50 protein-coding genes, 1 tRNA gene and 1 pseudogene (1 of these 52 running past the window's edge) are annotated in these 57,671 nt (G+C 42.5%); 24 read left to right on the plus strand and 28 right to left on the minus strand.

The window, feature by feature from the left end:
- Window positions 1-57: 57 nt before the first annotated feature.
- Window positions 58-1,135, minus strand: a pseudogene (locus tag RM049_RS09910) (IS630 family transposase).
- Window positions 1,136-1,399: 264 nt separating this feature from the next.
- Between RM049_RS09910 and pheA the strand changes: the two are divergent.
- Window positions 1,400-2,275 carry a prephenate dehydratase gene (gene pheA / locus RM049_RS09915; protein ID WP_322704056.1) on the plus strand — a complete coding sequence of 292 codons (876 nt, stop codon included), beginning with the start codon at window positions 1,400-1,402 and terminating at the stop codon, window positions 2,273-2,275.
- 111 nt (window positions 2,276-2,386) lie between these two features.
- On the opposite strand, the gene RM049_RS09920 is transcribed toward pheA, so the two are convergent.
- The 9 genes from RM049_RS09920 to RM049_RS09960 all read right to left on the minus strand — a co-directional run bounded on the left by RM049_RS09920 (window position 2,387) and on the right by RM049_RS09960 (window position 12,093).
- Complete coding sequence (locus tag RM049_RS09920) at window positions 2,387-3,034, minus strand: LON peptidase substrate-binding domain-containing protein (protein ID WP_094349488.1); 648 nt, start codon at window positions 3,032-3,034, stop codon at window positions 2,387-2,389.
- Window positions 3,035-3,246: 212 nt separating this feature from the next.
- A complete protein-coding gene (gene rpsJ, locus RM049_RS09925) occupies window positions 3,247-3,564 on the minus strand; it encodes a 30S ribosomal protein S10 (protein WP_008232935.1) in 318 nt (105 codons plus the stop codon).
- 182 nt (window positions 3,565-3,746) lie between these two features.
- On the minus strand, window positions 3,747-4,976 hold the full coding sequence (gene tuf / locus RM049_RS09930; RefSeq protein WP_118168986.1) for an elongation factor Tu: 1,230 nt from the start codon (window positions 4,974-4,976) through the stop codon (window positions 3,747-3,749).
- A gap of 23 nt (window positions 4,977-4,999) precedes the next feature.
- Window positions 5,000-7,078 carry an elongation factor G gene (fusA, locus tag RM049_RS09935; protein ID WP_322671964.1) on the minus strand — a complete coding sequence of 693 codons (2,079 nt, stop codon included), beginning with the start codon at window positions 7,076-7,078 and terminating at the stop codon, window positions 5,000-5,002.
- A 137-nt stretch (window positions 7,079-7,215) separates the two neighbouring features.
- A complete protein-coding gene (rpsG, locus tag RM049_RS09940; RefSeq protein WP_069070112.1) occupies window positions 7,216-7,686 on the minus strand; it encodes a 30S ribosomal protein S7 in 471 nt (156 codons plus the stop codon).
- Between the two features lie 570 nt (window positions 7,687-8,256).
- Entirely contained in the window at window positions 8,257-8,640 is a 384-nt protein-coding gene (gene rpsL / locus RM049_RS09945; RefSeq protein WP_012410236.1) for a 30S ribosomal protein S12, read from the minus strand.
- A 130-nt stretch (window positions 8,641-8,770) separates the two neighbouring features.
- On the minus strand, window positions 8,771-9,094 hold the full coding sequence (locus tag RM049_RS09950; protein WP_099099761.1) for a HesB/IscA family protein: 324 nt from the start codon (window positions 9,092-9,094) through the stop codon (window positions 8,771-8,773).
- 254 nt (window positions 9,095-9,348) lie between these two features.
- Window positions 9,349-9,768: a cupin domain-containing protein gene (locus tag RM049_RS09955; protein WP_104907515.1), complete on the minus strand. Its 420-nt coding sequence runs from the start codon at window positions 9,766-9,768 to the stop codon at window positions 9,349-9,351.
- Window positions 9,769-10,047: 279 nt separating this feature from the next.
- Window positions 10,048-12,093 (minus strand): phosphodiester glycosidase family protein, encoded by a 2,046-nt coding sequence (locus tag RM049_RS09960; RefSeq protein ID WP_322704057.1) that lies wholly within the window; start codon window positions 12,091-12,093, stop codon window positions 10,048-10,050.
- 1,028 nt (window positions 12,094-13,121) lie between these two features.
- Here RM049_RS09960 and RM049_RS09965 point away from each other — a divergent pair.
- Together RM049_RS09965 and RM049_RS09970 are read left to right on the plus strand one after the other, a co-directional pair.
- Complete coding sequence (locus RM049_RS09965; RefSeq protein ID WP_322704058.1) at window positions 13,122-17,807, plus strand: glutamate synthase-related protein; 4,686 nt, start codon at window positions 13,122-13,124, stop codon at window positions 17,805-17,807.
- Window positions 17,808-18,172: 365 nt separating this feature from the next.
- Window positions 18,173-18,907 carry a class I SAM-dependent methyltransferase gene (locus RM049_RS09970; protein ID WP_322704059.1) on the plus strand — a complete coding sequence of 245 codons (735 nt, stop codon included), beginning with the start codon at window positions 18,173-18,175 and terminating at the stop codon, window positions 18,905-18,907.
- Window positions 18,908-19,082: 175 nt separating this feature from the next.
- On the opposite strand, the gene RM049_RS09975 is transcribed toward RM049_RS09970, so the two are convergent.
- On the minus strand, window positions 19,083-19,991 hold the full coding sequence (locus RM049_RS09975) for a polysaccharide deacetylase family protein (protein ID WP_322671968.1): 909 nt from the start codon (window positions 19,989-19,991) through the stop codon (window positions 19,083-19,085).
- A 1,627-nt stretch (window positions 19,992-21,618) separates the two neighbouring features.
- Here RM049_RS09975 and lepB point away from each other — a divergent pair.
- A complete protein-coding gene (gene lepB, locus RM049_RS09980) occupies window positions 21,619-22,191 on the plus strand; it encodes a signal peptidase I (RefSeq protein WP_322704060.1) in 573 nt (190 codons plus the stop codon).
- 79 nt (window positions 22,192-22,270) lie between these two features.
- On the opposite strand, the gene RM049_RS09985 is transcribed toward lepB, so the two are convergent.
- Both RM049_RS09985 and RM049_RS09990 read right to left on the minus strand, forming a co-directional pair.
- Window positions 22,271-22,804, minus strand: coding sequence for a helix-hairpin-helix domain-containing protein (locus RM049_RS09985; protein ID WP_194042369.1), 534 nt, complete (start codon window positions 22,802-22,804; stop codon window positions 22,271-22,273).
- A gap of 14 nt (window positions 22,805-22,818) precedes the next feature.
- A complete protein-coding gene (locus RM049_RS09990) occupies window positions 22,819-23,193 on the minus strand; it encodes an NINE protein (RefSeq protein WP_194042368.1) in 375 nt (124 codons plus the stop codon).
- Window positions 23,194-23,403: 210 nt separating this feature from the next.
- Here RM049_RS09990 and RM049_RS09995 point away from each other — a divergent pair, with 210 nt between their 5' ends.
- Complete coding sequence (locus RM049_RS09995) at window positions 23,404-24,336, plus strand: J domain-containing protein (protein ID WP_322704061.1); 933 nt, start codon at window positions 23,404-23,406, stop codon at window positions 24,334-24,336.
- 126 nt (window positions 24,337-24,462) lie between these two features.
- Window positions 24,463-24,786 (plus strand): DUF1825 family protein, encoded by a 324-nt coding sequence (locus RM049_RS10000; protein WP_094349476.1) that lies wholly within the window; start codon window positions 24,463-24,465, stop codon window positions 24,784-24,786.
- 68 nt (window positions 24,787-24,854) lie between these two features.
- Here RM049_RS10000 and RM049_RS10005 read toward each other — a convergent pair whose 3' ends face one another.
- A complete protein-coding gene (locus RM049_RS10005) occupies window positions 24,855-26,780 on the minus strand; it encodes a transglycosylase domain-containing protein (protein ID WP_322704062.1) in 1,926 nt (641 codons plus the stop codon).
- Window positions 26,781-26,953: 173 nt separating this feature from the next.
- On the opposite strand from RM049_RS10005, the gene tyrS reads away from it, so the two are divergent.
- The 5 genes from tyrS to gmk all read left to right on the plus strand — a co-directional run bounded on the left by tyrS (window position 26,954) and on the right by gmk (window position 31,234).
- A complete protein-coding gene (gene tyrS, locus RM049_RS10010) occupies window positions 26,954-28,144 on the plus strand; it encodes a tyrosine--tRNA ligase (RefSeq protein WP_322704063.1) in 1,191 nt (396 codons plus the stop codon).
- Between the two features lie 21 nt (window positions 28,145-28,165).
- Window positions 28,166-28,897 (plus strand): orotidine-5'-phosphate decarboxylase, encoded by a 732-nt coding sequence (gene pyrF, locus RM049_RS10015; protein ID WP_322704064.1) that lies wholly within the window; start codon window positions 28,166-28,168, stop codon window positions 28,895-28,897.
- Window positions 28,894-29,571: a hypothetical protein gene (locus tag RM049_RS10020; RefSeq protein ID WP_322704065.1), complete on the plus strand. Its 678-nt coding sequence runs from the start codon at window positions 28,894-28,896 to the stop codon at window positions 29,569-29,571. The genes pyrF and RM049_RS10020 overlap by 4 nt, the downstream gene beginning before the upstream one ends.
- A gap of 630 nt (window positions 29,572-30,201) precedes the next feature.
- A complete protein-coding gene (remA, locus tag RM049_RS10025) occupies window positions 30,202-30,468 on the plus strand; it encodes an extracellular matrix/biofilm regulator RemA (protein WP_073639751.1) in 267 nt (88 codons plus the stop codon).
- Between the two features lie 166 nt (window positions 30,469-30,634).
- Window positions 30,635-31,234: a guanylate kinase gene (gene gmk, locus RM049_RS10030; protein ID WP_322672059.1), complete on the plus strand. Its 600-nt coding sequence runs from the start codon at window positions 30,635-30,637 to the stop codon at window positions 31,232-31,234.
- Between the two features lie 188 nt (window positions 31,235-31,422).
- Here gmk and RM049_RS10035 read toward each other — a convergent pair whose 3' ends face one another.
- From RM049_RS10035 to RM049_RS10045, 3 genes are all read right to left on the minus strand, one after another.
- Entirely contained in the window at window positions 31,423-31,944 is a 522-nt protein-coding gene (locus RM049_RS10035; protein WP_322671975.1) for a photosystem I reaction center protein subunit XI, read from the minus strand.
- Between the two features lie 276 nt (window positions 31,945-32,220).
- Window positions 32,221-32,370: a photosystem I reaction center subunit IX gene (gene psaJ / locus RM049_RS10040; RefSeq protein WP_094349471.1), complete on the minus strand. Its 150-nt coding sequence runs from the start codon at window positions 32,368-32,370 to the stop codon at window positions 32,221-32,223.
- A 39-nt stretch (window positions 32,371-32,409) separates the two neighbouring features.
- Window positions 32,410-32,904, minus strand: coding sequence for a Photosystem I reaction center subunit III (locus RM049_RS10045; protein ID WP_322671976.1), 495 nt, complete (start codon window positions 32,902-32,904; stop codon window positions 32,410-32,412).
- Between the two features lie 301 nt (window positions 32,905-33,205).
- Between RM049_RS10045 and tsaD the strand changes: the two genes are divergently transcribed.
- Window positions 33,206-34,255 carry a tRNA (adenosine(37)-N6)-threonylcarbamoyltransferase complex transferase subunit TsaD gene (tsaD, locus tag RM049_RS10050; protein WP_322704066.1) on the plus strand — a complete coding sequence of 350 codons (1,050 nt, stop codon included), beginning with the start codon at window positions 33,206-33,208 and terminating at the stop codon, window positions 34,253-34,255.
- A 77-nt stretch (window positions 34,256-34,332) separates the two neighbouring features.
- Here the strand turns inward: tsaD and RM049_RS10055 are convergent, their stop codons facing one another.
- Window positions 34,333-35,250, minus strand: a complete 918-nt coding sequence (locus RM049_RS10055) for an alpha/beta hydrolase (RefSeq protein WP_322671978.1) — start codon at window positions 35,248-35,250, stop codon at window positions 34,333-34,335.
- A 114-nt stretch (window positions 35,251-35,364) separates the two neighbouring features.
- Window positions 35,365-36,084 carry a hypothetical protein gene (locus RM049_RS10060; protein ID WP_012410214.1) on the minus strand — a complete coding sequence of 240 codons (720 nt, stop codon included), beginning with the start codon at window positions 36,082-36,084 and terminating at the stop codon, window positions 35,365-35,367.
- A gap of 473 nt (window positions 36,085-36,557) precedes the next feature.
- Here RM049_RS10060 and RM049_RS10065 point away from each other — a divergent pair, with 473 nt between their 5' ends.
- The 6 genes from RM049_RS10065 (at window position 36,558) to RM049_RS10090 (ending at window position 41,679) form a co-directional block, all read left to right on the plus strand.
- Window positions 36,558-37,109, plus strand: a complete 552-nt coding sequence (locus tag RM049_RS10065; RefSeq protein WP_322671979.1) for a GNAT family N-acetyltransferase — start codon at window positions 36,558-36,560, stop codon at window positions 37,107-37,109.
- Between the two features lie 309 nt (window positions 37,110-37,418).
- Window positions 37,419-37,492: transfer RNA gene (locus RM049_RS10070), tRNA-Pro, on the plus strand.
- 725 nt (window positions 37,493-38,217) lie between these two features.
- A complete protein-coding gene (locus RM049_RS10075; RefSeq protein ID WP_322690074.1) occupies window positions 38,218-39,036 on the plus strand; it encodes a Tic22 family protein in 819 nt (272 codons plus the stop codon).
- A gap of 25 nt (window positions 39,037-39,061) precedes the next feature.
- Window positions 39,062-39,952, plus strand: coding sequence for a peptide chain release factor N(5)-glutamine methyltransferase (prmC, locus tag RM049_RS10080; RefSeq protein WP_322704067.1), 891 nt, complete (start codon window positions 39,062-39,064; stop codon window positions 39,950-39,952).
- Window positions 39,953-40,040: 88 nt separating this feature from the next.
- Complete coding sequence (locus RM049_RS10085; protein ID WP_322704139.1) at window positions 40,041-40,640, plus strand: L-threonylcarbamoyladenylate synthase; 600 nt, start codon at window positions 40,041-40,043, stop codon at window positions 40,638-40,640.
- Window positions 40,641-40,743: 103 nt separating this feature from the next.
- Window positions 40,744-41,679 (plus strand): HAMP domain-containing sensor histidine kinase, encoded by a 936-nt coding sequence (locus RM049_RS10090; protein ID WP_322704068.1) that lies wholly within the window; start codon window positions 40,744-40,746, stop codon window positions 41,677-41,679.
- 211 nt (window positions 41,680-41,890) lie between these two features.
- On the opposite strand, the gene RM049_RS10095 is transcribed toward RM049_RS10090, so the two are convergent.
- The 5 genes from RM049_RS10095 to RM049_RS10115 form a co-directional block, all read right to left on the minus strand.
- A complete protein-coding gene (locus tag RM049_RS10095) occupies window positions 41,891-42,358 on the minus strand; it encodes a GNAT family N-acetyltransferase (RefSeq protein ID WP_322690077.1) in 468 nt (155 codons plus the stop codon).
- A 361-nt stretch (window positions 42,359-42,719) separates the two neighbouring features.
- Window positions 42,720-43,133 carry a hypothetical protein gene (locus tag RM049_RS10100; protein WP_322671984.1) on the minus strand — a complete coding sequence of 138 codons (414 nt, stop codon included), beginning with the start codon at window positions 43,131-43,133 and terminating at the stop codon, window positions 42,720-42,722.
- A gap of 73 nt (window positions 43,134-43,206) precedes the next feature.
- Window positions 43,207-44,196 (minus strand): protein translocase subunit SecF, encoded by a 990-nt coding sequence (gene secF, locus RM049_RS10105; protein WP_322671985.1) that lies wholly within the window; start codon window positions 44,194-44,196, stop codon window positions 43,207-43,209.
- Window positions 44,193-45,605 carry a protein translocase subunit SecD gene (gene secD, locus RM049_RS10110; protein ID WP_322672061.1) on the minus strand — a complete coding sequence of 471 codons (1,413 nt, stop codon included), beginning with the start codon at window positions 45,603-45,605 and terminating at the stop codon, window positions 44,193-44,195. The genes secF and secD overlap by 4 nt, the downstream gene beginning before the upstream one ends.
- Before the next feature lie 175 nt (window positions 45,606-45,780).
- The gene (locus RM049_RS10115) at window positions 45,781-46,764 is read right to left on the minus strand and encodes an alpha-ketoacid dehydrogenase subunit beta (protein ID WP_292776035.1); all 984 of its coding nucleotides are present in this window, start codon (window positions 46,762-46,764) and stop codon (window positions 45,781-45,783) included.
- A gap of 555 nt (window positions 46,765-47,319) precedes the next feature.
- On the opposite strand from RM049_RS10115, the gene RM049_RS10120 reads away from it, so the two are divergent.
- The gene (locus tag RM049_RS10120; protein ID WP_322704140.1) at window positions 47,320-47,916 is read left to right on the plus strand and encodes a hypothetical protein; all 597 of its coding nucleotides are present in this window, start codon (window positions 47,320-47,322) and stop codon (window positions 47,914-47,916) included.
- Between the two features lie 51 nt (window positions 47,917-47,967).
- Here the strand turns inward: RM049_RS10120 and RM049_RS10125 are convergent, their stop codons facing one another.
- The 4 genes from RM049_RS10125 to RM049_RS10140 form a co-directional block, all read right to left on the minus strand.
- Window positions 47,968-48,384, minus strand: coding sequence for a type II toxin-antitoxin system VapC family toxin (locus tag RM049_RS10125; protein ID WP_322704069.1), 417 nt, complete (start codon window positions 48,382-48,384; stop codon window positions 47,968-47,970).
- Complete coding sequence (locus RM049_RS10130) at window positions 48,384-48,635, minus strand: hypothetical protein (RefSeq protein ID WP_322704070.1); 252 nt, start codon at window positions 48,633-48,635, stop codon at window positions 48,384-48,386. The genes RM049_RS10125 and RM049_RS10130 overlap by 1 nt, the downstream gene beginning before the upstream one ends.
- Window positions 48,636-49,013: 378 nt before the next feature.
- A complete protein-coding gene (gene hemB, locus RM049_RS10135) occupies window positions 49,014-49,994 on the minus strand; it encodes a porphobilinogen synthase (protein WP_322704071.1) in 981 nt (326 codons plus the stop codon).
- Window positions 49,995-50,370: 376 nt separating this feature from the next.
- Window positions 50,371-50,730 carry a DUF4870 domain-containing protein gene (locus tag RM049_RS10140; RefSeq protein WP_289795354.1) on the minus strand — a complete coding sequence of 120 codons (360 nt, stop codon included), beginning with the start codon at window positions 50,728-50,730 and terminating at the stop codon, window positions 50,371-50,373.
- A 124-nt stretch (window positions 50,731-50,854) separates the two neighbouring features.
- On the opposite strand from RM049_RS10140, the gene RM049_RS10145 reads away from it, so the two are divergent.
- The 5 genes from RM049_RS10145 to RM049_RS10165 all read left to right on the plus strand — a co-directional run.
- Window positions 50,855-52,483: a peptide chain release factor 3 gene (locus tag RM049_RS10145; RefSeq protein ID WP_322704072.1), complete on the plus strand. Its 1,629-nt coding sequence runs from the start codon at window positions 50,855-50,857 to the stop codon at window positions 52,481-52,483.
- A 275-nt stretch (window positions 52,484-52,758) separates the two neighbouring features.
- Window positions 52,759-55,032, plus strand: coding sequence for a M48 family metalloprotease (locus RM049_RS10150; protein WP_322704073.1), 2,274 nt, complete (start codon window positions 52,759-52,761; stop codon window positions 55,030-55,032).
- A gap of 660 nt (window positions 55,033-55,692) precedes the next feature.
- On the plus strand, window positions 55,693-56,199 hold the full coding sequence (locus RM049_RS10155; protein WP_322671990.1) for an RNA-binding protein: 507 nt from the start codon (window positions 55,693-55,695) through the stop codon (window positions 56,197-56,199).
- Window positions 56,200-56,656: 457 nt separating this feature from the next.
- On the plus strand, window positions 56,657-57,097 hold the full coding sequence (locus RM049_RS10160) for a SufE family protein (RefSeq protein WP_322671991.1): 441 nt from the start codon (window positions 56,657-56,659) through the stop codon (window positions 57,095-57,097).
- An 89-nt stretch (window positions 57,098-57,186) separates the two neighbouring features.
- Window positions 57,187-57,671: the 5' portion of an alpha/beta hydrolase gene (locus RM049_RS10165; RefSeq protein ID WP_322704074.1), read on the plus strand. 418 nt of this gene lie beyond the right edge of the window; the window shows 485 of its 903 coding nt (coding positions 1-485); the start codon lies at window positions 57,187-57,189; the stop codon falls past the right edge of the window.

Genomic DNA, 57,671 nt, shown 5'->3' on the forward strand with positions numbered 1-57,671 from the left:
AGAAGGAATAAAGCTGTACTGAGTTTTTTTCAAAAATCAAATATGAGTCCTATAGGACTAATATTTGATTTCTGAAAAAGCTCCGTACATTTGAAGAGTGGTAAAATCAAAGGTAGTGTGTTGGATAAACCACTCAAACATCCACTTCATACGAGAGAAGGAAGGAATCAAAGCACAGAAACGCCGCACCCATGTTTTAGCTTGTAACCAAATATCCTCAATTGGATTTTGTGATGGGCAATTAGGAGCAAAACGGACGCAGTGAATTTTCCATTGCTCTGGTGGCAAACCTTCATTTAACTCACCTAAAAAGCCTTGAACGACATGAGAACGATGGTAAGAAGCACCATCCCAAAAAAGAAGTAATCGTTGGTTTGGGGACTGGTCTAATAAATAGCGTAGATAATCAATAGTATTGTCAGAATTACCAGCATTGTAAGCTTTCAGAAGTAACTTGCCACTGAGATAGTCAACCGCCCCGTAGTATGTCTGTTTATCTCGTTCGTTAATAACTTCCACTGCAATTTCGCGATCAGTTTTTCCCCAAACGTATCCGGTTAAGTCTCCCCATAGAAGATGACACTCATCTATTAATAATACTCTTAGTTTTCCTGATTCTATTTCCTCTCTCTTACTTGCCAACAATGATTCAATCTGTTTTTTTTTGCTGCAACAACCTCAATGTCCGCCTTTGGATTCAAGGCAGTGGTTTTCTTCCAACTAATTCCTGCTGCGTCAAATAAATCATAATAGCTTCGTTTTGATTCGTAGATCACATCATATTCAAATGCTAATTTATACTCCAGTTCACCCAGTTCCCAAATATCCTTTGTTTGCAGCCAACTTAATACTTTATCTCGCTGTTCATCGCTCAGATAACTCTTTCTGCCTTGATGATTTAGGCGTAGTCCTGAAATTCCATATTCCTTGTAGGCAAGATCCAACTTGTTATCGAACCAAGTGAGACATCTAAAATTGTTTGAATTTCTTCATACTTGTAGCCTTGATAAACCAGTTTAACTGCCAAAGCCTTCCTCACCTCACGCGCATCTGGGCGATGATCTATAAATTCTTGTAGTTCTGCGTTAGCGAAGCTCACCGAAGGTATCGCGGATTGTATATGCTGGTTTATCATTGTTCGCTGTTAGACAGATATACACCTCCGTATTATCTCGTAGTCTTTTTCAGAAATCAAATATGATTCCTATATAGGAAATCTATCTGCTAGAAGACTGATTTCCATAACTTGTTTTCTTGGATACATATTTCCTTTTATCCCTTTAGTGCGTAAATTTTAGAGATAACAGTGTTTAGTAAGAGTAAATGTTGGATATATTTGCCAAACCAAAATATCATAATCTTTGTTTAGGCATTAAACTCGCGACTCAAGGCTAAAAGTATGACTTTATCGATCGCACATTTGGGGCCTCCCGGTACTTATGCAGAACAAGCAACTATTTTTTATGCCAACTGGTTGAGCAAAAGTAGGGCAATTGAAGCTAGATTATGCCCCTATCCCAGCATTTCCCAATCACTGCAAGCCGTTGCGAATGGTCAAGCGCAGTTGGCTGTTGTACCAGTGGAAAATTCTATTGAAGGAAGTGTTACTACAACACTGGATACACTTTGGCAATTGGACAGTTTGCGAATTCAGTTGGCTTTGGTATTACCCATTGCCCATATGTTAATTTCTTGTGCGTCTAATTTAGATAGTATTAAAACTGTTTACTCTCACCCACAAGCTTTGGCACAATGTCAGGGATGGTTAGAGCGGTTTCTGCCGACTATACAGATTATTCCTAGCAATTCTACAACCGAAGCACTACAGCGATTGGAGCAAGAGACAACAACAGCAGCGATCGCTTCTAGCAGAGCCGCTCAACTCTACAAATTGCCGATACTTGCCAGTAACATCAACGACTATCCAGAAAACTTTACTCGTTTTTGGGTAGTAAGTCAGGGTGAAGTGGACGCTGGATACCAGGCAACAAAAGCGCCTGCTAGTCACACATCGCTGGCTTTTAGTATGCCTGCCAACACACCTGGAGCATTAGTCAAACCTTTGCAAATATTTGCTCAACTAGGGATTAACCTCAGCCGGATTGAATCTCGTCCGACGAAGCGATCGCTAGGCGAATACTTGTTTTTCATGGATTTAGAAGCAGATGTCAAGGAAGCACAAATGCAATCTGCTTTAGCAGAATTAACTACCCACACAGAGATTTTAAAAATTCTTGGCGCTTACAATGTTTTACCGATCGCCGCCGTTACTTAAAAGGTTAGAAGTTATTTGTTAAGAGTTATCATTTATGATTTACCAGTTTTCAGCTAGAAAATATAAATTATAAGTTGTCGAGCTTTTATTTTTGTTTTTCTTCCTTACTCCTCACTTTTCACTAAATGTATCTTTGAGAACAGCGCGAGCTGCCAAGTGATTCCGAGTAGAAGTTAAAATTTCTGCTTCCCGCTCTAGACGGGTTACAGTATCTTGCATTTCTAACAATAATTGCTGCTCTGCGGCGACACCATAAAGATTACTGGCTACCCAATAAGATAACTCTGTTGGTAGATCGGGCAAATCTTCTGGCAATTCAATATTTTGTTCGGTTAATTTGGCTGACAGACGCACCACATCTCGCAGTAGTTGTTCTACTTCAGTTGATAAAGGTCGCAAATCTTTAGTCGGTGGTTGGTCTTCAATCCATTCAACTAAGCCAACGCGATATGGCTTTTCCCGAACATACTCTAAGACACGAAATCTTTGCTGCCCTAAAGTCATCATCTTGATCCGATCGTCTGGCAGCCGTTGGTGATGAATGATTTCAGCACAGCAACCAGTGTTTGCAATTGTACCTTTGACTGGATCGAACATCAAAACCCCGAACCTGCGATCGCTCTCCAAAATCGTATTCATCATGATTCGGTAGCGAAATTCAAATATGTGCAGGGGTAATGGCCTGGTAGGAAACAGAACTACTTCGGGTAACGGGAACAGAGGTAGTTCGCGAACTGCAATTTTAGAAGATGATGTCATTGTTACTTTGGTATAAACTTAATCTTTAAAATTTCTTTTTCTCTGCTTTTCCCGTACTTTATCTACATTCTATCATTTGTTTCCTAGCTAAATAAAAGCCCTGAGATATATTTCTTCAGGGCTGTGTAAATATTCATACTAATGTAATTTGTCTTTTGTCCTTTGTCCTTTGTCATTAGCAAAGGACAAATGACCAATGACTAATGACTAAATTAAAGTTTGACTTCAATATCTACACCCGATGGTAGATCCAATTTCATCAGGGCATCAATAGTCTTAGAAGAGGGCTGGTAAATGTCAATAATCCGGCGATGAGTACGGGTTTCAAAGTGCTCCCGTGAATCTTTATCTACGTGGGGCGATCGCAGCACACAATAGATCCGGCGTTTTGTTGGTAAAGGAATTGGGCCTATAGCTGTAGCGTTGGTGCGGTTAGCTGTGTCTACAATCTTCTCGCAAGATGTATCTAATAAGCGCCTGTCAAAGGCTTGTAAGCGAATTCTAATCTTCTGCTGCTGTAGAGTTGCCATCTTTAATTTTCCAGGTTCTGCGTAATTAGGGGAGTATTTACAGGTTAAAGGTTACAGGGTAAAGGTTACAGAAAACTATTACCTGTCCCTGTAACCTATTGCCTTATTTATAGGGGGAAGAGAAAGGAGCAGAGAGGCAAAATACATACCATCTCTGCTCCTTTGTTATGAGCAAAAAGGTGCTACTTGATAATTTTGGAGACGACACCAGCACCGATGGTGCGACCACCTTCGCGGATAGCGAAGCGCATTCCTTGTTCAATCGCGATCGCGTTGATCAATTCTACTGTCATCTTGATGCGATCGCCTGGCATCACCATTTCTACTTCTTTGCCTTCATCGGAGGTGTAAGCTTTGATGGTGCCAGTTACATCAGTTGTCCGCACATAGAACTGGGGACGGTAACCAGCGAAAAATGGAGTCTTACGACCACCTTCTTTTTCTGTTAGGACATAAACCTCACCTTCAAATTCATTGTGAGGTTTAATCGAACCAGGTTTGGCGATAACCATACCCCGTTCAATATCAGCCTTCTGGATACCCCGGAGTAGTACGCCAGCGTTATCCCCAGCCATACCTTGGTCGAGACTCTTCTTGAACATCTCAATACCAGTTACGGTAGTGGCGCGAGTATCTCTGATACCCACTAGTTCAACGTTATCACCAACTTTGACTACACCGCGCTCAATCCGACCGGTGGCGACAGTACCACGACCTGTAATTGAGAAAACGTCTTCTACAGCCATCAGGAAGGGTTTATCAACATCCCGCTCAGGAGTGGGGATGTAAGAATCTACAGCATCCATCAATTCGTAGATTTTGTCTACCCAAGGATTTTCACCGCGTTTGGTCTTGGGATTCTTGGTCATTGCTTCTAGAGCTTGCAGACCAGAGCCTTTGATAATGGGGATATCATCGCCAGGGAAATCGTAGCTAGAAAGCAGTTCTCTAAGTTCTAGTTCTACTAGTTCCAAGAGTTCTGGGTCATCCATCAAATCTTCTTTGTTCAAGAAGACAACCAGACTGGGAACGCCTACCTGTTTTGCCAACAGGATGTGTTCGCGGGTTTGGGGCATAGGGCCATCGGTAGCAGCAACTACGAGGATACCTCCGTCCATTTGGGCAGCACCGGTGATCATGTTCTTCACATAGTCAGCGTGCCCTGGACAGTCTACGTGAGCATAGTGCCGACTTTCGGTTTCATACTCTACGTGAGCAGTATTGATGGTAATACCCCGTGCCTTTTCTTCTGGGGCATTATCAATTTGGTCGTAGCCCTTAGCTACAGCTTGACCAAGAGCTGCCAATGTCAGAGTGATGGCTGCTGTCAAGGTAGTTTTACCGTGGTCAACGTGGCCAACTGTACCGATATTAATGTGGGGTTTATTCCTTTCAAACTTTGCGCGTGCCATGAATGCTCATTTCCTTATTTTAACTAAGCGTTCCCTTTGCTTTTTGCAATGATAGTTTCAGCTACGCTGCGAGGCACCTCTTCGTAGTGGCTGAACTCCATCGTGAAGGTACCCCGACCTTGCGTTTTTGACCGAATATCAGTGGCGTAGCCAAACATGCTCGCCAATGGAACTTTGGATGTTACCTTAGCGAGTCCCTTTTCGGTGCTTTGGCTTTCAATCTGCCCTCGGCGGGTGTTAAGGTCGCCAATGACGTTCCCCATATAGTCTTCAGGAACTTCAACTTCAACTTTCATCATAGGTTCTAAGATGACAGGTGAAGCTTTCAGTACAGCCTCCTTCATCGCCATTGAGCCAGCGATTTTGAAAGCCATTTCTGAAGAGTCTACATCGTGGTATGACCCATCAATTAGCGTTGCTTTAACGTCAATCAATGGATATCCAGCTAGAACACCGGATTCACAGCTTTCTTTCATTCCTTGTTCTGCGGGGCCAACGTACTCTTTAGGTACTGTACCGCCAGCAATTTTGGAAACGAATTCAAAGCCAGTACCGGGTTCTCCAGGCTCCAAATTGATCACAACGTGACCGTATTGACCTTTACCACCACTTTGGCGGATGAATTTGCCCTCAACTTTGTTCACAGCTTTCCGAATTGTTTCTCGGTAAGCTACTTGTGGGGCACCTACATTCGCTTCCACCTTAAATTCTCGTAACATCCGGTCTACTAGAATTTCTAGGTGTAGCTCTCCCATTCCCGCGATCACGGTCTGGTTTGTTTCCGGATCGACGCGGACACGGAAGGTGGGGTCTTCTTCTGAGAGAGATTGCAGAGCCTTGGACAGTTTGTCCATGTCGTTCTTGGTTTTGGGTTCAACCGCCACCGAGATCACAGGCTCAGGAATGAATAGGGATTCCAGAATTACTGGCGATCCATCATCACAGAGTGTGTCACCTGTCAAGGTGTCTTTCAATCCCAGAGCTGCTCCTAAATCACCCGCTCGCAGTTCATCGACATCTTGCCGATCGTCTGCCTTCATTAGAACTAAGCGGGAAATCCGTTCTTTTTTATTCTTACTAGCGTTGAGAACGTAGCTGCCCTTTTTCAGGACACCAGAATAAACGCGAACAAATGTCAGGCGACCGTAAGGGTCAGCCATAATCTTGAATGCCAGAGCTGCTAAGGGTTCGTTGTCATCAGCCCGCCGCTCAACAGTATCGCCATTGGGCAGTAAGCCTTGAATCGGCGGTACTTCACTTGGCGCTGGCAGGTAATCTACAACGGCATCCAGCATCAACTGCACGCCTTTGTTTTTGAATGCTGAACCACAAAGTACTGGTACAATCGTTCCCGCAATTGTGCCTTTACGCAGGGCAGTCCGAATTTCCTGTTCTGTAAGTTCTTCGCCCTCGAAGTACTTAGTCATCAGAGCATCATCGGTTTCTGCTGCGGCTTCTATAAGCTTGGTGCGGAATTCTTCTACCTGCGCTTGCAATTCTTCCGGGATATCGGTTTCCTGGATATCAGTACCTTGGTCATTTGCGTAAATATACGCGCGTTGCCCTACTAGGTCAACAATACCTCGGAAGTCATTTTCACTACCAATTGGTAGTTGAATGGCGATCGCATTAGCCCGCAGGCGATCGCGGATTTGGTCGTGAACTTTATAAAAGTTCGCTCCGGTGCGATCCATCTTGTTGATAAAGGCTATCCGAGGAACTTTGTAGCGTTCTGCTTGACGCCACACTGTCTCAGACTGCGGTTGCACGCCGCCCACAGAACAAAATACTGCGATTACACCATCCAACACGCGCATGGAACGCTCAACTTCAATTGTGAAGTCTACGTGACCCGGAGTATCGATAATGTTTATTTGATGATCTTTCCAACTGGTACTGATGGCAGCGGCAGTAATGGTAATTCCCCGTTCCCGCTCCTGCTCCATCCAGTCTGTGACGGCAGTTCCTTCATGAACTTCGCCAATTTTATGAATTATCCCAGAGTAAAATAATATTCTCTCTGTTGTTGTTGTTTTGCCCGCATCTATATGCGCCGCAATACCAATGTTGCGTACTTTCTCTAGCGGGATCGTGCGTGCCACAGCTACCTCCTATAGTTTTTGCCTCATGATATCTTGTATATTACTCTTTGTTAAGATTCTATACTTTTAGGGAAAACCGTCTTTTTGTGTAAATCTACGATATACCGCTTCGGCAAGGCGATATATCGCTTTTTTACTTAGTAACGATAGTGTGCGAATGCTTTGTTAGCTTCCGCCATCCGGTGCGTTTCTTCGCGTTTGCGAATCGCATTGCCAGTTTCGTTGGCAGCATCCATTAACTCATTTGCCAATTTGCTGGCCATTGTCCGGCCTGGTCTGGAGCGGGAATATTGCACTAACCAACGCAGTGCTAGGGTAGTGCCCCGTTCTGTACGCACTTCCATTGGTACTTGGTAGGTTGCTCCACCAACTCGCCGAGCTTTTACTTCTACTAAAGGCGTGGCATTTCGCACTGCTCTTTCAAAGGTTTCCAAAGCACCAGCACCAGTGCGTTCTTCAATAGTTTTTAATGCATCATAAACAATGCGTGCGGCAAGTGATTTTTTGCCATGACGCATGATCCGTCTGATAATCATGCTCACAAGGCGACTATTATATACTGAGTCAGACGGAACTGGGCGCCTTTGAATAACACCACGACGAGACATACTTCACCTTTAATTCGGAATTGGCAACGAAATTATATGCTATCAAACAGCGGAAACTAAAAGCGGTAGAACCCAACCCTCAGACTTCCTCAATTTTTTCACCCGTTGCAGCAAGGCTGACTTATTTACTGCCAATTTTGGATTTTGGATTTTGGATTAAAATTTGATATATATTCCGATCCCAAGGATCTGAAAAAATCAAAAGTCTTTAAGCCTAATTCCCTTGTGGGTTCGACCAATCCAAAAGACGCTCGATAACTCGCTAACGCTACGCTATCGTAAATCTAAAATCTAAAATTGTTTGACTTGCTATCTGCAACTAAATACTCAAGGCGACAAGATTATAAACTTTAATGTTCAGATGAGAAATTAGCTGTATATTACAGGATTTTCCTCCTCAGAACTTCTACACTTGCTCGCTTAGTGTAGATGTAGCTTGCTTGATTTTTTGAAACAGACTTTAGCAGCCTTCATAACTACTGTTAGAACAAAGACGGCGCTCCTTCTTTTGCCCTTCAGCTTTTTTAAGGTAGACGATTAATCGTGTTGGATGCGATTAATCGCCCGATCCTATTTTTTCGCTTCTTTAGGACGCTTGGTTCCATACTTGGAACGGCCTTGCTTGCGGTCTTTGACTCCGGCTGTATCTAGGGTGCCACGGATAATGTGGTATCTCACGCCTGGTAGATCCTTAACCCGACCGCCACGAATCATCACAACTGAGTGTTCTTGTAAGTTGTGACCAATGCCTGGAATGTAAGCTGTGACTTCAAATCCAGACGTAAGTCTGACTCTTGCTACTTTGCGTAGGGCTGAGTTAGGCTTTTTTGGTGTGGTCGTATATACTCTGGTACAAACTCCCCGACGTTGGGGACATTGTTTCAGAGCCGGGGACTTGGTTTTCTGACGCGCTTGTTCGCGCTCATTTCGTATTAGCTGCTGTATTGTTGGCATGAGTTACAGCGCGTAAAGCTGCTTATGGTCTAAGTTTTAACAAATCCTGATTATATCTTTTTTGACGGCTTTATGTCAATTGCTATTTTTCCTTAGCGATCGAACATCTGTTTTTTGAATTGTTCAATCATTAAGGACTCAAGGAGAAAGAATTGCCACAGCCACAGGTAGCGATCGCCTGGGGATTGTGGAAGCGAAAACCACCACCCATTAAGTCTTCTGAATAATCAACTTTCAAACCGTTGAGGTAATTTAAGCTTGCGGCATCTATGACCACTTGAATCTCATCCAAGTCGAAAACCTGGTCGTCTACTTTTATTGCTTCATCGAAGGACATATCATAAAAGAACCCGGAACAACCACCTGGTTTTACTGCCAATCGAAACAAGACATTTGGCTGCTTGGACTTTATTCGCCCAATCTCACTTACGGCTGCTTGACTCAGATGAATCATGGAACTCGTTTTTTGCAATTGAATACCCCATCTTCCATTTTACAGATAGGTTGACCCTTGCTTGTGTAAAATTCCAAATCACCAAAGGCATGAGCGCGATCGCTATTACTACATTTATAACACTAACATGCTTCAGTCCCCACCTTGACTAGGTAGGGACTTCTGGGGTGTAGTAGTTCGTTTACAAAGACGGTTTACACAAACAAAAATGTATTCAGTTTTGGGGTTAGAGCTTTAATAGCGTTCTTTTGGTTTTAATCTTTGGTACGGGCATAGTCATCTTGGTAGCGGATAATATCATCTTCTCCCAAGTATTCGCCATTTTGGACTTCAATCAATACCAAGGGGATCACGCCAGGATTCTCTAAACGATGAGATGTACATTGGGGTACATATGTTGACTCATTATTGCTCAGTAGTACTTCTTTCTCACCACAAACTACTCTAGCTGTACCAGAGACGACGATCCAATGTTCGCTGCGGTGATGGTGCATTTGTAGACTGAGGCGGTGTCCGGGCTTAACTTCGATGCGCTTAATTTTGTATCCGCGCCCTTCTTCTAAAACTGTAAAAGCACCCCAAGGACGTAATTCTGTTGCAGCAACGCCCCTGGAAGTTATGTTTGGAGGGAGGTGTAGAGTTTCAGTCTGTGTAGTTTCTTGATATCGAGCCATAGTTACCTCATTTGAAGACATAACAAACCGTTGGTACTCTTAATTATTGATAAAAAAATCTGGCGCTATCTTGCAACCTTGGAAATCAGCAATTTTGTCGCACTTTGATAAACATAGCAAAATCAAACCTTATGGTGTAAACCATTACTACTAAAATTCTGATGTTTACACCAAGTCTTCATCAAGCAAAATGATAGCTTGTTCTAAACTTTAAAAAAGATGGGGCATGGGGCATTGGGCATTGATGATTAAGATCCCTATTCCCTGTTTTCCATTCCCTCATTTTCGTGGTTGCAGGAAAATACCAATTCCGTTGTGAACACGAGCAGCGGTACTGGGTGATCGATCGAGTAGTTGCCCTCCTAAATAAAGGCTGGTAGAACTACCGCCATCCAAATTTAAAGCATCCACACAGCCCATCTGTTGCATCAATTGGGCATGTTCTGCCAAATTAGGCCCATAACCGCCAACACGATTATGTGTGGCAGTAATCATCAGTGTGCCTGTTGCCGTTGTGCAAATACCGCTACGAATAGCTTTTTCGGCAATAAAGGCATTGCTGAATTTTTCGCCTTTGGCATCAAGGACAATTTGACGATTTTGGACTAATAGCGGCCCAGCACCGATAATGTGGGGATAACGACTAAAATCTGTAGGAACAGTGGTGCTGGAAATACTTACTGTGGTTCCAATAGGTAGCTGGGAGGCAGCACTAGCAGCGTTGGCGCGTAAGGCTAGTAGGTAGCCATCCTGGGGAATGGGAATCGGCGTCTCACCAACTTTGCCGCCTGGTAGCTGATTAATAATTTGATCTTTCTGCACCACTAAGATAATTTCGTTATCCGTTAAGGGCGTGTAAGTTGCTCCCCAAGCTGAGGTGTAACGAGCAATGCCACTTTGAATGTAACCACTGTTGAGAAATAGAATTGGTAAGCGCTGGTCATTTGCTGCAATTAAAGTTTCTTCTAAAATGAGACGACTGAAGTAAAATTGGCCTGAATTATTCCAAGCGATCGCACCCCGGTTCAAAATCGGGCCTGATAACCACTGATTATCCCGACGAATCGCACCCAATGGCAATTTATTATTACGGTTAAAATAACCACCATTAATTCCTGCTACTGCTAGGTAACGTTGTGCTGTTTGAATTAAGGGAGCAGTACCCGCAAGCCCATCAGGACTAGCCCACATAGGTTTCAAGGTTAGTCCAAATTTGCGGGGATTAACTTCTAACCAGACGACTGGAAAGCGTTCTGTGCCTAAGTTGACATAATGCTGTCGCCAGTTCAATCCTGGGGCCCAAGTAATATCTCGTTCTTCTAGGGGATCGGGTCGAATATTGATAATCAGGCGATTGGGGTTAGCGACAGTAGTAACTTGAGGCGATAGACCAAAAGGAACGCTCAGACTAATAATCGTTTGGTTTTTCACCACCTCTACTTTTTGAATCAGTGGTTCAGGTGCTGCTGGTATTGGTTGTGTTGGTGTAACTGGTAATAATTGTTTGAGCAAGTTTGGCAGCAATGTTGGTGCTGCTGGTGGCTGGGGAGTATAGCGTTCTATCAAAACGGGTTCGGCGATTCCATCAAGAGTAATTGTCCACTCTCGATTTGGTGGTGCAGTGGGTTTGGGAGTTGGCGTGTCGGGATCGGAGGATGGAGTTTGGGGTTTGGCGATCGCTGATCCTTGTACAATTTGCCAGGGAGTGGGACGATCTAAATTGACAAGAATCCGAGTCTGTTGCAAAGGGGTACTTGCCTCTGGAGGTTCCTGACTCTGAACAATATTTGTGATTTGTGTTTTTGGGGTAGAAATCAGCAAAGTGTTGCCATTAGCTTGAATTTGCCAGCCAGATGTTTGAGCAAAATTAGTGATATCCAGATAGCGATATGCTCCTAGTAACCTAGTGGCTAATACCAGTGGCTTTGTCACCGACGAAAACCACTGTATTGGTTGCTTCGCTGAATTACTACTGTTTAAGAAATTTACTCCAATTAATTGCCTAAATGCCCCATCACTGAGATGAGTTGTCACCTGTCCAGATTTTCCAGGTCGCTGTAACCAAGTTCCTGGTAAAGTACGACCATTGAGGGAAATTTGATTACCAGAGGATGCCACACCTGTTAAAGGAGGTGCAGGTGACTGTGAGATTAACCTGGATATAAATTTGGTGGTTTTTGGGGATTCTTGGGCGTTGGCAGCACAAGTAGTCGTTGAGCACAGTACTGTTAAAAGTATTGGTGACACAGTAGCCCGGAAGAATCTGCGATCGCCCTTGGCATTTGCAGAGCCATCACTAATCTCTGATTGGCAACAATTCGGCATTTTTACCATAATTTACTAGGTACTTTGGAAAACTATTACCCAAGGTTTAAACTAACCAATTATTTGGAAATATCAAGGAAAGATGACTTTATTTTTGAATAAATATGGTAATCTATATATTGGCTACTTGTCTCTTTTAGACAAACATTAGACACACATTAATTTATTTAGACGCTAAAGCCACTGCAACCTAGTTTTTTAACTCCCAACTAATTCTAACCACACTATATACGTTAGTTTTGGTTATCAAAACTGGATTAAGATATTTAATCCTGCCGATAGTTGCTACTGTTATTACTTCAGTAATGTCTAGTTAATAGTAATACATGCGGCAACTGGTAAGCGGCAAAATTCTAGACAACAAAAATATTTGGGAATTGTCAAATGGGTATATATTGTAATACGCTGATTTTATTGCTGGATCGGGATAACCAAATAATTACTAATTCGTAATTCGTAATTCGTAATTAAAAGGGTACACCAGCTCAGACTCAATTTTTAATTCAATGGTTAACAAAACAATGGAGGGTAGAACCCCTCATTGATTGCAACCACGAATTAAGGTAGCGTAGCGTAAAGCCTTTAGCATAGCTTCTTTAAGAAACGCAAGGCGACTGCTTAGAGTGAGTTCTTGATTGTCACGATCGATTACTAATTATCTGGGCTTTGGCTTAAAAAAATAGTGCAGCGTTCAGTTTTAGTTTTGTTTCAGGTGAGCCGAAATAGGCTCCATGAGTAGCTAGCGTGCATCTGGAAAAAGAAATTGAAAAAATACTTAGCTTCAAAATATAAAAAAGAAACTGTCAGGGCAAAAATGATGTCTTGGCGGAGGTAAGTTGTCTAACACCGCATAAATACATAAAAAACACGCAAACATTTTAACACGGGTTAACTAACAAAGTAAAACCGAAGTTAAAATTTTTTTTCCCTAAATTTCGGTGCTTATATATTTTTCCATCGCTGAATTTAGAAATTTTTTCCCACAATGTAGTGGCAAAATTGGTAACTCAATACTTCAGGAACAGGGTATGAATAATAAACCGATGAATCAAGACCAGAAAATCACAGCGAATATCAACTCAAGAGATACCTATCAGGGGCAAAAGTGGTTAGTAGAAGAACGAGATGCCTGTGGTGTAGGTTTTATTGCTCATCGCCAAAATCATACCAGCCATGAAATTGTCGAAAAAGCCTTAGCTGCTTTAGCCTGCTTAGAACACCGGGGAGGTTGTAGCGCCGATCGCGACTCTGGTGATGGTGCTGGAGTATTGACAGCAATCCCTTGGGAGTTGTTCCAACAAGACTTTGCCCAAAGGGGGAAGGAATTTCCATCTAGCGATCGCATAGCTGTGGGGATGATATTTCTACCACAAGACCAGCAAGCTGCACAACAAGCGAGGGTGACTGTCGAGCAAGTAGCTGCTGAAGAGAAATTAATTGTATTGGGTTGGCGAGTAGTACCTGTGCAATCTGATTTGCTGGGGGTACAAGCAAGAGAAAATCAGCCCCAGATTGAACAAGTTTTGTTAGCTTCTGTTGACAAAAGCGGTGATGAATTAGAACGCCAGTTGTATATTACCCGCCGCCGAATTAGTAAAGCTGCAACTAACATCTCAGAAGAATTTTATATCTGTTCGTTGTCAAGTCGCACAATTGTCTACAAAGGTATGGTACGTTCTGCTGTCTTGGGCAGCTTTTATGACGATTTAAAAAATCCAGCTTACAAAAGCGCCTTTGCTGTTTATCACCGCCGTTTTAGTACCAATACCATGCCCAAGTGGCCCCTAGCCCAACCGATGCGGCTTTTGGGTCACAACGGCGAAATCAATACCTTATTGGGTAATATCAACTGGATGATGGCACGAGAAGCTAGCCTGAATCATCCTGTATGGGGCGATCGCATCCAGGAACTCAAGCCATTAGTTCACATTGATAATAGCGACTCAGCTACCCTAGACAACGTAGTGGAATTGCTGGTTTGCTCTGGACGCAGCCCCTTGGAAGCTTTAATGATTATGGTTCCAGAGGCTTATCAAAATCAGCCTTCTTTACGTGAATCTCCAGAAATTGTTGATTTCTACGAATATTACAGTGGTTTGCAAGAAGCTTGGGACGGGCCAGCACTTTTAGTATTCAGCGATGGCAAAAAAGTTGGTGCAACTCTAGATCGTAATGGTTTAAGACCAGCTCGTTACGCGATTACCAAAGATGATTACATTGTTGTAGCTTCGGAAGCTGGTGTGGTGGATTTCCCAGAAGCCGATATTGTCGAGAAAGGTAGACTTGGCCCAGGGCAAATGATTGCCGTGGATTTAGAAAATCATGAAGTGCTGAAGAATTGGGACATAAAGGGGCGCATCGCCAAGCAGCATCCTTATGGAGAATGGCTGCAACAGTACCGTCAAGAATTAAAGTCATTAGTCATTAGTCATCCGTCATTAGCAAATGGTAATGGCAAAGGAGAATTGATAAATGACCAAGGACAATTGACTATTGACAAGCAAAACTTACTTCAGCGTCAAACTGCCTTTGGCTACACCACAGAAGATGTAGAAATGGTGATTCACCCAATGGCGATCGCCGGTTCTGAACCGACTTTCTGCATGGGTGATGATATTCCTTTAGCCGTGCTGTCACAAAAGCCCCACCTGCTTTATGACTATTTCAAACAGCGCTTTGCTCAGGTGACGAACCCGGCGATCGATCCTCTCCGGGAAAAGTTAGTGATGTCTCTGAAAGTTGAACTAGGCGAACGGGGTAACTTATTAGAACCCAAGCCAGAATATGCTCGGAGATTAAAACTCGAATCGCCAGTGTTAACTGATGGTGAATTAGAGGCGATTAAGCTGTCAGGATTTGCCACGGCTGAGTTGTCAACTCTATTTGCGATCGCTAGCGGCCCAGAAGGATTGAAAGCCGCAGTGCAATCTTTGCAAGCACAAGCAGCTGAGTCAGTCCGGGCAGGTGCAAAGATTTTAATATTAAGCGATCAAGCTAATGACAGTCTCAACACAGAATATACCTACATTCCTCCCCTATTAGCAGTGGGCGCGGTGCATCACCATCTGATTCGTGAGGGGTTGCGAATGAAAACATCCCTGATTGTGAATACTGCTCAATGTTGGAGTACCCATCACTTTGCTTGTCTGATTGGCTATGGTGCTGGCGCAGTTTGCCCATACATGGCTTTAGATACGGTGCGTGATTGGTGGTCCGATCCCAAAACTCAAAAGTTAATGGGTGTGCAAAAAATTCCCACCCTCACCCTAGAACAAGCTTTAGGAAACTATCGCAAAGCAGTAGAGTCAGGTTTGCTGAAAATTCTCTCCAAAATGGGAATTTCTCTGCTCTCCAGCTATCAAGCAGCCCAAATCTTTGAAGCTATTGGCATCGGTGGAGATTTAATCGACCTGGGATTCCGTGGGACGACTTCCCGCATCGGTGGTTTGAGTATTACCGAACTTGCTGATGAAGTGCTTTCCTTCCACGTCAAAGCTTTCCCAGAACTAACGACCAAGAAGTTAGAAAACTTGGGCTTTGTGCAGTACCGTCCTGGCGGCGAGTACCACATGAATAGCCCCGAAATGGTTAAGGCGCTGCATAAGGCTCTAGATGGCAAAAACTACGACCACTACGAAGTTTACAAAAAGCACCTCCAAGGCAGACCAGTAACAGCCTTGCGAGATTTACTAGACTTCCAAGGCGATCGCCCGTCGGTTCCTCTAGAAGAAGTGGAATCGGTATATGAAATAGTCAAGCGCTTCTGCACAGGTGGCATGTCTTTAGGCGCTTTGTCAAGAGAAGCCCACGAAACTTTAGCGATCGCGATGAATCGCATTGGTGGTAAATCAAATTCTGGAGAAGGCGGCGAAGATCCAGTGCGCTACACAGTTCTAGATGATGTAGACGAGTCTGGTTACTCGCCAACACTACCTCATTTAAAAGGATTGCGAAATGGTGATATAGCTCATAGTGCCATTAAGCAAGTTGCATCGGGACGCTTTGGTGTCACACCAGAGTACCTAGTTAACGCCAAACAAATTGAAATCAAAATTGCTCAAGGTGCCAAGCCTGGCGAAGGTGGACAACTGCCAGGGCCCAAGGTGAGCCAATACATTGCGATGTTAAGGCGCTCCAAGCCAGGTGTGACGCTGATATCGCCACCACCGCACCACGATATTTATTCGATTGAAGACTTAGCACAACTGATTTTCGATCTGCATCAAATTAATCCCAAAGCACAGGTGTCGGTGAAGCTAGTTGCAGAAGTTGGCATTGGCACGATCGCGGCTGGTGTAGCCAAGGCAAACGCTGATATCATTCAGATTTCTGGTCATGATGGTGGTACAGGTGCATCACCACTCAGTTCGATTAAACACGCTGGTTCCCCTTGGGAATTGGGTTTAAGTGAAGTGCATCGCGTCTTGATGGAAAATGGCTTGCGCGATCGCGTGATTTTACGCGTAGATGGCGGACTCAAGAGTGGTTGGGATGTGGTAATAGGTGCATTAATGGGCGGTGAAGAATTTGGTTTCGGCTCCATCGCCATGATTGCTGAAGGCTGTATTATGGCGAGAGTTTGCCACATGAATACCTGTCCTGTGGGTGTTGCTACTCAAAAAGAAGAACTCCGCAAGCGGTTTACGGGAATGCCGGAACAAGTTGTCAACTTCTTTTACTTCATTGCTGAAGAAGTGCGGAGTTTGTTAGCCCGACTTGGCTACCGTTCTTTGTCAGAAATCGTTGGACGTGCAGATTTATTAAAACTGCGCCCAGAAGTAAATCTCACCAAAACGCGATCGCTAAATCTCGACTGTTTACTTCAGCTACCAAATAGCAGAGACAATCGTAGCTGGTTGGTGCATGAAGAAGTCCACAGCAACGGCGTGGTTTTGGATGACAAGTTCCTTGGCGATCCTGACATTCAGGCTGCTATTAGGGATCAGTCTACTGTCACCAAGACTTACCCAATTATCAATACTGACAGAACAGTGGGCACAAGATTAGCGGGTGCGATCGCTTCTCAATACGGTGACAGTGGCTTTGAAGGACAAATTAATCTCAACTTTACAGGTAGTGTTGGGCAAAGCTTTGGTGCTTTCAACCTCCCAGGTATAATTCTCAGCCTAGAAGGAGAAGCAAATGACTATGTAGGTAAAGGGATGCATGGTGGTGAAATCATCATCAAACCTCCAACAGATGCTACCTATAACGCCTCACAAAATGTGATAGTTGGCAATACCTGCCTTTATGGTGCTACTGGTGGCATCTTATTTGCCAATGGTCTAGCAGGAGAACGCTTTGCTGTGAGAAACTCCAAAGGCATCGCAGTGATTGAAGGCGCTGGGGATCACTGCTGTGAATACATGACAGGTGGTGTGATTGTCGTCCTTGGCAAAGTAGGACGTAACGTAGCTGCTGGAATGACTGGTGGACTCGCATACTTCTTGGATGAAGACGACTCATTTCGTGAGTTAGTCAACCCAGAAATTGTCAAAATTCAGCGGGTGATTACCGAAGTAGGTGCAAAGCAACTGCAAGAATTAATCCAAAATCATGCAGAACGCACTGGTTCACCAAAGGCGAAGAAAATTCTGCAAAACTGGCAAGAATTTTTGCCGAAATTCTGGCAGTTGGTTCCGCCTTCTGAAGCTGATAGTCCAGAAGCCAATCCTGAAAAAACAACTGAGTTCAGTTTAGTAAGCAGTCATTAGTAACTATAACCGTTCTCATACTCTGCCTTAAGGCATTCTCCCGGCAAAGAAGTTGCACAAACAGGTACTCTGCGAAAACCCCTTTAGATACCTAAAGCAGTCACCTGAATTTCCCTCTTAAAAAGAGCGTAGGAGAAAATATATTCCCCCTAAAAAAGGGGGAATATTCACTAACTGATTCACAAATGAACTTTAGACTAAGACTACAAAAGTGACCGAGCAATTAAATCCTGTCAAAGTCTAAGTAATAAATTCGAGATCGGCACTGTCCTGAAATCTACCTAATTGAGTATAGAAGGCATTACCTAAATCCTGGTACACTGCACTATAAATGTTTACCAACAAATTAGGATTTGTCTATAAAAATGCTTATAGAAGATCAAGCTCCCGATCGTAAAACGTCTGAAGAAGAACGTTTTCAAGATGATTATTATTCATACTTTGAATCTCCTGAAAATGCTACCCGATACACCCCATCAGTTTGGTATCTCGATTGGGCTTTTAAGCAACGTTCCTTCTCTTTGTTAGATTTGGGATGTGGCAATGGGGCTTTGAACAAATATCTACCTGAGCGATGTGACTACCTTGGGATAGATCATAGTGAAGGTGCGATACAATACTGTTCAAAACTATACCCCAAGCAGAAGTTTATTGCTAAAGATTTATCGGTAGCACTGCCAGAATTAGCTTCAGAAAATCAAAAATTTGATGCCGTTGTGCTAGCTGGTTTGCTATTTCATAATGTTGACAAGGAAACACTAGAAAAAAACGACGATCGAGAACTCGTTCAATTCTGCTTGGATAAACTAATAAGCGACAAAGGATATTTGGTGCTTATTATACCTTTTGCTTATGGCGAACATCCATCTCATAATTTATATGTTCGGGCAGAATGGTTACAAAACTTGCTAGAAAAATTGCTGAAAGTTGTAAAGGCAAAAATTGTTTACGAGAATATTTCTCTGCAAATTGACTTGGAGAAAAAAGTTCAACAGCAGAAGACGACTCCTGACTGGTTCGTGCCTGATAGCACTACTGATTATTCCAATAAGTACGCTGGAACATATATGGCAACTTGGACAGTTATAGCCTCTCCATAGCTAGGTTAAACCGCCATCTAAATAACCAAAATTATTCATCAACTTAAAAGTTGATTTTTTTTATTTTTGCACTAGGAACTAGTCTAAACTCCAGTCCCAAATGCATCTTATCCACAAAATATAATTTTAGTTGTTAGCCAATTACTATTGAGCAATTGCCCATAATTAATAACTATTACTTTTTGTTAGCAAGCAACTTTTGGTCTGTATCTTCCATTTCTAAAAGTTCTGGAATAGTCACAAAGCGATAGCCTTGCTTTCTAAAGTTGCTAATAATTTCTGGTAAAGCTTGCACAGTTCTAGAACGATTACCACCACCATCATGCATTAGCACAATCCCACCAGGTTTAGAATCTTTAATCACGTTATCGATCAACTTTGGTACAGTTGGTAACTTGTAGTCTGTGGAATCAGCAGACCACATCACCACGGCATACTTTTGTCCTTTTGCATAAGCTGCTAATCCATTGTGCAGATTGCCACCAGGCGGTCGGAAGAGATTTGTTTTAGCACCTGTAACTTGATAAATTAAGTCTGTTGTGCGCTCAATTTCAAAAGCAGCTGCTTGTTGATTAAAGAAGTGATACCAGTGATGCCAAGTATGGTTGGCAATGACGTGACCTTGAGCGACAATCTGCTTTCCTAACTCTGGATAATTTTTTAGGTTCTGCCCGACTACAAAAAACGTCCCTTTGATATTATTTGATTTTAGAATATCTAGCACTTGCCCTGTGGTCTGAGGCCAAGGACCATCATCAAAGGTAAGAGCAATCACTTTCTCACCCTGAGTAAGTTTTGCAGCTTTGATGATTTCCCCTTGAAAGCGTCTTGGTATGGGGTAGGCTAGACCCTTTGTTTGTGCTTCTTGTTGCCACCTTGTAAGCATCTCCGCCTTTAATTTCTCAATGCGCTGCTGAGTTCCTACGTTTGCAGATACATCCTTGATATTTATACTTGGTCTATTCTGAGCATCCGAAGCATTTGGCCTTAGAAGCATCATAAAAGCAAGACTAAAAACACCACCTAAAGCAAGTAGCGCAATTAATATTCCTTCTGGCCACAGAAACGACTTATTATTTTCCACCTCAAAGCTCCTTCAAAGATCGAACCATCACCACGGTTATGACGGTACGTTATAGCACATTTTTATTAGATATTTAGATACCAGTTACTTTCTGGTAATCATGAAAATTGAAATTGGTACTAACGGGAATTCAGAATTGATTAAGAGCGACTATATTGCTTTAACTAAAATCTATATGCTCTCGATTTGGACAGCGTTGAATATACAATACTTGGTACTGTTTAATTTCAACCCAGTTATCAAAGGTAAGCTTTGCGCTTCCACATTCTTACCACTAGCTCTAAGAAGCAGAGGAACACAATCAAATAATTAACCACACCCCAAAATCCTTTTAAATAGGAGTTATGAATTAGTTGCTGTTTTTCAGTTCACCGCTAAGGCAGCATTATCCTTTCAAGTTTTATAGCTTTTCAAATAAAATGAACTCAGTTGTCATACCTACAATTTGTACTTTTAGCAAACTAAAGTTTTTTAGTCAGACTTTCTCACTGTAAAACTGTATAGTTTACAACTTAAGTGAATTGTTTGATTAACATACAAAACTACTTAAAAAGGTAGGGCCTCTTTAAAATAAGACTCTGGCAAACTATTAGTTCTATTCTTGATAAGATATATTTTACTGCCTGTTGCGATTGTTTCCTTTTTAAGAAAAAGTTAAATTTTTAACTCACAGAATGTTACCTTGTACTTTCTATGAAATAGACCAGACGAAAATTGATTCAATATAGTTTCTCATTGGCAAGGGGCATTTATTGTTTCAATCTAGTCACCTTTGACTCATTCAAGAAAAATAATTCTATCAGCAGCTTACTTCTGTTTCGGATGCTGATACTTTAGCTCAAATTGCTAGTAGCCTTCTGTCTGTGAATGTTTTTTTCGATAATTAAGTATGTTTATATCTTAATTAATAGTACAGTTTAATATGCACTGTCACCGTGTAATTACGGAAATTAATTTTGTATATATAGGCAAGTGATTAAAATCACAATATAATACTATTTATCCATTGAAGCAATAAAGCCTATATTTCATCTTTAAAAGTAGTATTTTTGACTAAAAACGCGGTTTTGAACCAAATTTATGCATTTAAAAATACATTTAAATTTTGGCTAAGTTTATGTAATTTTACTTAAAAAGGAAATTTTCTTGTAACTCAACCTCCAGCAAGACAGCCCGACGCTCGTGGACTCGCTAACGCTGCGCTATCTGCGTTTTTTCAGTAAAGTGAGGTAGATACTGTCAAACATGAGGTAGACTATTTTGCAACTCACAACCAATTTTCTGTTTAAAGAAAAAACCTACTGGTTGTATCACTTTAGCAGTCTGTAACTAGCCGATCTTGCAGGAAGAAACAAAACTTCCGATTGTCTCATAACTTGCCTTATAATTACAGCAATTAAAATTTTTATTTTTAATAATCTATTTAGCAATCCTAATTATTAGCTTATATTACCTCAGACAAGTCATAGTTTCTTTACAGTACTTTTGCTTATCTTTAGCAAATGGGTAAGTGTATTATTTAATATCTGTATAGGTTGAGCCTAAATCCTCTTTTCCTATTAATATAACTTTTGAGTCAAAATAATCAAGGTATTTGTCTCACTTCTGAAACTGGCTAGAAACTTTTATGATTCCTCACGAAAGTGATGCAAAAAAAGAGCGTGCGTCGTTAAAAGTATGGCGTAGTTGGCAAGAAAATCTGATCTTAATAGTGATCGCACTGTGTTTGGCATTCTTAATCAGGACTTTTATCGCCGAACCGCGCTATATACCTTCTGACTCAATGTTGCCCACCTTACATACTGGCGATCGCTTGGTAGTTGAAAAAATCTCCTACCATTTTCACCCTCCCATAACTGGCGATATTATTGTTTTTCAGCCACCCGCAGAACTACAACGTCGAGGATATCCCAAAGACCAAGCGTTTATCAAGCGAGTTATTGGTCAGCCTGGTGAGGTAATTAGTGTTGCTTCTGGCAAAGTCTACCTCGACGGTCAACCCTTAGCAGAAGACTACATCGCTGAACCTCCAAATCAGCCATATCAACCAGTGAAAGTCCCAGAAGACGAATTTTTTGTTATGGGAGATAATCGCAACGATAGTAATGACTCTCGCTATTGGGGCTTTTTACCCAGAAAAAATGTCATCGGTCGGGCAACGTTTCGCTTTTGGCCTCTCAATCGCATTGGGTTCATTTAATCAGTTTTAGATTTTGGATTTTTCTTTCAATCCAAAATTGCCAGAGTTAGGAGTTATTTTAAGACTTCTAACTTTTAACTTAAAATCTCAAATAATACATTATCTGAGCGATCGCATCACCAGTTAACTCCAGCCGTCGCTGGAAATCAGCCAGGTTACGGTAGGGCCCGGCTGATTGCCGATTTTGCACCACTGCTTCCGCCAGAGACAAATCTATAAATGGGATTTGTGCTAATTTTTCAACGGTTGCTGTGTTCGGGTTGAGTAAATGGGTAGGATTTTCTAAAGATTCGTGGTCATAGTAAATAAAATTCAGCAGAGGCTTTAATGGTTCTAAGCGCGGCGCTGGTATCCCCAAAGCCGCAGCGATATCTTCAATACAGTAAAATTTCACACCTGAATGTGAAAGTTCCACAAGCGATCGCGCTTGGTGAATTGATAAACCTGGTAAGCGTAACCAATCATCTACAGTCGCTTGATTAGCATCAATGCGAATACCTAATTGAGCTGCAATCTGAATTTCTTCCCCAGATTGTAGGCGATAGTAAGGATCGTTGAGGAGCTTGGCGCGGAGTTTTTGCAGCCTGGAATTTAAAGGTAGCCAATTATTCATGATTGTCGCTTACCTCAAGAAATCTGGTCTAGCAATTGGCGACGCTTTTGCTCAAATTCATACTCTGAAATCAGTCCATCTTGGCGCAGAGCATCTAATTCCCGCATTGCGTCAGCGATCGCTCCTACCTGATTAATCGCCTTTTGTGAGTTCCTCGCTGCTGACTTGCCGAGATTAAAATTACGATCGAAAGCTTCTTCATCTTGGGCTAAATACCAAACTCCCTCAATCGCACTAGCTACCTTGGGGATCGGCGTCCAGGAAAGCAACACATACAAAACACCCCACAAAGGCTGTCCCAGGTAGAATTTATGTAATCCTGAAATTGTCAGTGTGCCAGAAAAAGCTAAAACAGCGGCAACACTTCGGCTTTTGCGCTTAGTCAACATATTTCTAATAAATATACGAATACCATAGTTCCGACAATAAGACAGCCAAAAGGCACACAAACAATTCATCCCTAACTAAATCTTCCCAGTCCCCAATTCCCAGTTCCCAGTCCCCAATCCCCAATTTGAAGAAATTTGAGTAAGTTTCACATGACTGTGCATTCAGCTTTGATGCTAATTTTAAGTTTTTAACGGATCTAGACTACTACGATGTCACAGACCTTCCTACCGCCAGAATGGCTTAAACAGCTTTGCGATCCTTACGCTGTGCTAGGAATTTCTGTGAGTGCTGACGATCGCCAGATTTTTAAACGCTATCATACTTTAGCGAAACTGCTACATCCCGATCGCTATGCTAAAAACTGCAATCCAAACGAAGAATTAGCAACGGCAATACTTAGCTATTTAATCAATCCAGCTTACGAACAACTCAAAAATCGACACAAGCGCTTGATTGCCATAGCTATGCTGCGATCGGACGCAAGACTATTACAGCAGCAAGCTTTGTGTGGGCAAAGTGCCATAGCTAAGGAAATTATAGAAATGTCTGCACCCCAAGCAGAATTGTTTTATGAAGAAGCGATCGCTTCCTATGCAGAAGCTCAATACAAATCACTCCATCAGTTTTCTCAAGTTACACAACAAATTAGTATACTGAATTTAGTTTACTTACAGTTGCATAAACCTGACTTGTTTCTCCCGCAAAAAGTTGTTCCCATCATCCCCGAAGTAGAAGTCAAGCCAGTTGAATTGACATTTAATGAAGAAACTAATGTCAAACCAGTTTTGACAAATTACGCCCAACGTCACTACCAGCGAGCTATTGAGTACGTCAGGCTAGCCAATTGGGCCCTAGCCGTGCAAGAACTGCGCGATGCCATCAAGTTAGAGCCAAATAACAGCGACTATTATGCTTTATTAGGTTTAGTACATCTAAAACAGAAATTTATCGGCATGGCTAGGGTTTACATCCGTCAAGCATTAAAACTTAACCCGCAAGATTCACTAGCTTTGAAATACGCTACCAGACTGAAAATTGAACCGAGTGAAAATACCAATCCGAAATCAATGGCTAAAGCTCTGAGTATTGCGAGTTTATTAAGTCGATTTAACAAGGGGAAACCTTCTCAAGTCAAGTGTTGAAATTTCGGTAACAAACCGTACCAAAACCGAAGCTTCGTGACTAGATTACTCCCCTAGACTAAAATAATAAATAGAAGTAAAACTATTAAGCTACTGAGTCTGGGCGCTCAGTTTAATATAAGCAATATGGGATTCTTCGATTCGGAAATAGTTCAGCAAGAAGCAAAACAGCTGTTTGAGGATTATCAAGCGCTGATCAAGCTTGGCAACAGCTACGGCAAATTTGACCGCGATGGCAAAAAGCTGTTTATTGAGCAAATGGAAACCATGATGGATCGGTACCGCATCTTTATGAAGCGCTTCGAGCTATCAGAAGATTTCATGGCACAAATGACAGTAGAACAACTGAAAACGCAATTAGGTCAGTTCGGTGTCACTCCGCAACAAATGTTTGACCAAATGCACCTCACTTTAGAACGGATGAAAGCCGAGCTAGAAAAACAGCCCTAACAAAAGTTAGGAGTTGGGAGTTAGGAGTTCTCAATAAACTCATAACTCATAACTTATCACTCCTAACTTTAATTTGACTTGGGACGAGAAAACTGGGAAGGTGACTTGAAGTTTTCTACGGGTACGTTCTTAAGTGCCTTCTCCATAAAATCTTTCCAAATGGGAGCAACCATGACACCACCTGTGGCATGGTCAGCTAATTGTTTGTTGTCATCTCTCCCTACCCAAACAGCAGTTGTCAACTGTGGCACAGTGCCAACAAACCAAATATCTTTTTCTGATGATGTTGTTCCGGTTTTCCCTGCGGCTGGGCGACCGAGAGCAGCACCTTTACCTGTACCTTCAGTGATTACCGATCGCATCACATCGATAATTGCGGCTGATGCCCAAGGATCGAGAACTAGCTGTGGTTTAGGAGTGTTATCTAGCAACACGTTACCACTACTATCGGTGACACGGGCAATTACAGTTGGTGGAGATTGCCAGCCATAATTAGCAAAGGTAGCATAGGCACTAGCCATTTCCAGAGGAGTGACACCAATTGCACCAAGTGGTAAGGAAGTAACAGGTTCCATTGGACTCATAATGCCCAAAGTACGACACGTTTCTATAACTCTATTCATCCCTACAGCCTTACCAATCTTGATCACCGGAATGTTACGCGATTGGGCTAAAGCTCTGCGGATTGGCATAGCTCCACTAAAACCGCCATCATAATTTCTGGGAAAGTACCAACCGTTACCATCTCGATAGCTAACTGGGGCATCTACCACTGTTGAGTCTGGCCCATATTTACCAGTAGCAAAAGCAGTATAGTATACAAACGGTTTAAAAGAAGATCCGGGCTGGCGCTGAGATTGAGTTGCACGATTAAATTCACTCGTCTTAGGATCTATACCGCCCACCAGTGCTTTAATAAAATGCGTGCGCGGATCGATGGCCACAAGGGCCATTTGATTCTTATATAATCCTTGCCCCAGAAGTGTTTTATGCCACTTAACGACAGTTTCCTCAGCCATGATTTGGAAGTTGGCGTCAACTGTAGTTTGCACCCGCATCCCGCCTTTGAGTAGTGTCTCACGCCCAAACTTCTTAGCCAACTCCTGCGCTACGGTATTGGTTACATAAGGTAAGGCACTACCTTGAAAGGATTTGATTCTCCCAAGTTTGATTTCTTGCTTAAGGGCATTATCGTATTCTGACTGGTTGATCCAGTTCAATTCCAGCATCCGTCCCAGCACTTCTTTTTGTTTCTGTTTTGCCAGCTTCATGCTCACAAACGGGCTAAATTCTTCTGGTGCTTGGATCAAACCCGCCATCATTGCTGACTCACCCAAGCTTAAATATTCTGATGATTTATTAAAGTAACTGCGGGCTGCCGTTTGTACACCATAATTGTTATGACCCCAATAAACTTGATTGAGGTACATTTCTAATATTTGGTCTTTAGTGAGAATTTGTTCTAACCGGATTGCTAGCACAGCCTCTGCTAACTTACGGGTAAAGGCCCGTTTTTGAGACAAAAACAGGTTTTTTACCAATTGCATAGTCACAGTAGAGCCACCCTCTTTGACTCCACCTGCTACAGCGTTAACTACTATAGCCCGGCCAACACCAGTGGGGTTAATACCGTGGTGATCGTAGAAGTGGCTATCTTCACTTGCCAATACTGCCCGTTTTAAATTCGGGGAAATTCTATCCAGAGGTACGACTTCCCGATTGGCTTCCCCATGAATACTTGTTAAGAGCTTGCCCTTAACGTCATAAATGTAAGTCGTTTCTGAGGGGAAGAAGTTACGTAGCTGTCTCACATCTGGCAAATTACGGAAACTGATGGCTAAACCAACCAGTCCTCCGGCTACAATGGAACTTGCCAGCATGGTGATTGATAGGAGAGTACCGCCAGTTACCTGACCAACTCCTTTCAAAAACTCAAAACCTGATGAAGCCCGACGCTGTGGCTGTTTATCTTCAAAAGTCCTAGACGACGACACGGCTATTTCACTTCCTCACTTGTAAATTTAACTGTAATTGATTGGGTGAAGCAAGGCGGTTAGTTTTTTGCAATTATAGTAGTTTGGCAGATGAGAAAGCGGATAAATTGCAAGTGTTTATAACCAACTTAACTTCTAGTGTGCAAAACATAGCTAATAATGAGTCTCTTAATATGACGCAAGATTTTGCTTGGCTGCGTCGTGGTGTAGTAGAAGTTTTCCCACAATCAACTGATGTTAACAGCGAAAGTCTAGAAAGGCTCTTACTAACTACAGACAAACCTTTAAGGGTCAAATTGGGAATTGACCCTACAGGTACTGATATTCATCTTGGTCATAGCATACCAGTACGAAAACTGCGAGGATTTCAAGATGCAGGTCATACAGCAGTTTTAATTATTGGCGATTTTACAGCACGTATTGGCGATCCAACTGGTAAATCTGAAGTGCGTCGTCAACTTACAGAAGCAGATGTAGCTAAAAATGCTCAGACTTATTTAGATCAAGTACGTCCTATCTTGGATTTTGACACACCAGGAAGGTTAGAGGTGCGCTATAACTCTGAATGGCTCTCTAAGCTCAACTTAGAGAAAATTTTGGAGTTACTCTCCACGATGACGGTGGGGCAGATGTTAGCGAAGGAAGGATTTGCCGATCGCTATAAAAAAGAGAATCCGATTTTTATCCATGAGTTCCTGTACCCGTTAATGCAAGGTTTTGATTCGGTTGCAGTTGAGGCAGATGTGGAATTAGGCGGCACCGATCAGAAATTTAATATTGCTGTAGGTAGAGATTTGCAGCGCCATTTTGGTCAAAAGCCCCAATTTGGAATGCTGCTGCCAATTTTGATTGGCACAGATGGCGTGCAAAAAATGTCTAAGTCTTTAGGTAATTATATCGGATTGTCAGAACACTCAGGACAAAAGTATCAAAAGTTGCAAGGAGTTACCGATAATCTCCTAGAACAGTATTTTGAACTGTTAACGGATTTACCTTTGGATCGACTGCCAGAAAATCCCCGCGATCGCCAGACACTTTTAGCATGGGAAGTTGTTAAACAGTACCACGGTGAAACCGCAGCCCAAGAGGCAAAAGAAGCAGCCCAAAGTGGCGGCAAAGAAGGTGCTGTTCCAGAATTTTCTCTAGCTGGCGTGCAGCAATTTCCTACGAAGTTAGCGTATATTCTCAATGTCACTGGCTTGTGCAAAAGTACCGGGGAAGGAAAGCGGAAAATTCAAGAGGGTGGCGTGCGTTTAGATGGCGATCGCATCACTGATGCTGATACCACTTTTGATGCTCCTGGTGAATTACAAGGTAAAGTTTTACAAGTCGGGAAAAATAAGTTTGTGCGCTTAGTACCTTAAATGGGGAATGGGAAGTAGGAAATGGGGAATAGGGAACAGTTAGGACAACGAGTTATTGTGGCTTTGGATGTGCCAGATGAACAAGCTGCGATCGCACTTTTAGATCAACTCCCGCAAGTTGGTTTTTGGAAAGTCGGTTTAGAGTTGTTTACCAGCACTGGCCCGAAAATTCTGGAAGTGTTAAAGTCTCGGCAAAAGCGCATTTTCTTGGATTTAAAGTTTGATGATATCCCCAATACCGTTGCTGGTGCTTGCCGGAGTGCAGCTAGATACGGAGTGGATTTACTGACAATTCATGCTACTGCTGGTAGAGATGCCCTGAAAGCCGCAACTGAGGCGGCACAGGAAGGGGCTGCAAAAGCAGGTGTACAACCACCAAAGTTAATTGCGATTACTCTGCTAACGAGCATTTCTGCCAGACAGTTGGCATTTGATTTAAAAATACCTCTAGAATTGCCAGAATATGCTCTAGAAATGGCCCTACTGGCTCAGGAATCTGGTTTGGATGGGGTAGTTTGTTCGCCTCAAGAGGTGGCACAGCTACGACAAACTTGTGGAAATGACTTTTTACTAGTTTGTCCGGGGGTTAGACCAACTTGGGCTGATATTGGCGATCAAAAGCGATCGCTCACTCCAGCTCAAGCTATTATTGCTGGTGCAGATTATCTAGTGATTGGGCGTCCCATCACCACTGCTACTGAGCCTGAGTTAGCCTGGAAGAGGATTTCTGAGGAGTTGATCGCGGTGGCATGAAGCTTAGAGTCAGTGAGAAACTCAGAGTCCAGGGTGTAGAGAAGAACAATCTTGCCTCTTGGCTCAGTCAGAAAAATTATAGTTTCCTGTTTGCTTGTGGCTTCTGGGTTGTAGTCTCAAATAGCTTTGCTTACCCAGCCTTCTCGATAAACCCTATCCCTAAACCCTCGGCGCTAGCAGAAAGGGAAAATGTCAACAATGGTGCGAAGTCTTTGTGTTCTGAGCAAAATTTAGAAACATTAACTATACAGCTATTGCAAAAATTACCTAGTTATACCAATCGCGCTAGTCAACGCGCCCGCCGCCTCAGTAGAAGCAGTCAGGTTTACAGTTATATGTTAGTGGCAGGAAGACCTGAGTTTACTCCTCTGCCCCTTAACCTTGAAGAATATAGTGCAGATACGTCTAAAAGTGCTGCATCAGAAGTTGAGCAAGTTTTCTTTACTACCTTGGAGCGGCAGTACATAAATCGGAAAGTTGTAGAATTACAAGAATTTCACTGGCTGTTATTGACTAAAACTAAAAGTGGTTGGCAACTAGTGATGATGTTTTCTCAAGTTGGTTCCTATTCACAACAGCAGCCAGTATCTCCACCACGAGATAGTAGTAACGGTACTGTTGCCCAAGGAGTTAAAGCTTGGTTGCGCGATTGTGAAGCTGGAAGTTTACGTTAATAAAACCTAATTCCCAATCTTCGTAAATTAGAAGAATATTAAGTAATGTCTAAAAATACTTACTCAAATTCTCTATAAACAGGATTATCACTTGTGGTTAGAAACTACATTAAAATAATTGCAAGAACAAAATTTAGAACATCTTGATTAGGATCGTTTGATGAGGAGATTCAAAGATTGAAGAATGAACAATAACACAAGTTTGAAAGTTATTTACTTTCTTTGAAATGCTCTGGCGCGGCATAGCCCCTTGTTAAAGATAAGCTAATTTTTTACAGCACGGCATAAATAAACTACTCATTTCAAATCATTAAAATGCTTACGCTGTATACGTGTTTAATTTTGTTCGCGAGTCCGCAAGCGTCATTGTGAATTTTGAATTAGCCTTTTGCGGTACTAATTATTTTCATAGAAGATACATTACCTAACTAGCTTGTATCAGTACGATTTTACCTGTATCTTTAGGAATATTTTTAGGAAAAATAGCTAATAAATAACTAAAAGAAGCAGACATTATTTAAAAACGCAGATTGGCTTGAATTTAAGCGTTGTAACTCCCGTTTTTTGGCGATAACATGGAAAGAAGTTTATTTCAAGCTTTATCAAACCGCCTTTAGCGTCAGTTTTTTTATGGACATTCAGTTAATTAACATCGGGTTTGGTAACATCGTGTCTGCCAACCGAGTAGTTGCCATTGTCAGTCCAGAGTCTGCCCCGATTAAGCGGATTATTACCGATGCACGGGATAGAGGTCAACTGATTGATGCAACTTACGGTCGTCGGACTAGGGCTGTAATTATCACCGATTCCAGCCACGTAATTCTGTCAGCAATTCAGCCGGAAACGGTAGCGAATCGCTTTGTAATTTCTCGCGATCATCAAACTGTAGATAATTGACTAGCAGTGGATTTTTCCCACTTTTGTTTGTACCGGATCGGTAGTACCATGTGAATTAGACAAATTTTATGTCACTCTTGCTACAAATTCTTTAGTCATTAGTGGACTAAACCAAGAACACAAGACTAATGAATAATATGTATTGATTGATTCACAGGTTGAAGGGATGATGCCAGCTTTACCCATCCAGAGTAGTGCGACTACCGAAGAATGCTTACATTTAGGCAGGTTAATTGTTTTAACTGGCCCCAGTGGGGTCGGCAAAGGTACTTTAATGCGATCGCTCCTAGAGCGTCATCCAGAACTCTATTATTCCGTATCCGTGACAACTCGTTCTCCCCGTCCAGGGGAAATCGATGGCAAAAGTTATTACTTCATCAGTCGCAGTAAGTTTGAACAATTAGTTGCTGAAGGTGAATTTTTAGAATGGGCAGAATTTGCTGGTAACTATTACGGCACACCCCGTGAAGCAGTACTTAACCAAATTCATTTCGGTAAGTTGGTGGTGCTGGAAATTGAACTAGAAGGGGCAAGACAAATTCGTGCTTCCTTCCCCAGTGCCCTCAGCATTTTTATTTTACCGCCTTCCTTTGATGAATTAGAGAAACGAATACGCTCTCGTGCCCAAGATTCTGAAGAAGCGATCGCCCGTCGTCTGCTTCACGCCCAAGAAGAAATTCAAGCCGCAGATGAATTTGATATTCAAATCGTTAATGACGATTTTGAAACTGCTTTAAATGATATTGAAGGAGTTTTGTTTAAATAAATTAGGAGTTAAGAGTTAGAAGTTATGAATTATAAACTCCTAATTCTTAACTCCTGTATAGACGCGATTAATGAGCCAGCGCGTTGCGGGGGTTCCCACGGCAATCGCTCATGGGGGGAACCCCCAAGACCGCGCTGCCTCCCCGTTGTAGCGACTGGCGTCGCGTCTCTACTGCTAACTCCCAGTAATTAACCAAATAGACCTTGAATTAGTGCCAAATTACTGGTCAAAAAGTAAGCAACTACTGCACCACCAATACCACCAATCAAGAAAGAACTGCCGAAGTTGTTCCAGCTTTCTTTAGAGTTAAAAGCATCTGCTGGAGGCTTGGGTACGGTAACACTAGGAAGTGCTTTGGGTGGATTGCTATTTGCATACAGTGATAGAGCGCCTGTGAGAACTACAACCAAGCCAATGGCTGACAGTAACCCAGCTAAGTTAGCATTATCTGTGTCCCGCAGTGGGCCTAATTTGGCAAAGGGGCCAAATAGCCAGTAACCATGAGCCATACCAACTTCTAAACCGCGTCTAGCAGGAGCCAGACCTGGGCGATAAGCAGGTAAATTATTAATAAACCCCTTGACCAAGGGAGAAGAATTAACCGGGGTTTCTAGGTTGCCTATCTGCGGATCGCCAAATGCGGGAAAAACAACTTCCCGATTTCTAGGATCGCTGGGAAGATTCTTTGATGCATCTACTGCTTGTGCCATATTTTATGTTCGCCTCTAAATTAAAATGGTGGCATTTTTATATTAATAATAATTGTCGCTAAAGAAGCATTTTGTTTAGGAAGTTTAGAAAAATTAATTTAGCTTATTTTAAAACCGTGAAACTCGCGATACTGTTTACAGATCGCGAGTTTCAAAAAACTATTTTTGCCGACTATTTTAGTGATAATTCTGCCTAACTAAGCTGAAAAAATCATCTACACAATATTAAGCAAAAAACAAGACATCGATTCAACTGTCCTAAATTCCATTTGACACTTATGGTAGTGGGTGGAAAAGTAGGTCGGGGAAAAAGCGGTTGAATTCAATCAAGATACCTGCTGTGATGAACAGCCATATCGTAGCGGCCACAGGCGCTGTGGAAATGAATTTAATCAAATAAGCTGATTGGTCGCCTTTGTCTGCCATGAATTTAGTCTCCAAAACGAATGAATTAGTTAAACTGATTTAGCGTGGGGAAATGGGAATTTCTGTATCCTTGGCTGCTAATTTTCCAGAGAGAAGTTCTTGGACTGCTGCTACTGGCCAAGTAAAGCCTGACGCTATGATAGGTAGTGCCAAACCAATATCGATTTGGATTTCTTTTAGTTCAGTGTTCGGGTCTTTTTTGACTGCTTGCAGATAGGCACGACCTACCCAGCCAATCCAACCAGCAATATATAGAAACAAAATGCTAGGGATCAGGAAATCACCAGCATGATCTAGACGACCATCAACAATCAAGTGGGGATACCCCTCAGGACCACACAGTTCTTGAGAATAACGCTCAAATCGTTTTATCCCTGATTGGGGATCGGCGGTGGTATTACGGGCATTAGCTGCTAGCTGTTGAAAAGCGGGATTGTCCCTGCACGGTGTCAAATTAGCCCCTAAAGCTTGTGCTGGGGGGGCAAAGTTGAACCAAAGACTAATCGCTAACATCAAAGCAAACAATCGTCGCATAGAGTTGTTTCCTTTTATTACAAAACAAGAAGTTCTTTGTACAAAACGAAGCGGCTTGTACAGTTGTTTTTTTGCATAACTAGGAAGTCATCATACTCTTGGGTGGGAACCGAGTAAAGTTTAAGTAAATAAAAGTTAAAGCTTCTCAACCAAAATTAGTGCTGAGTTCCGAGTGCTGTTAGCAAAAGCGGGGCGTTTAGCCCGTGCTCAGTAGAAGAGTTGTTGTAGGGTAGTAAAGAAGCAAGATTTTTTCTTTACTATTCAGGACTCAGGACTCAGCACTCAGCACTCAGCACTCTCAATGACAACCGTTTTAGCAATAGAAACCAGTTGTGATGAAACAGCCGTCGCAATTGTTAACAATCGTAAAGTTTGCAGCAGTATCGTAGCCTCGCAAACTCCAGTCCATCAGCAGTATGGCGGGGTAGTACCAGAAGTAGCGTCTCGCCAGCACTTGGAAACGATAAATGTTGCGATCGCACAAGCCTTAGAGCAAGCTCAACTAAATTGGGGACAAATTGACGCAATTGCCGCCACTTGTGCCCCTGGACTTGTAGGAGCGCTATTGGTGGGATTAACTGCTGCCAAAACTCTAGCGATGGTACACAATAAGCCATTTTTGGGAGTTCATCACCTCGAAGGTCACATCTATGCAACTTACTTGAGCGAATCAACTTTAAATCCCCCTTTCCTTAGCTTACTGGTTTCAGGCGGACATACAAGCTTGATTTATGTCAAAGATTGTGGTAGATACGAAACTCTGGGACAAACCCGTGATGATGCTGCGGGTGAAGCCTTTGATAAAGTGGCGCGATTGTTAAAGCTGGGTTATCCGGGTGGACCAGCGATCGACAAGTTGGCACAGCAGGGTAATCCTCAAGCCTTTGCTTTACCCGAAGGAAAAGTTTCTTTACCTAGTGGGGGGTTTCATCGTTATGATGCGAGTTTTAGTGGGTTAAAAACGGCTGTATTACGTTTAGTGCAGCAGTTAGAAAAAGATAGTGGACAAGTGCCAGTGGCAGATATAGCAGCTAGCTTTCAGGATGCGGTAGCGCGATCGCTAACCAAAAGAGCGATCGCCTGTGCCCTTGACTATAGTCTAGACACAATTGCCATTGGTGGCGGTGTAGCAGCTAATAGCGGTTTGAGAAAAAATCTCCAAGCCGCCGCCGTTAAACATAACCTACGCGTCCTCTTCCCACCTTTAAAATTCTGTACCGATAACGCCGCCATGATTGGCTGTGCCGCCGCTGACCATTTATCCCGTGGTCATACGTCCCCCCTGACACTAGGCGTTGAATCTAGATTAGGGCTTACTCAGGTGATGAAGTTGTATCAATCTGTTGAGTAGTCATTTGTCATTTGTCATTTGTCATTTGTCATTTGTCATTTGTAACTACCAATGCCCAATGCCCAATGCCCAATACCCTATACCCTATAACTATTGACTATCGCCCGAATGTGATCGGCCACTGCATCCGGCTGTTCTAACATAGCCAGGTGTCCGCAATTAGGAATTTCCAAAACATTGTCACCACAATATTGAAAAAGCCTGTGAAAGCTGGCTAAATGGCGCACATACTTGGGTTCCATAACCTTGTCTTCTGCGCCAGCCAAAAAATAAACTGGCTGCTTCAGTTGGGATACTAGCTCAGGTAAACGATTGATTTCTTCTTCAGTTGTGGAGTCTAACAAAGTTCCCAGAGCGGCTTCTGGGTCAGCCACAACGAAATCTATTACTCGTTGACGTGCCCAATAGCGCTCTAAAGGACGAGCTACACTAGCTCTGGTAAACAGCAAATCAATCAAAGGCACTTGGGACAGCCAGCGCGGACGGACTTGCAAAAATTTCTGACCTGCCGAGCGAAACTGCTCAAAGGCTTCTTTGAGGTAAATACCACCGCCAGCGTTGATACAGATAACTCCCTTAACACGCTCAGGTATTTGATCTGCTCCCCAAAGAGCGATCGTCCCGCCTAATGAGTGACCAATTAGCCAAGCACTTCTAATATTCAACTGTTTCAGGAGAACTGCTAAATCTTGAGTATACGCAGCAGGAGTATAAAGAGAATCGAAAGATGAGTCAGCCATACTACTGGAGATGGGCGTCATACTCAAAGACGTTTGTGCTTGACTAAAATCGGTTTTTATCTGAGATTGGGATTCACCAAAACCCCGCAAATCATAGGACAAGCACTGCAAATCATCTGATAGGCGGGAAATCACAGGTTGCCAATATCCACGGCTATTGAGCCAACCGTGGATAAATACCAAAGCATGGGGGCAGGAAGTGGGAGCCGTTAGCTCGTATGCGTGTGGAACGCCCAAGATTTCGATAGTTGCCATACTTGTATCGTACCCTTAAGGATGGGTGCGACTAAATACTAAAGTAGAAAGAGTTAGAAGTTAGGAGTGAGGAATTTTTAACTCATAACTCATAACTCATAACTTCTCACTTTTTTATTTACCCAGCAACCTCTGTCGCACTCCTTCAGCAATTTTGTGACCCAGATATTCAGGAATGAGGCTTTCATTCGGCCCTAACAAGTAGAGAATTAGCCGTGTACGTCCGCGCCAAACCAGTAAATTGGCATTGACTACCAAAAGGTCTTCCTGCCAGATAGCATACATCACTTTGTAGAATAATCCTGGTTGATTATCAGCTTCAATCACTAAGGCAGGGAGATGAAATACTGGATCGACATAAAACTCAGTTTGTACCTGCTCTAAGCCAGTGTCAAGATTAAATTCTACCGCCAGCATCTCTTCTACCTCAAACCGACCTCCTAAAGCCTCGCGAATGGCGCGACAGACATTTTCTGCGGTTTTCTCGGTCAAGGCTTTACTACCACGAGATACCAAAAGTTTGATAAAAACTAACATTGGCGGACGGATTTGACCGTATAGACTTAAACCGTGGATAGTCAACCCATAAGCTGCTAGTACACCAAAAATATCGCTGAGGAGAAAAGACTGGTTGCGGTAAGCAAAATGCAGGGCACTTTTGCTTCCTTCCGGTTTTAGTTCAATAACAGCACGTCTAGTTTTATAGAGACGGTAGGCTAACCGCAAATTTTGCAGTTGAATTTCACTACTGACGAATTGCTCATAAAACTGGGGAAACGCTCGGTTAAAGCGCTTTAGGAGTTCCAGTGTCGAAGATTTTAAACCAGAAGCCATTGTTAAGGGTAAAACTCGCTTGCTTTCGTCATCTGGGGGCTGGGTGTTGAGGGTTGGGTGTTAAGGACTAAGGACTGAGGATTGGGGACTGGGAGGACAAGGGGACAACAGAAGAGTGTTCTCGATACCCAATGCCCAATCCCGTGTATACAATTCACTCCTAAGCTAACGTGCATTTAAGCTCTATAGGAGCAATTGCCAGGATTAGGTTTTTCCATTATGAATTTTGAATTTTGAATTGTTTATATCCTTACGCTTTTGGTGAATTTCTCCTAGCCTTTACAACAAAATGCTAAAGTTGAAAATGATTGGTGTGAAACACGCTCTAACTAGCTGTTACCATTGCAAATCCCGAAAACAACCGAAAAAATTTGAGTGTAATAGGGTAATAAATGGGGGTAGCGATGTTAAAAGTGAATCAACACTCCTGAGAGTGGAAACCAATTCAGTTATACTACCCGAACCGCGTTGGCATGGGTTTTTGGAAAACTTGGTTTAGTACTCCTGAATCTGTAGGGACAACTAGGACAAATCTCTTTGAAGAGCATACAGCAGAAACTGCGGGCAACTCCAGCCCCAGTAGTATTAGCGAAGCTGCTTCAAAGGAGGCTCGGATCGTCTTCAGTACGGAACGAGATATTGACCTATATGAGCTAGAAGAACTCTGTGATGCAGTTGGTTGGTCGCGTCGTCCTCTAAGAAAAGTAAAAAAAGCTATTGAGCATAGTTTTCTCGTTGCTTCAATGTGGCAAGTGAGAGGAAACCAAAAGCGGCTCATTGGTTTTGCCCGTGCTACCTCAGATCACGCCTTTAATGCCACTATCTGGGATGTAGTGGTTCACCCAGACTTTCAAAGTCAAGGACTGGGGAAGGCGCTAATGAAATACGTTCTCAAAAAACTTAGGAGTGAAGAAATTAGTAATGTCACTCTCTTCGCTGACCCCCATGTTGTAGATTTCTACCGAACTATGGGGTTTATGGCCGATCCAGAAGGCATCAAAGGCATGTTCTGGTATCCTCACTAATGCTCAATCCAAATAAAACCCGATTCGCACAATAAAATCAGGTATAGTAGTACAAATCTATTATTTAAATTTGGTTTGACAAGGTTTAGCCGACGAACGCACAAGTAATATCTCTTGTAAAACTAAGTCGGCAGACAAACCTTTAACCTTTATCAGTCCAAATATCTAAATCTAGCTAGTATTTGCAGAAGATATAAATATATTAGGCATGAGCAGTGTTATGTGATATGATTGCCTTAACGCTTTTGTGAAAGCGCGATCGCTTTGATGGGGAGCTAAAACCAAACCCAAAAAAGCGAATGAGTATAACGGGATGTAGCGCAGCTTGGTAGCGCGCCTGCTTTGGGAGCAGGATGCCGCAGGTTCAAATCCTGTCATCCCGATTTAATTAATATAGTTAACACTTAGGGCAATTAGCCAGGTTTTCTTTGCTAAATATGCAATTGAATTACATATTTTTACGGAGAAGACCAATTAGGCTGTTTTGTAGTTGAAGCCTAACAGACAAATTTCGTCATTAAATAGTAAGATATTCTGAACACTAAGCTTTGTATAGATTTGAGAAGATACAGCAGTTTGCAACTAAGTGAGGTACAAAACCAAAGGCTTACAAATTAAATTATTCTTCTGCCTTCTGCCTTCTGCCTTCTGCCTCCTGCCTCAAAACCAATGACTTTGTACTTCATACAAATGAAAACTGCTGTATTAAAGCAATCGCAGATGGAACGATTGATTAACTAATAGCGTCAACTAATTTTAGAAAAAGCCGATAAAATGGCATTTATCATCTCCAAGGTTGGAGAGATGGATAGGCTTTTTGCTGTTTGAGAAGACATATAATTAGCATCTACGGCATTTCGCGGTCAATAGCGAAGCAAACCTAGAAAAACACAACGTTAGCACAGCCAACTTGTGAAAACGATACTATAGCAACTCTAAATAGTTAGGGAACATTGGATTTTGACCGTTGACGCTTAACACTCAACCTCAACGCGCATAATGAATTTTTCAAAACTAAAATGAATTGCTATATAACTAAAGCTAGTTGGTGCTGTGCAAATCCAACCATTTGTTTAATTTAATTGGACTATTGATGCGAGGAGCAGTCATGAAATCATTTATTCGCTTAGGCGCAACATTGGGTATAGCTGGCAGTGTATTTTTAACAGGGCTTTCAGGAATAGGCAATATACCAGGAATGGGCAATCTAGAGGCGATCGCTCTGCCACAAGATCAGGTAGTGAAAAAGCTCCAAGAAGTACCAGTATTCACGCTCACCAATCCTAAAGGCGAATTTGTAGTTCTTTCAAGAAACAACGCATCCAAGCCGATCTCACAAGTGGGATTTTTTATTAGCAAGCAAGATGCTCAAAAATTCCTTGACAATCGGCTCAAAAAAGAAAATCCCCAGTTAGCAGGCACTCTACAGGTTAGACCTTTGTCCTTGGCAGACTACTATAAAATAGTCCAAGAAAGCAAAAAGAAATCAGATTCTGTGATTTATACTTTAGTTCCGACGCAACAACAAGTAGCTTCGGCAACAAGTATGATCAATCAAAATGGTAAAAAGGTAGAGCAATTCAATGGTATTCCTCTATTTGTACCAAAATTTAAGAAAGATAATAGCTATCTGACTATTCCTCTTGCTAAAGGTAATGAGCGATACATCCCTTTCTTTTTTGAGAAAGAACAAGCAGTTGCTTTGTTAGAGGAATTCAAAAAAGCCGTACCAAAGGAAGGAGCCAATACTGAAATTCAGGTGGTGGATTTGTACGGTGTTATGGAAGCTCTCAATAGCAGCAGCGATCCTAGTATCAATAAAATTGTTCTCTATCCATCACGGGAGTCGATCAACTTTATTCGCTCCCTGGCGCCAAATCAATCACCAGCTGCCAAGCCAGCTGCCGCCCCCGCTCCGAAAAAATAACGGATATGCGCTCCAAGGTTGAGGTATGGGGGAGAAACATCCGATAGTCTCTGGTTTACAACTTTGGCAGTGGCGGAATGCAGCTCTTGAAGCAGCGATCGCCACTGATGTCCCACCAATGGAGGTAGATTGGTTGCTCCTCGAAGTTGCTGGATTAGACCGCTTGGCACTGCGTTTGGAGTCTTTTAAAAACTGGCCGCAAATTCAACTGCAATTGCCGCTAGAAGAGTTAGACCAACTGTGGCAGAGGCGATTAAATGACCGCTTACCAGTGCAGTACATTGCCGGTGTGACACCTTGGCGTAACTTTCAAATTGCGGTGTCAAGCGCAGTTTTGATTCCCAGACCAGAAACAGAGTATTTAATTGATTTAGCTTTAGCAGCTGCTAACGGTGTCTCAGGACATTGGGCAGATTTGGGTACTGGGAGTGGTGCGATCGCCATCGGATTAGCAGATGTCTTGCCAAAAGCAACAATTCATGCAGTTGATTACAGTTTAGAGGCTTTGGCGATCGCTCGCTCCAACGCTGATAATTTGGGTTTTGCTGACCGGATTCAATTTTATCAAGGTTCCTGGTGGGAGCCACTGACATTCTTAAAAGGTCAGTTCAGTGGTATGGTGTCGAACCCCCCTTACATCCCCACCAGCACCTTACTGACTTTGCAACCAGAAGTCGTTAACCACGAACCACATCTAGCTTTGGATGGTGGCCTTGATGGCTTAGACTGCATTCGTCATTTGATCGAAGTCTCCCCTAGTTATTTGCAATCGGGTGGCGTGTGGCTAATTGAGATGATGGCTGGACAAGCGGATGCAGTGCAAGAACTTTTACAAAATCAAGGTAGCTATTGTAAGATTCAAATTCACGCTGATTTAGCTGGAATTGAACGTTTTGCCCTGGCCTACAAAAGTTAGGAGTGATGAGTTATGAGTTATGAGTTATGAAATTCCTTACTCCTGCACAGACGCGATTAATCGCGTCTCTACTCCTAACTTTGTAAATATGACCCAAGTTTCTTTAGAAAATCTAATAGTTGGCGCACGCGCTGGTCTTTTAGTGAGCTTTCCGACTGATACTGTTCCGGCACTCGCAGCGATACCAGAAAAAGCAGCATTAATTTTTGCAGCGAAGCAACGCAGTCAAGATAAACCTTTGATTTTGATGGCGGCTAGTGCTGAAGATTTGTGGCCGTATGTCAAAGGTAGTGAGAATGAATATAAAGTTTGGCAAGAATTAGCAGATAAATATTGGCCAGGAGGGCTGACATTAGTTTTGCCAGCGAGTGAACGCTTACCAAAAGTTATGAATCCTATCGATCCAACAACAATTGGGATTCGAGTACCAAACAGTGCGATCGCTCAAACTATTTTGGCGCAAACAGGCCCTCTTGCCACCACTAGCGCCAACTTTTCTGGTCAGCCGCCTTTGCAAACAATGACAGAAATTGAGACTCAGTTTCCCCAGGTTCTGATAGCAACGACAGAATACCAGGGTGAAATACCAGGGATGGGTATACCTTCCACTGTTGCTAAATGGACAGGGATAAATTGGCAGATTTTACGACAAGGTGCCATCGAGTTAGATTTATCGAGTGATAACTAAGTATAGGTAGTTATAATGTTGTTTTCGTGGTGTTAACAACAGAGAAATCTGAAACTTTAGTTGGCGCTGTTGTACTTAATTAGCAAGTTAATAATTGCCAGATATGAATTGGAGCAACTGGATATATCTAGGAGTAGGAATAGCACTAGGTATGGTTTTCCGTCAGTTATTTGGACGATGGCTACGCCCAAAGCAGGCATCGCCTAATGTTTTATCTAGCTCATCCCCAGTAGCGCCATCAGCTCAACAGGATATGTCACTAATATCGCAACAGCTACAGCAAACACAGCTGGCATATCTAATGGCAAAGGAAATGAGCCAGTTTAAAGCTGGTTTTTTGGCGCGGACTACCCATGAATTGCGATCGCCTTTTAATGGTTTGATTGGCTTACATCAATTAATTTTGTCAGATTTGTGTGAAAATCCAGCTGAAGAGCGAGAATTTATTGCCCAAGCTCACGAGCGAACGCTGAAGTTGCTGAAGCTAATGGATGAAATTCTCAATGTTGCAAGAGCTGAACACGGCACTAATAAATTAGATATTCAGCCCAGAGCCTTAGCCGAAATTTTAGAGGAGGTTCATGACTTAACTTATATGCTGGCGGCAAATCGCAATTTTCCCTTACAATTATTACCCGCAGACTCAGAAATTTATGTTTTGACAGATTACCTCTGGCTGCGCCAAGTATTGATAAGTTTAATAGACACTGCCATTACTCAAATGGAGGAAGGCAGCATTTGTATTTCCAGTAGCACCCTACCTACAAACAATTTTGTAAACATTTGGCTAGATTTACCAACCCATGCTGTACCTTGGAGCGAGCCGATTGATTTGCTCAAATTTGAAGATCCGTTGACCCAGATTGACCAAAAAAACGCTACTCTTTCCGCAGGAATGAGACTATTAATCAATCAAACTTTGGTGGAAGTTATGGGAGGAAAGTTAGAAATCTTGCCCTCGACCATTGTCAAGGAACCACTTCAGCAGCTTACCAGAATACAAATCTCTATCCCTCTAGTGAGTAGTGCTAAGTCCTGAGTCCTGAGTAGTATAGCAGGGGACAGGGAACAGGGAACGAGGGTCGAAAGTCGCTTGTTGTCTAGGTTTTATATTAGGTTTATGTCCTAAACTACTTGGCGACAGCTATAGATAAGAAATCTTGCGCCTTGACTACCCTACTCTATTACAGTTATTATACTCAGCACGGGCTAAACCTTAGCTTTCCGCTAACAGCACTCATTGCTCGGAACTATTTCGATGATTCTTGAAGCTGAACTTCTGTAGCAGCAAGGAAAGTACGGTTAGCTTGATTGTGTAGCACCATCGTAGTGGTAGTGTTGCTTTGAAAACCAATCTTTTCGTAGAAACCCTGTTGGTAAGTAGTCATCAGGTAAACTCGCTCAACCGACTTCATACGAGGATGTCTTAAAACGGTTTCTACTAAATTGCTTCCCAACCCACTATGTTGATACTCTGGATGAATCACAACATCCCAAATTGTGGCGCGATAGATGCCATCAGATGTTGCTCTTGCAAAGCCAATGAGCCGATCGCGATTCCAAACGGAAATCACTGGCTCACTATTGGCAATAGCTATACCTAAGTCTTCAATACTGCGTCCCTTTGCCCAGAAAGCGGAAACGTTTAACAGTTCTTGGAGTTGATAAAGGTCAATTTCAGACTTGCGATCGCTAAATTTAATCTGAAGATCGTTCATGTATGGCATCCACTTTTAGCAGTATCTTTGAACAGACATTTGATGAAATTAAATATGCATTATTCAGAAGTCTTGTAGAGACGTAGCGCTACTAAGTCTCTACATTCTTTTTGGGCAGATGTCTATTCAGGAGGCAGGAGGAACCCACCCTTAATAAAGGTGGATTGAAACAAGGACGTTTTATACCTCGCTGCAAGCAGTCTCGGTATAATTATTAGTTTAAACTGGGCTTTAAACCCTGCAAATGCAAGTTTTCATTGATACTCATTCCCTCCTGCCTCCTGCCTCCTAACTCCTGCCTTTCTTTGTAAGGTTAAGTCATATTTTGCTATAAATTGCTGTACGTGTAGAGAAAGAAAATTTAATGACAAACCCACTTCCATAGAGGATGAGTTGCTCCCTGTTGACGTATCCGATAAACTTGTTTTTCTAAACGTTGTTTTTCCTGCGGTGGCAGTCCGAGTAGAATATTCCGACTTTGCCAAACTAAAACAGCAGCAGTCATCCCCAGACAAAAAGCGAGACCGAAGGTAGACAATGGATGGTAGAACAATCCAAATCTCACTGCTACCCAGGTAAAATATTGTTGCCACAGAGCAATTTCTGCACGTAGACCCCACAACGAGGCAGGCGCAATGGTCAGCCATAAACAGCCGACAAACAGCCACCTGCCATATACTGTTAGCTGATGTAGTCTTTGTACTTGTTGAGCAAATGATGGGTCAGATTTCTCAAAGTCTGGGACAGTATTTAATCGTTCTTGCGGTTGATCCATAGGGAAATAAGATTGCAAGGCGTGGGTGAGCAATTCAAAATACTTTCACCCAATTGGGAAATATACACTCTTTTTAACTATCCTGGGAACTGGGAGATGTATCAATCGAATCAGCGTTGTCTAACATTTGGGATTCTCCTTTTCGCTCTCGCCACCAAGTTAGAAGAGTACTGGCGATGAAAATACTCGAATAAGCCCCCATTGTGAAGCCAATAATCAAAGCCAGCGAAAAGTTTTTCAGTGTTTCTCCGCCAAATAAAAAGATTGCAGATAATGTCAGTAATACGGTTAAGGTAGTGTTGATCGATCTTGTCAATGTTTGGTTAACCGCATCATCTACAATTTGGGCAATCGGCTGTTCGGGATGGATTTTAAGGGTTTCCCGAATGCGATCGTAAATTACCACTGTATCGTTGACTGAAAAACCTGTGATCGTAAGTAAGGCGACGATAAAAAGGCTATCTACTTCGATGCCTGCCACCAAACCCAAAAATGAAAAAGCCCCAACTGTAATCAAGATATCGTGGAGTAGGGCAACGATCGCAAACACAGCATAATCTAACTGGAAGCGGAAACTCATGTAGATAGTAATACCGATGAAGGAAACTATCAGAGCTAACATCCCGGATGTAAACAGTTCTCTGCCTAATGTGGGACCAACGGAGTCAATCTGGTTCTTTTGTGGGTCAAAAACGCCGATTTCTTCGCTCAAAGCGTTTTGTAATTTGGTACGCTGATCGACACTCAAATCTTTTGACCGAATTAGTACACCATTTTCTACACCATTTTCTGAGACAAGTTGGATACTGCTATCACCTAGTCCCTGTGCTTTTGCTACTTCCCGGACAGCGTTGATATTAATTGGTTTATCGCAGTTACCGGGTTTGGTGCAATCTCGGACAAACTGCAACCGCGTACCACCGATAAAATCTAAACCGGGGCGTAAGGGGGAACGAATACTAGGTTGTTGCCAAGAAATCACCATTGAGATGATACCAGCGATGATGATAGCAGCAGAAATACTCCACCACAGCGATCGCGATTTATTAATGCTTAGTTTCATTGAGTCACCTCTGCCTTATTCGATGCTGGCAGGTTTGGACAGAAAAGTTCTGTCTTCCGCAAGGAGTGAATTGAAATTGCCAAAAATAGCAATGTTCGACTACAGGTAATTGCAGTAAACATACTTACAGCTACCCCCAAAGCTAAGGTTAGAGCAAAACCTTTAACTAAACCAGACCCCAGCCAAAATAGGGCAGCGCAAGCAATCCATGTAGTGACGTTGCTATCTAAAATACTAGAAAATGCCCGATAGAAACCAGATTCTACAGAACGATACAGAGATTTACCCGCCCGCAATTCTTCCCGCGTCCTTTCAAAAATTAGCACATTGGCATCAACTGCCATCCCAATACTGAGAATAAAACCAGCAATTCCCGGCAAAGTTAGGGTAACGCCCAACAAAGCAAAGGTTGACCAAGTTAAGAGAGAGTAGATCACTAGTGATATATCCGCAATCAATCCTGGTAGTCGATAGTAAACCACCATGAATATTAATACTAAAGTCAAACCACCGACTCCAGCATAAATACTACTTTGAATGCTATCTTTACCCAAGGTTGCTCCGACTGTCCGCCTTTCTGCAACTTCTACTGGTACGGGTAATGCGCCACCACGTAACTGCACGCCTAAGTCATTGGCTTGTTGGGCGGTAAAACGTCCTGTAATCACCGCAGAACCACCTGTAATCCCAGTGGCGGCAAATTCTATACCTACAGTAGGAGCGCTGATTAGTTCATTGTCCAGAAAAACACCAATGCTACGCCCAGTACCAGCGAGATTTTTCGTCAAATTGGCAAACAGTTCACCACCCTTTTGGTCGAAGCGAATAGCAACATTCCAGTTGTTACCTTGAGTGGGTTCACCATAGGCATCCTTGAGGTATTTGCCAATTAGTGGTGGATTAGTGCTTTCAAACAATTCTGCGATCGCTTGATTATTTTTCTGTAAGTCTTCTTGATTCTTGACAATTGCCGCTTTGTCGTTACTCTTTCTTAATTCTTCTTGCTTGAATTTCAATTCAGCTCTTGATGCTTGAAAAGCCAGCAGCTGAGTTTCTGTATTCGCCTTTTGGGTACGAAATTCTAACTGTGCTGTACCCCCTAGCACCCGTTCAGCTTGCTCTGGATCGTTGACTCCTGGTAGTTGCACCAATATTTTATCTGTACCGACTGTTTGGATTACTGGCTCAGAAACACCTAAACCATTAATCCGGCCTTCGACAACTTTCTTCACACCTTCCAATTCGCGTTCGGTGATTTTGGGGATATCCGCTGATGGTTTCACCTGAATTGTGAGCTGTGAACCTCCGCGCAAGTCCAGCCCCAGAGGTATCGGAATTGTGGCAATCACCGTAATAGCGGCGATTATCAGGACTAAAATCAAAATTAATAGCGATCGCTGTCTTTGCATACCATAACTCGCATCTGACAAAGGCTATAATAGCGCTCTTTTGAGGAGTTATGAGTTGGGAGTTGGGAGTTAGGAGTTGATAGTTAGGAGTTGATAGTTAGAAGTTGGGAGTTAGGAGTTGTAAATTCAATATTAAATTTTTAACTCCTCACTCCTAACTTTTAACTCTTAACTTTTAGACTCGCAACGCCACCATTTTTTCCACAGCTTCTACTATTTGCTCTGGTTGGATGATTGTTAGTCGTTCCAGATTGCCGTTGTAAGGTGTGGGAATATCTTGGGAAGAAAGTCGTAGTACTGGCGCATCCAATTCATCGAATAAGCGATCGTTGATTGAGGCGATGACTTCTGCTCCAATACCCGCAGTTCGCATCGATTCTTCCACAACAATGACTTTATGTGTTTTACGTATTGATGCACCAATTGTATCAAAATCTAATGGTTTAAGGGATATTAAATCGATAACTTCTGGATCGTATCCTTGTTTTTCAAGAGTTTTGACGGCTTGCACTACATGATGGCGCATCCGCGAATAAGTAATAATTGTCACATCTTTCCCTGGACGCACAATTTCTGCTTTATCTAGGGGGAGGAGGTATTCTTCTTCTGGTAAATCTTCTTTCAAGTTGTAAAGTAAAACGTGTTCAAAGAACAACACTGGATTATCATCGCGGATAGCGGATTTTAGCAGTCCTTTGGCGTTTCTTGGTGTGGAGCAGGCAACAATCTTTAATCCTGGCACAGCTTGGAAGTAGGTTTCTAGTCGTTGGGAATGTTCTGCGCCTAGCTGCCTTCCCACACCTCCAGGGCCGCGAATTACCATCGGAATTTTAAAGTTACCGCCAGAAGTATAGCGGAGCATCCCAGCGTTGTTGGATATTTGATTGAAGGCGAGCAGTAAAAAGCCCATGTTCATGCCTTCAATGATCGGACGCAACCCAGTCATTGCGGCTCCCACAGCCATCCCAGTAAAGCTATTTTCAGCGATGGGGGTATCTAGAATGCGGAGTTCGCCATATTTTTGGTACAGGTCTTTGGTAACTTTATAGGAACCGCCGTAGTGTCCAACATCTTCACCGAGAACGAATACGCTGGAGTCACGCGCCATTTCTTCATCAATGGCTTCCCGTAAGGCGTTGAAGAATAGTGTTTCTGCCATTTAGACCTTTATAGTACGATTATGGTTTTAGAATTTTATCGTGCTGCTGTCACAAATACAGTGAGCGATCGCACTAGTTAGAGTTTAGGTTTTTTAAATAAACGACCTCTAGTATAGAGCGAGTGATTGCCATAACTATATCAAAGCTATTTAACTTCGATTTTAGAGGTTTTATGAGCGATCGCCTCTCACTCTGGCAAATGCGACAGGTTTATCTATGTAATAAAACGTAGAGTTATGTTTAAAATATACTCAGATATTCACGATTGAAATATACTAACTTAAGTCCAATCACGTTAGAGTAAAAAATTTGTTGTAGCAACAATTTAAATATGCCTACTGTTACTGAAACCATTCAATCTCTACTGATTGACCCCGATGAAGAAAACAAGTAAAACCAGAAGTGAAGCAGCAATGACTCTCTACAGCGTACTCAAGCAGAAGAAGGTGGAATTCCGGCTAAGGCAATAGCAAAAAACTTGGTTTGCAGTGGGAATGAGTTACAGCGTTGAATTCACGAAAGAAGCTATTACCAATTTAGAAGTGTCTTCTGATATGTCATATAGTGATTTTACTTTAGAGACAGTCAAACAGAACTTTCAAATAAATACTATTGAAAGAACTGATATTTTTGCTAATATACCTGATATAGAATGCAGTGAATTATTAAAAGAAATTATTCAATATAATGTACCTATAGCTATTGCCAGCAATAGTGAGAAAGCTCGCTCTGAGATGATTATTTCTCCAATATTACTAGATTTGAGACGACAATTAAATGACCAGATAAATTTGTTTTCTGGTGTTGAATTCAATGTCGATCCTGCACAAGGTTTAAATGGAATCTGTGATTTTCTAATTACCCGATCTCCAGAAAGACTAATTATCACTGCACCAGTCATTATTATTGTCGAAGCTAAAAAAGAAAACATTACTGCTGGTTTAGGACAATGTGTAGCCGAAATGTTAGCAGCAAGAATATTTAACGAACGAGCAGGTAATGAAAATTTGATAATTTATGGAACTGTCACAACTGGAAGTATTTGGCAATTTTTAAAATTAGAAGGTCAATCTATCCAGATTGATTTAAGTGAATATTATCTTAAAGATGTCAATAAAATTTTAGGAATCTTAGCGAGTGGTGTCCGGTGAAAAAATTATCATTAAGTAGCGTAGGCGTAGCCCGTCGTAGACATCGCATCCCTAAAACACCCGCTCAAAAGGCTTTTTCCGATAACGCCGATAAATATCAAAATCACTGTCCAAAGTAGCGATGGCAGCAATATCTAAGCGTTCCGAAATGACTATCAAGGATAAATCTGCAAAATCCCCTGGTAAATCTCTGTACTGAGTATTCAACTCAGCAATGCGCGAAAAATCTTGTGGCAATAGTTGCTCACACTCGTAGAGTTGTTTAGCAACATCTAGAAGAAACTCGTTTTGTGTACGCCAATCAAAGTTGAGCAACCACACCACTTCTGCAATACAAATGGGCGTAGTCACCAGCCTAGAAGTACAGTTCTCAAAAAAACGACGCACCTGTTGGTGATACCGATCTCTAGCGCTGTAGTATGCAAACAAAAACCCGCTATCTGCGAGTATAAGCGGATAATAGGTCATTAATGCCGCTTGTTGAGATATTGAGCGATCGCTTTTTTACGGTTTGAGCGTTCCGATAAATCCGTTGGTGCATCTTGTAGCAAATGTTCGGGGTGTCCACCCCGCCTCTCTACCAAAGTTTTACCCGCTTGTAAGGTTAGCCAGCGTTCAGCAATCAAGCGTCGGATCAATTCACTCTTTTCCGTTTGCTCGTGAGCTAAAATATCGGCTAGCTGCCGTTCTGTTTCTTCATCCAGCCTGACACTGAGCATAACCTTTATCTTCCTTGCAATACACGTATGACAAGTATAACGTGGATTAGTTAGATTTTGTTTGAATTTCGCACCAGCTAAACCCAAAATATAAAGATAGGACTTACGCAAAATATCTCTCAAACTCTTATTTCTCCGTGTCGCGCCAGTTGCTACCCTGCGGGAACGCTAAAAGCGAACAAGTCGGGGAACCGCAAGAGCGCACTGGCTTCTCTGCGCCTCTGTGGTAGCCTGCGGCAAGCCACTTCGTGTCTACGTTATTCTCTAACTCTTACGTAAGTCCTAAAAGAATCTCACGCCCAAACACCAAAACACAACTCTGCGTCTTCGCGCCTCTGCGTGAGATTTCCCACTAAATTAGTATTCAATATGCCTAGCCTACTTTAACCATCTGGCCGCATCTTTGGCATGATAAGTCAAAATCAAGTCTGCACCAGCCCGTTTAAACCCAGTTAAAGTTTCCATAACCACTCGCTCTTCATCAATCCAACCATTGAGAGCGGCAGCTTTCACCATCGCATACTCACCAGAAACGTTGTAAGCCGCAACTGGTAAGTTACTCGCTTCCTTCACGCGCCAGATAATATCCATGTATGCCAAGGCTGGCTTAACCATGAGCATATCAGCACCTTCAGCGATATCTAATTCAATTTCTTTAATCGCTTCCCGGCCATTACCTGGGTCCATTTGATAAGTTCTTCTGTCCCCAAATTGTGGTGTCGAATCTGCTGCATCCCGAAATGGGCCATAGTAACCCGAAGCATACTTAGCAGCATAAGACAAAATCGGTGTATCTTGAAATCCTGCTTCATCCAAACCCTGACGAATTGCTTGCACAAACCCATCCATCATCCCCGAAGGCGCAATGATATCAGCACCGGCTTTTGCTTGAGAAACTGCTGTTTTCTTCAACAATTCCAGAGTTGGGTCATTTAAAACTCGCCCTGTTAAATCACCAGTTTGTAAATAACCACAATGACCGTGGCTGGTATATTCACACAAACAAGTATCAGCAATTACAATCAAATCTGGCACTGCTGCTTTTACCGCTGTTGCTGCTTTTTGGACGATACCGCAATCATGCCAAGCGCCAGTGGCATCCACATCTTTATCAGCCGGAATACCAAATAAAATAATCGAAGGAATTCCTAAGTCGTAAACTTCTTTTGCTTCTTCAAGAATTTTATCTACCGAAAGTTGGTAGACTCCGGGCATGGATTTCACTTCATTAGCGATTCCCTCACCTGGTACAGCAAATAGTGGGTAAATTAAATCGTTTGTTGTTAAAACAGTTTCACGAACCATCCGGCGCAGTTGGGGATGTGTACGCAGACGACGGGGGCGATGTGTAGGAAACATAAAATTTTATCAAGAAAAACAACGCAGATAGACACAAAACAAAGCGTCACAAAAGCAGGATAAAATTTTCCTGCCGTCAGACAGACTACAAACAGTGCTTAACTGTCCTTTGCCCTACTCTTAATCAAGTTGTAGGGCAATTTTGTATTCTACAGCTTGGTTGCACTTATCCGACGGACTGGAAAAAAAACAACATTATGAAGAAATTCAAAATTTAAAATCGTAAGACTGTCTGTTGGCAAGATTTAAACGCAAAGGGACGCGGAGGTAAACGCAGAGGCACGCAGAGAATTCGCTACGAATCAATTAAATTTTGTATTTGGTAGTAAATAACTGACAATTACCAATGCTCTATGCCTAATCCCATAAATTTCTGTTAAAAAACTCGGAAAATATAGGGATAACGGAAGGGTATATCAGGATTGCTGAAAACTCCGATGAGTGCCCAAATTGTTAATCCCCAGTGCAATAGATATCCCAGACCGGCTAGTGGCCCCAGCAATAATAGAGGTAATACTAACCAACCGAATAGAAAAAACAGCGCTCCCAGAATTGCACCATAAAACCAGACATTAAAGTGGAAATTGACCGATTCTTTGGCGTTTTCTTTAACAACAGGATCGTCAGATACGAGCAGTATGGCGATAGGTATGCCTACAGATACCAATGTTGTGCTGAAAAAAATCGCTCCATGAGACAAAGCAGATAGAAGCTTTCGCTTGTCTGTGTCGTACATTGCTTTCTCCTATTTAGTCAGATTGTTGGTTATACTACGACCCTATCATGAGCATCGTTGTCTTAAGATTAAAAGACTTACCAGAGTCAAAAAAAATTAAGCTAGCTGACAAACAAATACATTTATGTCTACTGAACTTCAGTCTGAACTTACTCAAGCAGTTGAACTTCGCCGCAACTTTGCGATTATATCTCACCCCGATGCAGGTAAAACTACACTAACTGAAAAGCTACTCCTGTACGGGGGTGCAATTCACGAAGCTGGGGCCGTTAAGGCACGACGGGCACAACGAAAGGCTACTTCTGACTGGATGGCGATGGAGCAACAACGGGGTATTTCCATTACCTCCACAGTGTTGCAATTTGAATACCAGAATTGTCAAATCAATTTATTGGACACTCCCGGACACCAAGATTTCAGTGAAGATACTTATCGCACCCTCGCTGCTGCCGATAATGCAGTAATGTTAATTGATGCGGCAAAAGGTTTGGAACCGCAAACCCGCAAATTGTTTGAAGTGTGTAAGTTGCGGGGTATCCCAATTTTTACATTTATCAACAAGCTCGATCGCCCCGGAAGGGAACCTCTGGAATTGTTGGATGAAATTGAGCAAGAATTGGGATTGCAAACCTATGCGGTAAACTGGCCGATTGGGATGGGCGATCGCTTTAAAGGTGTTTTTGACCGACACAAGCAACAAATACACCTGTTTGAACGCAGCGCCCACGGCAGCCGAGAAGCCCGCGATACAATAGTGGAGTTAGGCGATCCGAGAATAGAAGAACAGCTAGAACAAAATCTGTACTATCAACTGAAAAACGATCTAGAACTCTTAGAAGGAGTTGGCCCAGAGCTAGATTTGCAGTTGATACACGAAGGGAAAATGACGCCTGTGTTTTTTGGTAGCGCCATGACTAACTTCGGGGTAGAGTTATTCCTCAAGTATTTCCTCGACTATGCCCTCAAACCCGGTTCTCATATCAGCAGTGTTGGTGAAGTTCCCCCTACATACCCGGAATTTTCGGGGTTTGTCTTCAAACTGCAAGCGAATATGGACCCGAAACACCGCGATCGCGTTGCATTTATCCGGGTTTGCACTGGTAAGTTTGAAAAAGATATGATGGTGAATCACGCCCGCATTGGTAAACTCATCCGTCTATCTCGCCCGCAAAAACTTTTTGCTCAAGAGCGAGAATCGATTGATGTGGCTTATCCTGGCGATGTGATCGGTTTGAATAATCCTGGTGTTTTTGCGATCGGGGATACAATTTACACGGGACAAAAGCTCGAATATGAGGGGATTCCGTATTTCTCGCCGGAACTGTTTGCATCTTTGAGGAATCCCAACCCCTCGAAATCTAAACAATTCCAAAAAGGCGTTGCGGAATTGCGAGAAGAAGGTGCTGTGCAAATTATGTATTCAACTGATGAAGCCAAGCGCGATCCAATTTTGGCGGCGGTGGGTCAGTTGCAATTCGAGGTAGTACAGTTTCGTTTACAAAATGAGTATGGTGTAGAAACCATATTAGATTTATTGCCCTACAGTGTCGCCCGTTGGGTTGAGGGTGGTTGGGAAGCATTAGAAAAAGTGGGACGAATATTCAATACCACTACAGTTAAAGACAGTATGGGACGACCAGTGTTGCTATTCCGCAATGAATGGAATTGTCAACAGTTATTGGGCGACCATCCAGAGTTAAAATTAAGCGCGATCGCTCCAGTATTTTCTAGTCAACAACCAGTGGAGGAATAATTCACTACGAATTTTAGATTTTAGATTTTAAATTTTAGATTTTTTTGTTCATGCCTTGCCCCTAGTGGGTAGAACAAATCTAAAATCTTTAATTTAAAATCCTTGAGCCAAGTAACCTTGTGGTCAGGCTCAATCCAAAATCCAAAATCCAAAATCCAAAATCCAAAATTAGTTGACAAGCAAAACTTGAGCGCGGTTGATTTCCACGGCATCCGAGGTTCGCGCTTTTGCACAAACGTGGATCATTTAGAAGAGATTGGAGTGCCAGAATTTGTATGCCTTCACATGCCAAACCGTCTTTGGAGGCTGGTTTAGTTGCCCTCAAGCAGGGAAATTACCAAACAGCGATCGCTCAACTAGAACCTATTGCTAGCAGCCATAATGGGACTGCTAGCTTACAAGCTCAGGTTGGTTTAGTGATGGCTTATGCTCGCACTGGCGAAGTTTCCAAAGCGATCGCTATTTCCCAGAATCTCATTGAGAGTAACAATCCGCAAGTTCAAGAGTGGGCAACACGCGCTCTCGAACACCTGACAAAACGTAAAAAATCCGATCGAGAATCAAAAAAAGTCGAAACTGGATTTGTTCCCTTTGAGAATTCAACGCCAGCAGATTCAACCCCCATTACTCCCCCGGAAACTCCTACATCAGAGGAAAAACCGAACGATCGAGTCATAGAAACCAAAAGCGACGACATCCCGCCAATGGTGCCACTAGCTAGACTCAAAGCTACATTAGCGACACCGCCACCACCGCCGCCACCAGCTACACCCCTAAGCGGCTTCATGGGTTCTGTTACCCGCACTCAAGCCAAATTATTCGGCGTTATTTATTGGCGGCAAGCACAACGAGCCAAAGCATGGCAACCACTACGTAAACCAAAATTAATTCCCTTGCGGCTACTATCGGCAGGGACATTTATCGCCCTGTTTTGGGTAATACGAGAAATCCTCAAGTTGGCATTAGGATTAATCAACCAGGCTTTAGTCAAACTACCTTATCTGGAGCCAATACAGTTTTTATACCAAGATCCTACTCAACTGTTGCTGATCGCATTGGTGATTTTAATCGGGGTATCACCTTGGTTGCTGGATTTGCTACTGACGAACCTGTATGGCCAGCGAGAATTTCCGAAAGATGTATTGAATACTCATAGCCGCGAAGCTGTTCGGGTGCTACAACGTTGTTGCCAGCAGCGGCACTGGCCGTTACCCAAACTGCGGATTTTACCAACGGCTGCACCAATTATTCTGACTTATGGTAGTTTACCACGTAATGCCAGGATTGTTGTCAGTCAAGGGTTATTAGAGCAGTTAGCAGATGATGAAATCGCCATTATTTACGCCACGCAACTAGGGCATATAGCTCACTGGGATTTTGCTGTAATGTCTTTGTTGCTGCTGGTGACACTCCCAACTCATCAGCTATATCAGCAAGTGTCGGAGTTAGGAGACAAAATATCAGCGAAAATTTGGCGCTGGCCAGTGACAATTCTGGCGAGTCTAATTTATGGAATTTGGTGTTTGCTGACTGGAACTGCATTGTGGTTGTCGCGGTTGCGGCTTTATTATAGCGATCGCGTCGCTGCTGAAATTACTGGTAATCCCAATGCTCTGATTCGCGCTTTACTCAAAATTGCCATTGGCATCGCCGCTGATATCCAAAAACAAGAACACACCAGTTGGCAACTGGAAAGCTTAAATCTTTTAACACCAGTCAGCTACCAACAGAGTTTATCTTTGGGCACTATTGCCAGTAATCTATCTTTTGAATCCTTTTTAAAGTGGGATACGGCCAATCCCTATCGCCGATGGTTTACGATTAATAATAGCCATCCTTTAATGGGCGATCGCATCGAACGCCTTTGTCAAATAGCTCGTCACTGGCATCTAGACACCGAACTACATTTTGCTAGCGTTCCATCAAAGGTTAAGCGTCAGTCTTTTCTATTACAAGTCGCTCCCTGGTTGGGAATTCCTCTAGGGGTTCTGTTTGCAGCTTTCGTCTGGCTAACCTGGCAACTAGCATTCACACTCAAGTTTTTAAATCTAAAGTGGATATATGAAGATTGGTCTTTCATTACAGGCTGCCTTCTGATTGGCTTTAGCATCGGTACTGTGATGCGGATTAATTCTTTCTTCCCCGATATTAAACCTGCCACCGTACAAACTGACGACAGCTTACCCAACCTGTTAGCTGACCCTTCTGCCTTACCTATTGATAGCGTCAGCGTGCGTCTTGTGGGTAAATTATTAGGTCGTCAAGGCACTAGTAACACCCTAGCGCAAGATTTAATCTTGCAATCCAGCGCAGGTTTGGTGAAATTGCACCACATTTCTTGGCTAGGACAGTCAGTCAATCACCAGGATCTAATCGGGCGGCAAATTATCGTCACAGGTTGGTTCCGACGAGGAGCAACACCTTGGATCGATATCCAAACCCTAGAAACTCAAAGTGGTAAAACCATTCATAGCCCTCATCCTATTTGGTCTACTTTTTTAGCTGTTGCAGCACAGGCTTGGGGCGCATACGTCTTTTTAACTGGTTAGTCATTGGTCATTAGTCATTAGTCATTGGTTATCAACAAAGGACAAAGGACAAAGGACAAAGGACAAATTGGAATGTAAAGAAAAGTTGCAGGTTTCCTTAACAAATGTTACATTTATTTACACAAACAAGAGCAACCGACATAACTCAGCATCACCGCTTAGTTGTGGATTTAGGTGCTTTTTCCCCGCTCTATACCTTTTTATCCTCCCAACACAGCAGCAAATTAACCAGCCACTGGCTGGTTTTTGTTTCAAAATATGCTCACTTGCATAAAAAAATGTGTTTTATGTTACGATCTAGTAATAGTAATGCTGAAAATGTAGGCGCTAAACTAGCTACGTAGAAAATACCGTGGTAATGTAAGGAATGGTATTTGATTCTGCGAAAAAGGGCATAGAAGAAAGCGTGTACTTTAGCAGGCAATAGGCTATTAAATTTACAATTCTTAGAATTAAGGTGTTATTAGCTCACCATTAGTGTGAGCCTTTGGATTAAACAAGCTTGATCCCGACGAAAAACTGTATTGTTGTATAAGTTGACAGTTTCGAGCAAAAAAATTGGTTTATGGCAGTCTTGGTCAATAGCATCTATTTAAAAGCCAAAGCTAAGTGATTGTTTTCTTGCCTTGCCATGTTCATTCAACTCTGGAGGTATAGTTCATGTCCGTTCGCCTATATATAGGTAATTTGCCTAAAGATGAAATAGATCGTCAAGATCTGCAAGCCGTTTTTGCAGCAGAAGGTGATGCTGTAACTACTAAATTAATTAAAGACCGCAAAACTGGCAAATGCCGTGGTTTCGGTTTTCTTACAGTCAACAATGACGAACAAGCTGACGAAATTATTGAAAAGTATAATGGTCAGATGTTCAAAGACACTCCCATTAAGCTAGAGAAGGCATTACCTCGCACAAAGGGTGAAGAGGGCGACGAGCAAGCTCCTAAACCAGTTACTCTTGCTAATAATAGTACGCCAACTCCTGCCCCCAACAGAGAAGGTAGCCGTCGTGAGAAAAGCTCTAAGAAGCCTCGTCGTGGCGGCGGTGGCGGTGGTTCTCGCGAAACCAGCACCACAACCACCGATTCAGACGCTATTCGTCCAGATCCGCGTTGGGCTTCGGAATTAGAAAAGCTGAAGCAGATGTTAGCTGCACAAACTACGAATTAATCGTTAAGGAAGAGAAGTTAAAAATTAAAAATCAGAATTTTTTTTTGATTTTTAATTTTTAATTATTGTTGATAATTATCTAGCTGCTTGGTTAAATATACTTGCAGCTAATTTTGTAAGTGCGTAAGCATCGCATTGTCAAATCGTGGAGAATTGAGGGTTGAAATTTCAACGCAGAGGGACGCAAAGGTAAGCGCAGAGGTACGCAGAGAATATGCTACGAAGTTATATAGTTTTCTATTTAGAATAAAATTAAGTTTTTGTAATTAGAGGCATTGAAAAACTTGGACGATGGGGATGCAATGCCTAGGTTGGGCTGCGCCTACGCAGTAATTAGCTGGATTTGATAAATTAGAGTCAGTAATGGCAAGCTTGATAATGCCAAGAGAACCAGAGGCGCGATCGCTTTCAAGATAATCTACACTCAAGGTGATACCGATCGTTTGCAGCTTCTGTTATGTCCTCAATTCTAGATTCTTTGCCACCTGCGCTCGCTAAAATTGTCCAGCGCTTTCAACGCGCTTCCGAACCGAAACGACGCTACGAACAGCTAATCTGGTATGCTCAGAAGCTCAATGAGTTCCCAGAAGCTGACAAATTACCCGAAAATAAAGTTCCTGGTTGCGTGTCTCAAGTTTATATCACAGCAGCTTTGGATGACGGTAAAGTTGTGTTTCAGGGCGATTCCGACTCCCAATTAACCAAAGGATTAGTCGGGCTTCTGGTTGAAGGATTACATGGATTAACGCCAAGTGAGATTGTCCAGCTTACTCCAGATTTTATTCAAGAAACAGGTTTAAATGTTAGCCTGACACCTTCCCGTGCTAATGGATTTTACAATATTTTTAAAACCATGCAAAAAAAAGCATTGGAATGTAAGTTAGATTTGCCTAGCTAAACTTGGTTATTTTAGTCATTTGTGATTAGTCATTGGTCATTAGCAAAGGACAAATGACAAATAAGGTACAACTACCAAAATTTAGTCTTATGTCAACAAATTTATTATCTACCCCTGCTACTGGCTTTGGTGGAGTAGTTCAAGAATATCTCTGGAATTGGGAAAATCAGCAATTGCGCGTTGTTTATGAAACCCTTGGTAAAGGTTCACCGTTATTGCTACTACCATCTTTCAGCAGTGTTTCGACGCGTTTGGAAGTCGGCGAACTTGCCAAGTTACTAGCTCCCAATTTTCAAGTTGTAGCCATAGACTGGCCTGGATTTGGTGAATCTTCTCGCCCTAGTTTGAATTATCGACCGGAAATATATCAGCACTTTCTGGAAGATTTTGTCAAAGCTATTTTTAATACTCCCATTACCGTGGTGGCGGCTGGTCATGCTGCTACATACGTTTTACAATTAGCTGTCAAACAGGCTGCTTTCTCAAAAATTGTATTGTTGGCTCCTACTTGGCGTGGGCCTTTACCAACAATGGGGGCAAGTCAACAGATAGCTGGCGTTGTGAGAGAATTGGT

This window comes from Nostoc sp. DedQUE04 (assembly GCF_034530995.1).
Lineage (GTDB): Bacteria > Cyanobacteriota > Cyanobacteriia > Cyanobacteriales > Nostocaceae > Nostoc.

Excerpts from the sequence above, each read along its gene's own strand:
- RM049_RS10000 (WP_094349476.1), top strand. The coding sequence starts at position 24,463 with ATGGGATTCTTCGATTCGGAAATAGTTCAGCAAGAAGCAAAACAGCTG.
- gmk (WP_322672059.1), top strand. The coding sequence starts at position 30,635 with ATGATGCCAGCTTTACCCATCCAGAGTAGTGCGACTACCGAAGAATGC.
- RM049_RS10100 (WP_322671984.1), bottom strand. The coding sequence starts at position 43,133 with ATGGATCAACCGCAAGAACGATTAAATACTGTCCCAGACTTTGAGAAA.
- hemB (WP_322704071.1), bottom strand. The coding sequence starts at position 49,994 with ATGTTTCCTACACATCGCCCCCGTCGTCTGCGTACACATCCCCAACTG.
- prmC (WP_322704067.1), top strand. The coding sequence starts at position 39,062 with ATGGGGGAGAAACATCCGATAGTCTCTGGTTTACAACTTTGGCAGTGG.
- RM049_RS10090 (WP_322704068.1), top strand. The coding sequence starts at position 40,744 with ATGAATTGGAGCAACTGGATATATCTAGGAGTAGGAATAGCACTAGGT.
- RM049_RS10095 (WP_322690077.1), bottom strand. The coding sequence starts at position 42,358 with ATGAACGATCTTCAGATTAAATTTAGCGATCGCAAGTCTGAAATTGAC.
- rpsG (WP_069070112.1), bottom strand. The coding sequence starts at position 7,686 with ATGTCTCGTCGTGGTGTTATTCAAAGGCGCCCAGTTCCGTCTGACTCA.
- psaJ (WP_094349471.1), bottom strand. The coding sequence starts at position 32,370 with ATGGCAGACAAAGGCGACCAATCAGCTTATTTGATTAAATTCATTTCC.
- pyrF (WP_322704064.1), top strand. The coding sequence starts at position 28,166 with ATGGGGAATAGGGAACAGTTAGGACAACGAGTTATTGTGGCTTTGGAT.
- RM049_RS10035 (WP_322671975.1), bottom strand. The coding sequence starts at position 31,944 with ATGGCACAAGCAGTAGATGCATCAAAGAATCTTCCCAGCGATCCTAGA.
- RM049_RS10120 (WP_322704140.1), top strand. The coding sequence starts at position 47,320 with ATGTCATATAGTGATTTTACTTTAGAGACAGTCAAACAGAACTTTCAA.
- RM049_RS09960 (WP_322704057.1), bottom strand. The coding sequence starts at position 12,093 with ATGCCGAATTGTTGCCAATCAGAGATTAGTGATGGCTCTGCAAATGCC.
- RM049_RS10160 (WP_322671991.1), top strand. The coding sequence starts at position 56,657 with ATGTCCTCAATTCTAGATTCTTTGCCACCTGCGCTCGCTAAAATTGTC.
- RM049_RS09990 (WP_194042368.1), bottom strand. The coding sequence starts at position 23,193 with ATGTTGACTAAGCGCAAAAGCCGAAGTGTTGCCGCTGTTTTAGCTTTT.
- RM049_RS10155 (WP_322671990.1), top strand. The coding sequence starts at position 55,693 with ATGTCCGTTCGCCTATATATAGGTAATTTGCCTAAAGATGAAATAGAT.
- tuf (WP_118168986.1), bottom strand. The coding sequence starts at position 4,976 with ATGGCACGCGCAAAGTTTGAAAGGAATAAACCCCACATTAATATCGGT.
- pheA (WP_322704056.1), top strand. The coding sequence starts at position 1,400 with ATGACTTTATCGATCGCACATTTGGGGCCTCCCGGTACTTATGCAGAA.
- rpsJ (WP_008232935.1), bottom strand. The coding sequence starts at position 3,564 with ATGGCAACTCTACAGCAGCAGAAGATTAGAATTCGCTTACAAGCCTTT.
- RM049_RS10145 (WP_322704072.1), top strand. The coding sequence starts at position 50,855 with ATGTCTACTGAACTTCAGTCTGAACTTACTCAAGCAGTTGAACTTCGC.
- tsaD (WP_322704066.1), top strand. The coding sequence starts at position 33,206 with ATGACAACCGTTTTAGCAATAGAAACCAGTTGTGATGAAACAGCCGTC.
- RM049_RS10140 (WP_289795354.1), bottom strand. The coding sequence starts at position 50,730 with ATGTACGACACAGACAAGCGAAAGCTTCTATCTGCTTTGTCTCATGGA.
- RM049_RS09950 (WP_099099761.1), bottom strand. The coding sequence starts at position 9,094 with ATGATTCATCTGAGTCAAGCAGCCGTAAGTGAGATTGGGCGAATAAAG.
- lepB (WP_322704060.1), top strand. The coding sequence starts at position 21,619 with ATGATTCCTCACGAAAGTGATGCAAAAAAAGAGCGTGCGTCGTTAAAA.
- RM049_RS10020 (WP_322704065.1), top strand. The coding sequence starts at position 28,894 with ATGAAGCTTAGAGTCAGTGAGAAACTCAGAGTCCAGGGTGTAGAGAAG.
- RM049_RS09985 (WP_194042369.1), bottom strand. The coding sequence starts at position 22,804 with ATGAATAATTGGCTACCTTTAAATTCCAGGCTGCAAAAACTCCGCGCC.
- RM049_RS10115 (WP_292776035.1), bottom strand. The coding sequence starts at position 46,764 with ATGGCAGAAACACTATTCTTCAACGCCTTACGGGAAGCCATTGATGAA.
- RM049_RS10055 (WP_322671978.1), bottom strand. The coding sequence starts at position 35,250 with ATGGCAACTATCGAAATCTTGGGCGTTCCACACGCATACGAGCTAACG.
- RM049_RS10150 (WP_322704073.1), top strand. The coding sequence starts at position 52,759 with ATGCCTTCACATGCCAAACCGTCTTTGGAGGCTGGTTTAGTTGCCCTC.
- RM049_RS10085 (WP_322704139.1), top strand. The coding sequence starts at position 40,041 with ATGACCCAAGTTTCTTTAGAAAATCTAATAGTTGGCGCACGCGCTGGT.
- RM049_RS09970 (WP_322704059.1), top strand. The coding sequence starts at position 18,173 with ATGCTTATAGAAGATCAAGCTCCCGATCGTAAAACGTCTGAAGAAGAA.
- RM049_RS10130 (WP_322704070.1), bottom strand. The coding sequence starts at position 48,635 with ATGCTCAGTGTCAGGCTGGATGAAGAAACAGAACGGCAGCTAGCCGAT.
- RM049_RS09955 (WP_104907515.1), bottom strand. The coding sequence starts at position 9,768 with ATGGCTCGATATCAAGAAACTACACAGACTGAAACTCTACACCTCCCT.
- remA (WP_073639751.1), top strand. The coding sequence starts at position 30,202 with ATGGACATTCAGTTAATTAACATCGGGTTTGGTAACATCGTGTCTGCC.
- rpsL (WP_012410236.1), bottom strand. The coding sequence starts at position 8,640 with ATGCCAACAATACAGCAGCTAATACGAAATGAGCGCGAACAAGCGCGT.
- RM049_RS09965 (WP_322704058.1), top strand. The coding sequence starts at position 13,122 with ATGAATAATAAACCGATGAATCAAGACCAGAAAATCACAGCGAATATC.
- secF (WP_322671985.1), bottom strand. The coding sequence starts at position 44,196 with ATGAAACTAAGCATTAATAAATCGCGATCGCTGTGGTGGAGTATTTCT.
- RM049_RS09920 (WP_094349488.1), bottom strand. The coding sequence starts at position 3,034 with ATGACATCATCTTCTAAAATTGCAGTTCGCGAACTACCTCTGTTCCCG.
- RM049_RS10045 (WP_322671976.1), bottom strand. The coding sequence starts at position 32,904 with ATGCGACGATTGTTTGCTTTGATGTTAGCGATTAGTCTTTGGTTCAAC.
- tyrS (WP_322704063.1), top strand. The coding sequence starts at position 26,954 with ATGACGCAAGATTTTGCTTGGCTGCGTCGTGGTGTAGTAGAAGTTTTC.
- RM049_RS10065 (WP_322671979.1), top strand. The coding sequence starts at position 36,558 with ATGGGTTTTTGGAAAACTTGGTTTAGTACTCCTGAATCTGTAGGGACA.
- RM049_RS10060 (WP_012410214.1), bottom strand. The coding sequence starts at position 36,084 with ATGGCTTCTGGTTTAAAATCTTCGACACTGGAACTCCTAAAGCGCTTT.
- secD (WP_322672061.1), bottom strand. The coding sequence starts at position 45,605 with ATGCAAAGACAGCGATCGCTATTAATTTTGATTTTAGTCCTGATAATC.
- RM049_RS10075 (WP_322690074.1), top strand. The coding sequence starts at position 38,218 with ATGAAATCATTTATTCGCTTAGGCGCAACATTGGGTATAGCTGGCAGT.
- RM049_RS09995 (WP_322704061.1), top strand. The coding sequence starts at position 23,404 with ATGTCACAGACCTTCCTACCGCCAGAATGGCTTAAACAGCTTTGCGAT.
- RM049_RS10125 (WP_322704069.1), bottom strand. The coding sequence starts at position 48,384 with ATGACCTATTATCCGCTTATACTCGCAGATAGCGGGTTTTTGTTTGCA.